Genomic DNA, 44,346 nt, shown 5'->3' with positions numbered 1-44,346 from the left:
GACGCATTCAAAATGCGTGTTCAAGAGACAGTCCGTAACCAACATAACAGAAAGTAACCAATGGGCTTGAAAAAAGATCTTTTTTCGGGGGTAGCGGTTACCGCAATTGCCAAATATTCCGGGATTGTCATCGGTTTGGTCATTAATGCGATGCTTGCACGCCTCCTTAGTCCGAGAGAATATGGGATAGTAGGCGTGGTAGTAGTTTTCATTACATTTTTTAACATCCTGAGTGATATCGGTTTAGGCTCCGCCATCGTGCAAAGCCAGACGCTTTCTCAAAAAGACCATTCCGATCTTTTCAAACTGAGTGCGATCATGAGCAGCATTCTCGCCATTGCATTTGCGCTGTTCTCCTACGCCGTAGCCTACTTTTACAAAAATGACGTGTACATCCCGATCGGGCAGTTGCTGGCCATTCATGTCTTTTTCAGTTCCCTCAGCGTAGTCCCGAAGAATATACTGATCAAGTCGCAGCTGTTCAAGAAAATAGCCATTATCGATGTTTGCACAGCCCTCACGGCCGGACTTTTGGCGGTGTTGCTGGCCTCGCAGCATTACAGCTACTTTGCCATCGTGTGGAGATCGATATTTGTGAGCTCGGTCACCTTTACCATCTATTTCCTGATCTCCGGCCTAAAATTTAAAAAAGGCTTATCGCTGGCGCCGGCACGGCGGGTTGCGAAATACTCGTCGTTCCAGTTTGGATTCAATTTCATCAATTACTTCTCAAGAAACCTCGACAACATCCTGATCGGCAAATTCATGGGCAATGCTCAGCTTGGCGTGTACAACCAGGCGTACCAGCTGATGATGTACCCGATCTCCAACCTGACCTTCGTGATAACCCCCGTGCTGCACCCCATTCTGGCCAAATACCAGCACGACAAAGCCTTTATTTACAAAGAATATGTAAATGTGGTCAACATCCTCGCTGTTCTGGGCGTGCCGATATCTGTTTTTGTATTTTTTTCCTCCGAAGAAATCGTCCAGATCATGCTCGGAAGCAAATGGGCTGCCGTTGTACCAATACTGAAAATAATGAGCCTGTCCGTATGGATACAAATGGTGCTTTCCAGCAGCGGTTCTGTTTTCCAGGCCTCGGGAAGGACCGACCTGCTTTTTCTTTCGGGGGCATTATCGGCCGTGTTCACCATTTCCGCTATTCTGGCAGGGGTTTTTTATTATCAATCCATGCAGGCAACGGCCTGGCTGCTGGTGAGTGCGTTTTCATTTAATTTCTTCCAGGGATTCTACACCCTTATTGTGCACGCATTAAAACAGTCTCCGCGCATTTTTTTCAAAGCAATTCTCTCCAAAGCACCCATGGCGCTGGCCATGATCGTTACACTGCTTGCTAAAAACCAGTTTATCAGATTAATGCATTTCGATCTCCCCCTCATCCCATCAATCCTCCTCAACATCATGATTTGCCTTGTGTTTTTCATTCTATTCCAACACGCCCTTGTGTCAACATTCGTAAGAAAGTTTGTGCCGCAGAGGGTTACTTAACGCTCCCCCGAATTATGATCACTAAAAAACCCCGAATTTTAACTTTTACGCATTATGGTGAATTGTACGGTGCAAACCGGTCCCTGCTAACCCTTTTGGTCGCCCTGCGCGACAAAATCGACTGGTGGGTGATCTGTAAAGAGGAAAGCGAGTTCTCCCGGGAATTGCGACGGCAAAACATCCGGTACAGCATTGTCCCCTTCACCAATGACGTTTACATGCAAAAAAAGCGGTTTCAATGGCTTAACAGCATCAAACGCACGGTGTACAATGTTGCGGTTGGCCTTTACACGGCGTTCATCGCAAGAAAGCATGGTGTTGATTTGATTTACACCAACTCATCCGTCATTTTCATCGGCGCGGTAACATCCTTCTTCTCCCGAAGAAAGCACATCTGGCACATCCGCGAATTTGTTTATGACGACTACAAGCTCACATACCTGCTGGGGGAAAGGGCATTCCGTTTTTGGGCCAACAAAGCCAGCGCTATTATCTGCATTTCTAAAAGTATTCAAAAGCGCCGGGTACTTTCCAAAGACATCAACGTTAAGTCAGTTATCATTTACAATGGGCTTGTAAGCGATCAGAGCAAAGCCACAGTCAGGCCGAGCCCTGTCAAACCTACCGTTCTGGGTATTGTCGGGGTTATTGATCCTGCCAAAAATCAGCTTGCGGCCATCAAGGCGGTCCACGAACTTGTGAAACGCGGAAAGTTTGTCGTATTGAATATCGTCGGCAGCGTTAGCTCGCAGGCTTATTTCGAAACCCTGAAAACCTACATTTCGGAACATGGTTTGAACGAGTACGTCAATTTTACCGGATTCTGTAAAGATGTGAGTGCTATCTTCAAATCGATCGATATCACATTGATGTGCTCTCCGCACGAGGCATTTGGAAGGGTAACCGTAGAAAGTATGATGCACGGGGTACCGGTAGTGGCTTACAAATCAGCGGGCACGGCCGAAATTATCGACCACGAGATTACCGGATTGTTATATCATGACGAGAAAAACGCCCTCACTACGCAGTTAACACGACTAATGACAGACGACGACCTGTATAAAAAAATCTCCTCAAGGGCCTCAAAAGTAGCCCGAGAAAATTTTACCATCAAAAGCTACGCCGACCAGTTCGCCCAGTTGGTTTACAGTCTAACAGCCAATTGCGCCACCTCCGGCGGCGCAAACTGGTTAAGTGTCACTTTGGGGGCGAATTTCATGTCAACATGCGCAGTCGTAACAGACCAAATTTTGATTTGCCCTACATTGTTGGTTTGATTGTCTTCGGTTACTTGTCCTTCCGTTTGGCCATTACTCCACTCGGGACGGAACCGCAACGGTGGACCGTACTTCTTTCGCAGTGTCAAAGTCCCGAGGTAGGCCCCTGACAAATCCGTGCAGGACAGGTATTGGTTCGGCATCGGTACACCCGTTAGTTAACCCGTCCGCTTGTTGATCCCTCATTATTCGTTTGAAACGTAAACTTAGCGGATGCATCAGACCAATAGATTCATTATGATTAATCAAGTGTGTAAAAAAACTTGTCCGCTTCCGGCCAATCGAGGGCTTGCTGGCCAAGTAGTCGCGTGAGCTTGCGGCTTGGATAATTAAACTTATTCCGAGTTGGTGGCAGGGTAGACTTTGGGGCGGGATGGGGATAGCTGGATAGAAAGACGGCCAGGTAGCTTCCGTTATAACCCCGAGTACTGATTTGATCGAACAAGGTTTTATCACAGATCTTGCCTCTGCTGACGTAAAAATGCTTTCTAGGTGAGCAGATTTCGTCTTTCCCCAGTCTGGGGCAGGTACAAAATGAGCTTGTTTGAAGTACTTTCCAATTGTGTTACGTGAGCTGCCTAAATGAATCGTAATAGTCCCAATACTATGGTCTTGCTGCTGTAATTCTTTGGCCCGTTGATAAAGTTCATGCCTTCATTTATTGGGAATTGCCGTCTCTCGCAATTGATCACCCGGTAGTTGCAGGCCTATTGGCTTCGACATATCATTTGCTGTTAACCAAACAGCAGGGGTAGTAGTGATCAGACTTATCGATTATTGGCTTATAAATTGAGCGGCTTGCCGGAAGGCAGCGCGTTGAGGATCTAAAAAGCGTTCGACCGCTTCGGACAGGTTGGTGGCCATAATTAGGCTTTTTGTTGAAGCACTTGGACTGTTTGCCATTCCTTACCTGGTTATTTAAGCCCAGCGAGGTCCATCGTTGTCGGAACAGGCGCCTGCGGCTCCACCACTATAATTTGCTATTTAACAGATATGCACCAGCTGCACAGCACGACTGTTTCCCATTTTCTTGCAGCACTACCCCGTCGGTTAATATAAGCCCGCAAGGCTAAAAAAACGCCGACTCCTTTTGTTCATTATCGCCTTATGCCGCGATCGCCTTTGATCGTTGTGTCCAAACATTCACCCATAATACTGAAATCCAAATAAATAACCCATTCATCCTATATTAAATCACCGACGGTTACTATATTTTGCAGTAAATGAGCTTGTTAATCTTACAACCGACGCTTGCTTATATGTGGCTAAAATGATTACATTTGGTTATAAATCCTCTTTAAGAATTGAGAAGACTGGCGCCGATAGGGTTACTTGCATTGCTGCTCTACAACATGTTTGGGCTAAGCCTTGCTGCTCTATTCTTTGAAAAAGACTATCAGATCGCAACTGCTGACGCCCCTGCCCAGGGGATGGTCATGAAAATGTACTTTCCCTCGCTACCCTATTCAGAAAATCTGGAAATCACCGAAAATATCGAAGGGCTGGTCCGCCAGGACGGGCAGTTTTACAATCCGACCCGCATTCTTCACCAGAACGATACGCTTTATGTGACGCTGCAAACAAATGAAGCGGCACGTGATCATTTTTTTGAGCTCGCCAACGCCATCCAGGTACTCAACGACCCGCAAACCGATGTTCCAAAGAGCCCCTACGCTAAGGCCATGGAGCAGTTGAGTAGCCTTTTGAAAATGTACATTCCCGGTGAGCAGAAGTTCCCTGTCTACGCTCAAAGTATCGTAGAGGAAATGCTGCCCTCGGTCGGCAATCATTTTATGCCAGCACGTTACCTGTCATACCAAACCTCCCTGGCATCCCCGCCACCCGAACACTGCTGATCCCTCCTTTTCCGAACCATAACACATTACCGGTCAGTGCTGCTGATCAGTAAGTGCTATGCAACACTTTCGCACCCTGATAAGGTGCCCAATCCTATTAATTTATAATCTATGATACGTTCTTTACATCAAAAAGGGCTGCACTTGCTCGGCATATTGCTGACAGTTGCCGGCTCGGCCTCCTCTGTTTATGCTCAAATGCCCAACGACGCCATTTATATGGGTAAAAAAACGGCGTGCCTTGCAGTATCCTACACGCACAGCTCGTGGGATCAGTACTGGGAAAATTCACTAAAGCGCGAAAACCTCAATATCGGTACGCACACCACACAGAGCGTCATGCCGATGCTCGCTGTTGGTATTACCAAGGACTTCAATGCGATCGTGGCTTTGCCATACGTCTGGACACAGGCCAGCACGGGTAATCTCAGATGGCAGAAAGGGGTGCAGGATGCTTCGCTTTGGCTCAAATACCGCTTTTTGAATAAATCCGGATTCTCGCTGCATGCTATCGGAGGCGCATCGATTCCCGCATCCGACTACATCCCGGACTTCCTTCCGATGTCCATCGGTATCCAATGCAAAACCGCCACAGCGCGCTTGCTTGCCAGTTATCGTCATAAAAGCGGGATTTACCTGACCGCTTCGGGTTCTTACATTTTCCGCAGTAAAATCACCATCGACCGTGATTCCTATCAGGCCGATGACAAATTGTATAACACCAACAAGGTATCCGTGCCCAATGCTTACGATGCTTCGACAAGACTGGGGTATCTTAAAAAAGCCATTCAGGCGGAAGCTTTCTTGGAATATGGCGCCTGTGACGGCGGCGATAACATCCGCCGTAACGACATGCCCTTCCCGACCAACAACATGAAAGCGACTGTGGTAGGGGTTTATGCCAAATTCCAACCGAAGAACATTGGTGTGAACGCGCGCGCCTCCCACGTGATTGAAGGACAGAACATGGGTCAGAGCACCGCCTTTTCACTGGGTGTACTTTACCAATTTCGCTACGCCAAAGAAGCTAAAAACTAATATCTCAGACAGAAACAATGAAAATCAATTATATCTCCTTTCGATACTTCATCACCCGGCTTGCAGTACCGGCCCTGTCGGTCATGATGCTATGGTCGTGTTCCAAGACAGTCGACGAACCAACAGCGGCTATCAATTCACCTTCCAGCCTGGATGAAAATGCCGGAAAATGGAAACCGTACGTGCTCTCCTCCTCGGAGGAAATTGCCGTAGCCCAACCCAATGAAGCAACTTCGGACGACTATAAAGCCGAGCTTAAAAAGCTCAAAGAAGCCACAGATGCGGTTACCCCCCAACAACGCGAGCAAATTAACTATTGGGGAACAGGGGCCGTATACCGCTGGAACGAAATAGCACGTGAACTGTGCGCACGTTACAACACCCCGCCCGCGTCCAATGCAGAAGGCAAATATCCGTTGCCTGACGCCGCCAATCCGCTGAAAGACCCAAAATTCCCCTTCGCCAACCCGCCTTACGCCGCGCGCGCTCTGGCGTACCTGAGTGTAGCGCAATACGACGCGCTGGTGGCTGCGTGGAACTACAAATTCAAATACAACCGAAAAGCCCCTTCCAAGAACGACACTTCGATTAAAACCCTGCTTCCCGTAAGCGAGCTTCCGTCATATCCTTCGGAGGACGCGGTGGTAGCCGAAGTTTCAGTTGTGATCCTGAAAGCGATGTTCCCCGGCGAAGTGCCCTTTCTTGAAGCCAAACTGGCCGAACACAAGCAAAGCAGAATATCAGCCGGAATGAATGTCGAAAGCGATATTCTTGCCGGTTCCGATTTGGGTAAAGCTGTTGGCGCCAAAATCATGGCGCGGGCTAAAACCGACAAAATGTCGGCAGCAAATGGCCAGGCGATGACGGCAGCCATGATTGCCAATGCACGTAAAATTGGTGTTACAGAGCCCTGGGTAAGCCAGGAATTCCCTCCACGCCCGCCAATGCTGCCTACCTACGGCTTTGTAAAACCGTGGAATTTCGACTCGGCGACAGTGGTGGCACTCCGCCCGGAAGCGCCGCCGATCATCGGCAGCCCGGCATTCCAAAAGGATATGAACGAATTGCTCGATATCGCCAAAAACCAGACGCGTGAACAGGCACGCATCGCCAGCTTTTGGTCTGACGGCGTAGGTAGTTACACCCCTCCCGGCCACTGGCACAGAAAAGGCGCTGCATTGTGTCATGAAAACAAATACAGTGAAGTTCGCACGGCTCGTACGCTTGCATTGCTGGGTACCACCATGCAGGATGCGGGGATTTGCTGCTGGGACGTGAAATTCTTTTATTACTACCCACGTCCGAATCAAATGAACAGCAAGGTCAAAACATCTGTCGGCTTGCCTAACTTTCCGTCTTATACTTCGGGCCACTCCACATTCTCGGGCGCGGCAGCGGAAGTGCTGGCGCATATTTTCCCCAGCAACAAGAAGGAAGTTGATGATATGGCATCCGAAGCATCCATATCGCGCATCTATGGACTTATCCACTACCGTTTCGACTGCGAAGTAGGACTTTCCACCGGACATAAAATCGGAGGATATGCCGTGGCAAGAGCAAAGACGGATGGTGCCGAGTAATAGCTATTGTATTAAAAAGCAAACGAATCTCTGTCAACTGATAGAGATTCGTTTGCTTTTTAACGCTAAGCTAAATCGTCCGGTCCCCGGTCAACCGCTTACCTTGTAGCAGCATATCGATCATTTTCGCGATCCGCGCGACTTTGGTTTCGTCTTTTTTGGCGGAATAGACCCAGTCGCGGTACTCTTTCTGGGCACTTTCAGCAAGTTTTATAAAGTTTTCATAGGCTTTGGGCTCGTCTTTGAGACAATCTATGAGCTCTTCGGGAATGGCCAGGGCCGAGTCATCCGAATAAAGCTCTACTGTCACCCAATCGCCTTCCTGCTTATTAATCTTCTTTCTGATCTCAGCCCTGACTGGAAGGAAAAGCTCTCCGGTGCCCATCGGCATCAGGTTATAGCCGAATAATTCGTAATCGTCGATCCGGCCTTTGACTTTGACCATTCCGAACTTCCGCTTAATATCCTGCCGGATTTCGGAGATGATCACGTAAGTCCAGCCACCTTTACCGGGAAACTTTGCTAATTGATACTTTTTGCTAACCAACAATTCATCCATTACTTCTTCTTTTTGGACGATTTGGCAAACTGATTGAATTGCAGACATTTGGCAATCCAGAAATCAAAAGCCTCGCGCGAGGCATAAGCCTCCGGACTGACATACACATATCCTATCGCCGTCCGGCCATTCATGACCATCGGCTCTACATTATTCATCTCAAGGGCCGCTTCGTACTCATCCGGACCGATCCGGCATAACAGCACGTCATTGCGCACGCAAATGCACAACTTCTCGTCGACCATAAAAGCCAACCCCTGGAAGAGGGCTTTCTCTTCCAGGGGCTTACCGGCCAGAAACTGGCCTGACAGGGCTTCGCGAATCCGATTGGCTACCCGTTCGTCGTATGCCATATTTACGCAATATTATTAATGTCGAAAGGCAATTTTCTGATGCGCTTGCCGGTCGCTGCAAATATTGCGTTGCCTAATGCCGGAGCAATCGGCGGCAGGCCGGGCTCACCTACCCCACCCGGAACGGCACCGCTATCGACGATATGGATTTCCATCGGTGGCGCTTCGTTGAAACGCATCACGTTAAACTGATGGTAGTTGCTCTGGTCACAAATCCCGTTGGTAAATGTGATGCCATCCTTGATCGCAGCGGTAATACCCATTACGATATTTCCCTCGGTTTGGGCCTTCACATTGTCCGGATTCACATAGTAACCGCAGTCGATCACCGACACTACTTTGTCGATTTTCACGCCCGTGTCCTTTTTGGACACCGTAATGCAACAGGCCGAAATACTGCCAAAAGATTTGAATACGGCAATTCCCTTGCCGCTGCCGGCAGGAAGCTTTTCGTCCCAGTTCGCCTTTTCGGCCAGCGTTTCAAGCACTTTTTTGAAGCGCTCGTCGGGCAGGATTTCAAGACGTGCTTTCAAAGGATCTTTTTTGGCCAGATGCGCCAGCTCGTCAACGAAGCATTCCTGGCCCCAACCGAAGTTAGAGGCATATACCGAGCGCCACCATACTACGGGAATATCGGTTTTTACATTCGTCCAGCTCACTTTGGAAGCTGTTGCAAACTGGTACTTGTTATTTCCGGTACTAATCTCTTCGCTCAGCCACGGATCGGCCTCGTCCTCTTTTAGTCCTTTGAAAACCTGCCCGACAATGGACTCGCCAATGGCGTGGTGGTGAAAGCCGGTGATTTTGCCTTCCTCGACAAATCCTTGCATATGACTGAGCATTCCCGGCCGGTAAGGGCCCTGGGTAATGTCATCTTCACGCGTCCAGATCACTTTTACGGGCTTTTTCAGTTCCCTGGAAATGTGGCACGCTTCCAGCAGAAAATCATGATAAGCCTTCCGGCCGAATGCCCCACCCAGCAATGTGACGTTGATTTTCACCTGCTCGGGTTTGACCTTCAAATAGCCGCACACATCCCGCAATGCCCAGTCGGGTCCCTGAATGGGCGCCCATATTTCCACTGAACCATCCTCCTTCACATGTACGACCGCGTTCTCGGGCTCGATGGGGGCGTGTGCAAGGAACGGCGTCTCATAATGCGATTCGATTTTATCCTTCGCATTCGCGTATTTAACAGTGAAGTCGCCCTTCTCTTCAAAGTTTACACCTTCCTTCTTGGCAGCTTCATAAGTGGCGGCAAAATAGCTGGCAGTGTCCACTGTTTTGGCATAATGACCATTATCCCAATTTACTTTCAGTGCCCGCTTGCCTTTTAATGCGGCCCACCAGTTGGTAGCAACTACCGCAACAGCATCCGAAGTCCGGTGCGGCATGGTGCGCTCGGTTTTGATTACCTGCAAAACGCCTTTCACCTTTTTAGTCTCAGAATCATCGATTGAGGCGATTTTCCCATGGATCATCGGTGAATGTACGATGGCCGCATACACCATGCCCGGCACGTCCACGTCGAGCCCGTAAACAGCTTTGCCCGTCACACGCTCGGGCACATCGAGGCGTTTGTTATACTTTCCAATGATTTTAAAATCCTTCGGATCTTTCAGTTTAGGCTCTTTGGGGATTTCAAGCTTCGATGCGTCGTCGGCTAGTTCCCCGTACGAAAGACTCTTTCCGCTTGCTTTATGCCATATTTTGCCGTCTTCGGCTATGCATTCGGATGCGGGCAGGTTCCATCGCTTTGCCGCGGTGGTGGTAAGCATTTCGCGGGCAGCCGCGCCGGCTTTGCGGATCGGCATCCATAGCTCGCGGACCGAGCTGCTGCCCCCCGAGGTCTGGCTGCCATATTTGCCCATGCCATCGCTTTGCACGATCAGCACTTTTTCCAGGCTCACTTCGAGCTCCTCGGCAAGCAGCGAGGGCACGGCCTGCGTCGATCCCTGGCCCATATCCGGCCGCGGGTTTACCAGCGTAATATTACCGGTGGTATCGATGATAATGAATGGATTGATTTCCAGCTTCAATACCGCCGGGGCGATTTTTTTAAGGCTGGCATCCTTTGTAAAGCCCGAAATGCCAACGGCCAGTCCAAGCGAGGTAAATCCGGCGGCTTTTAAAAAGTCACGCCGCGATGTTTGTATATTTTCCAATGTTTTCTGAGGCTAAGGTTGATGAACTGGCATTAGCGCTGGCCTATTCCTTTCTCGGTGACCTTCATTTGCTCGGAAGCGCGGTGGATCGCCTTTCTGATCCGGTCATAGGTTCCGCAGCGGCAAAGGTTTCCGCTCATAGCCGCGTCGATATCTGCATCGGTCGGGCTGGGATTGGATTTGAGCAGCGCCGCTGCCGACATGATCTGCCCCGACTGGCAGTAACCGCATTGCGGCACCTGCTCCTCTATCCAGGCACTCTGGATAATGCTCATTTTGCTCTCCCCGATGCCTTCGATCGTGGTGATCTTATCATTTTTTCCGACACTGGAAACCGGTGTCTGGCATGCGCGCGCGGGCTGGCCGTTCAAGTGGATCGTGCAAGCGCCGCAAAGCGCCATTCCGCACCCGAATTTGGTGCCCTTCAAATCGGCAAAGTCGCGTATCACCCAAAGCAAAGGCATATCGGGTTCTACATCGACTTTCACCTTTTTACCATTCAATGATAAATTGTATACAGCCATGGTGATCAGTGATGACGATTTTAATGAGAGTGGTGAATAATCCTGTAAAATATTACAAATTATACGATATAAACAAGCTTATAAAGCCTTGCTAAAATCTCATAATTCAAGGAGTATTCATCTAGTTATAATAGCATCAGTCCAATGCCGCGGTGACAAACTAGTAGCCGGAGATACATTTTCCCGGTCTAGCAATTGGGGAGACTTACGTCTTAACCAAAGATAGGACATCGGAAGCCGAAAGCGGGCATCCGGGGCTTACAGAATGAACTTGCTTGCCGGAGTGGAAAAATACGCGTTTGAGTATTTTGACATCAGTTCCCACAGCAAGGTGGACTTTTCTTACCGCCGTTGCCGATTTAGGTAGTCTGTATGATATTGTCGAAGTTTCTGGTCGAGTTGGTAGCCGGTGCGATATCTTTCGCCTATCCTGAATCCACGCGTGTAGCTATATTCCCAGCGAAACTCGTCAGTTGTCCTAAAACGGATTTTTTTGCCCTGAGCAATCTTTCCTGGTGGAATTGGGACCGCAAAGTTGAATCCCGCAGTAGTACCGTTGTTGGTTTTCATTACATACAAACCCACCTCCACATTTGTGAACTGGCGTATCAGATCGAGCCGCCCGCCCTCGTCACCGGCAAGGTACCTACCTCCTGAAAGTTTCAATGTAACGTCGGGCCGAGAAATCCGATAGGCGGCGTCAGCTACGACCAGCAAATTCTTCATGCTTTCGTAATAAATTCCTTTTCTGGTGTAATAGTACAGTCCGGTAACGCCACTTTCAAGACCAAACGACCAAGGGCCAGTAAGATCATGATGGCGGTATTGAACATTCAAGCCATATTGGTCATTGTAAAAATAGCCCGCCGAAATACTGGCGAAATGCTTGCCGAACGCCAAAAACTGGTTCAGAAAAACGGGGGCCGGACGGATGAGCTTGGGACGATTATCCATATCATTGGTGATAGGTATGAGTAAACCTGCATTCAAAGCCATTCCTTTCCACAGGTAAAATTGCGTTTGCAATAAAATGCTTGTGTTGCTTTGCAAGGTCTTTTCGCGATAACCGAAATTGGCGGCAAATACGGGTTGTAGCCAAAAATCCAGCTTATATTTTTTTAGCAAAAACGCGGGCGTACTGATTTCATTTTTTGTCAACCTGCGATAGGTGATCCGCTTATCCATCCGGTAGGCACCCAGAGGAGTGCCCTGGAACATGGGCACCAGCTCCCTGGCGCCAGAATCAGGTAAAGCATCTTGCATTTGGAGCATACCCACATATGGATTGCGATAAATCCGCTGCTCGTAGGCAACCTTAGCAGAAGTCGAATCGATGGTCAGGTTTTCAAAATTGTTGACAAGTTTAGCGCGCTCCCCAGCCGCGCTTGGCGCGACCTTTTCAGTGTCCTGATAGTTGCGGAGTCTTTTGGGTGGGGCGAGCAAATTTAACGCATACGATGTTCCGAAGGTTACCTGGTCGAAGTTCAGGATGCCTGCCTGGACAGTCCAACGCTTGAAGAAAGTGGCATAAAGACCTGCGTTAAAATGCTGGCTGTCCCACTCAGCCATTAAGCCAACCGCATTATCCAAATGTAAGTTGAAACCTCCGAACGGACCCGATAGATACCGGTAGGGCCGGTCCTTCTTTTTAATGATTTCAAGATTTTCAAAAATATTGTAGTTGCTCTTTTCGGAGTCATCGCGCTGGATAAAAATTGGGCTACCATATCCGGCAGTAACTTCCGCAGCTAGTATGTTGCCCAGACGAAGCCTCTTGCTGGCCACTAATGCATTGGTAGACAAAGAATTATCGATCCCAAATGGGGTTGAAAGCACTATTGCTACCGAAGGACGTTTGGCCGTCTCTTTGAAGAGTAAGTATTTTATATCAAGCTGCCGGTCGCCGATCCCTTTTTGTCCTCTATTCAATTCGTTGTTGATTCGAAGCAGGTTAACATTGATTTCCAGCCTGGGAAGTAGGGTAAGATTGGCAAAATAAATACCTTCCGAATTCTGACGATTGTATCTAAAACCGTATCGGATTGGATTGAAGTGGTACCCAAATTGAAATGATCCATCTTCGGTCAGCCGCGCAGAAGGAATATAGATCAGCCCAGGTTTGCCCGAAATATTAGTTTGTGCCTGTAAGCGAAAGCTCATAAAAAGAGCTAGCAGAATGGGAATCCAAACATTCCCTCTTCCGCTTCTAGTAGAGTGCGTCATTCGAGGTGAAAATTAAGTAGTGCGGCAACGGACCGTGACAATTTCTGATTACCACCCTTATAGCCATAAAGGACAAGGGGAATGGGCCTCACAGAACTGAACACCCCTAAAGTGCCTGATTTCATACAAGTTGGGTTAATTAAAAAATATTTGACGCACTATTGAATCATCTTTAACAGGACATAACTCTACCGTGCCAATAGCTTGTCAGCCTGACCAATTACCGGAAGATTACCGGATGTAAACAGTTAGCTTCTGGGAATACGGAAAAATGACAACCCTGCCGAACGCAAAAACTGCTTACGTAAATGCCTATATGTTTCCTGTCATCTCACATCGAAACCCGATGGGGGGTGTCACGCTTAGTCAGGCCCCACTCACGCCTGGGTGGGGAGATCGCATGTAATTGTTACAATGACCGGTAAGAAGAGGATGTAATGTTACCAATTGTAGATTTTATTTTACCAGAAAACTGGTTTATTGTAAAATAAAATCTACAACAAGTTTAAAGGATTCGATCTCTATTTCAAAATAAAAATATCTCTACAAGATTACAATAAGCTGACTACCAAGTAAGTAGACACTCAAATAAGAGAAATATCAAAATTAGTTCTTTTAAAAATCACATCTTTAAAAAGGCACTCAGCCGGATGCTGGTGGTGTTGAGCATCTCCAACCTTACCGGCCGCTCATCGATATGGACCTTTTTGCTTTCGCGACGGTCAATCAGGTCGGGCTCACAAATCCAGATCTTCATTTTACCCGAGCGCTACGCGCCCATTGGTAACAGTGCCAACAATTCAGAACCTCTATCAGGCTTTTAAAAAGATGAGCTGGCCCAGGTGATAAGCCTGATGATTAGTCCTGTTAATCAAGACATTAAGCTTATTACGGTGTGGTTCCTGCGCAAAAGCATCATCGGATACCGCATTATGTTTGCTAAACCACTCCTGAGCGTCGAGCTCAGCGAAGTAGCGCGACAATACCTGGTTCAAATTCGCCCATTTGTCTCTTAGCTCGGCTACCGGTGGGATCTGGTCAAATGCGCGGTCGGGATTCTTTACGAAAGCCTCATCGAGTTCAGGGTACAGGCGCTCGCCCAGGCCCAGAAGCGAGATCATCCCGTCGTTGACCGCTATCAGGTGGCCCAGCAAATAAACGGCCCGGTTTTTACCTTGGGCAACGGGTTCCAACAGACGCTCGTCTGATAATTGAGCCAGCCAGCCATTCAGGCGCTGGTTTTGCAGCTCCCAGTTGGAGACTACCATTTTAATAAACAATTTTTTGTCCGCTTTCAGGGCTGCGGTTTCGTCCTGGGTGTTCATGGTGAAGGTTTCTGGATGATTGGTGGTTAAAAAACGGATTGGCTCCGCTTCCGACAACAAGATCTGCCCCGGCAAGGATCGCGGTTGGGAGTATTTATTTTTTAATTAGGGGAAAAAAGTTTTACACTACCGGTCTTTTACCCTGATTACCAACTTCAAAGCAGACCAAACCGCATCGACTGCGCATACCTTCACATCCACCAGACCGATCGACAATGCCAGATTGCGGATCACATCTTCTGTCAGATCGGTCGGAACCTTGGAGGCCTTTTTCGGCCATGAAACCCAGATCATCCCGTTTGATACGATTTCGGTTTTCAATGCAGGCAGAACTTTACCCAGATCGGAAGCTTGTTTGGTAAAATAGTGAATGAAATCAGTTCCCGGCTCGGGTTCTTCAAAAAATTCAGTGTCGACCGGAAGGACTTCGAGCAGATCAAAATAATGCTCCGGCGGGTTGATAAGCCTGATTTTGAAACCGGGTTTGATCCCCAGTTTTTTGACGAGACTTGCATTCGAGTATCCTGCCTGATCAGCCATATTATAAGTAAATCATACATGGGTCCAATATAGAAATCTGCCATTTCAGACACAAGTACCCATATGCAAAAGCTTGAAACGAATGCGTTTCTGGCACTTTTAAGCTATTTTTACCCATTCACCTTTCCCTTACCTCAATTCTGACGCATGATTACAAACGACGCCGTAGTGCTCGGACTCTTGATGCTGATCCTGGCCGGTATTTTCTACACGGCTTCCCAGCCAGCCTGGAAACGGTTTTACAATATTATCCCTCCCCTGTTGCTTTGCTACTTTATCCCGGGTTTGCTCAACTCGTTTGGAATCATAAGCGGCACAACATCGCAGCTGTATCCGGTCGTTTCCAAATATTTTCTGCCTGCCTGTCTGGTGCTTTTTACGGTAGGAATGGATTGGAAGTCCTTGACCCGCCTGGGTCCGAAGGCTTTGGCTGCGATGCTGATCGGCACCGCCGGCATTATGATCGGCGGCCCGCTCGCCTTATGGATCGTTGGGACAATCAGCCCTGCCACAGTCGCAGGCGAAGGCGCCGACGCGGTTTGGCGCGGGCTGGCTACGATAGCGGGAAGTTGGATTGGCGGGGGCGCTAACCAAACTGCCTTGCGCGAGGTATTTCGCCCCAGTGATGCGCTGTTTTCGCAAATGGTGGCCGTCGACGTGCTGATAGCCGAGCTCTGGATGGCTGCATTGATCTACGGCGCAGGTATCGCCGGCCGCGTGGACGCATTCCTGGGCGCTGATAGCAGCACAGTCCAGCAGGTGAAAGAGCACCTGGACGCGGATCAAAAGGCCAACGAGCAAAACCCGATGCTGCGCGATTATATATTCCTGGCAGCAGCAGGCTTCGGGGCAACAGGTGTAGCGCATGGTCTAGCGGAGATTATCACGCCATACCTTGCTCAAAATTACCCCGCACTTGAAAAATACAGCCTCACTTCCAATTTCTTCTGGGTGATCAGCATTGCGACCGCGATAGGTATTGCCCTATCTCTGACGCCGGTGCGCAAGCTGGAACATTACGGCGCCTCGCGACTCGGCTCGGTGTTCCTGTATGTGCTTGTGGCTACAATTGGCATGCAAATGGACCTGGGGGCCGTAGCCGGCAATCCCGGGCTGTTTGCCATTGGTCTGATTTGGATTTCAATCCACGGAATGCTCCTTGTCGCCGCCTGCCGATGGCTTAAAATCCCCTTCTTCTTTCTGGCCGTGGGTAGCCAGGCCAATGTAGGTGGTTCAGCCTCCGCCTCAGTTGTCGCGGCGGCATTTCATCCCTCGCTAGCGCCGGTTGGCGTACTTCTGGCAATTTTAGGGTACGCTATCGGAACTTATGGAGGGTATTTGACTGCTTTAATGATGCAATGGATTAGCACCTAAACATCGGCACGCATGGAAGAAAACAACAAGCTTGATAAAATCGTAGAAGCGCGGATGAAGCTGAAAGCCCGCTTCGAGCAGCAAATGGCCGAAACGCCCTCTGTTTCTGATACCCGCCCGATGGGAACCGGCGCGCCAAACCGCCACGGAATGCCCCAGCTGCCAGTCGGCCAGACGAAAACTGTCAAATGGCCCGTGCTCGACCTGGGTTTCAAACCCGATGTGCCGCTCGGCAAATGGAAGCTGGTTGTGGACGGCGAAGTCGAATCGCCGCTGACATTAACCTGGGAGGATTTTATGGCCCTACCCCAAACCAGTGATGTAAGTGATTTTCATTGTGTAACCACCTGGTCGCGCATGGATGTGCCCTGGGTAGGCGTGCGCCTGGCCGATATTGCCGCGTTGGTCATGCCCAAACCCAGCGCTACGCATGTGCTCTGCCACGGATACGATAAATACACGACCAATCTTTCACTCGAAGAAGCATTGAAAGAAGATGTGCTGCTCGTTCACACCGCCGACGGCAAGCCGCTCGAACGCGATCATGGCGGCCCTGTTCGCATGATCACGCCTCAGCTTTACGCCTGGAAAGGAAGCAAATGGATCAGCCGCATTCAGTTTCTGCCTAAGAACCAGCTTGGTTTTTGGGAATTGAGAGGTTATTCCAACACGGCATATCCCTGGCGCAACGACCGGTATAGTTAATCTGCAAGAAATCATGGAGCACCACATCGAAGGCTATCAACAGCAGCGCATACCGGTTTCCGAGGAATTTGAGCAGATCATCAGCTATTTCTATTCAGCCACCAATAAGACCAACGCCGACATTACCAAAATACTGGCCCCCGGCTTGCAGACCATCATGGTCTTCAGCTTCGGAGCGGCAATCCGGTTTAAATCAGGTGGCGATTCTATTTTGCTAAACCAATGCCTGGTGCTCGGGCCGATCAGGCAACCGATTGCCTACACGCTGCCGCCGGCCGCTGATATGTTGGTGGTGAATTTCAAAGACGATGCATTCTACCGCTTTTTCGGTCCTGCGCTCGCCGCGGGAATGGTGACCGCTCATCCCGATGAGCTGTTGCGGGAGAATTGTTTTGATCAACTATGGTTTAGCTTAAAAAATGAGCCTACGGATGTGCGAGCCGCTCTTTTGCTTGAATTCTGCAAACCCTATCTTAAATGCCGCGATGCATTGTTTGAAGGCATTTCAGCCCAAGCGGCTGATTACCTGGCCGTAAGTCCTGTTAAGGCTGCCGCTCAGAAAACCGGCCAAAGCGAGCGGAACATTCAGCTTAACCATAAAAAATACCTGGGTTATAGCGCCAAGGAGCGGTCGCGGTACGAACGGTTTCTGAAAGCGTTGCTGATGGTGCAAAATCATTCAGGCAAGGTGGATTGGCTGCAAATCGTCGAAACGTGCGGCTACTATGACCAAAGCCAGCTGATTCATGATTTCAAACACTATTTGAAGCTGAGCCCTGGCCGCTATGTAAAATTCCAGGCGGAGATCTGTCGGGTTGACGCCTAGCGGCTCCTAGGAATGTTTGTTTCCCGCAGCTTTTCGTTTTCTTACAATTTTCCGGATGCCGAAACGGTGAATTTTGTCCTGTTCATTCAAAATCACAATCTATGAAACAGGCAAGCATTTTTCTGACAGGCGCAACCGGAGCCGTGGGATCGCATTTAATTCAACAACTAGCACCGCTGAATATACCCCTTAGGGCATTGGTGCGCGCCGGCTCGCAGCCAGCGACATTTGAGCATATTCCAAATCTGGAAATCGTTACCGGCGATCTGGCCGATCCCGAAAGCTTCCAAGCCTCGCTGAAAGGCGTAGAAAAAGCATTTCTGCTAAGCAATTCCTCCGAGCAGGCCGAAAGCTTGCAGCTGAATTTCGTGGAGGCAGCTCACAGGGCCGGTGTAAAACACATTGTGAAGTTATCCCAACTGGCCGCCAGCGAATCCTCGCCCGTACGCTTTCTGCGTTACCATGCAAAGGTCGAAAATAGGATTAAGGAGCTGGGTTTTGCCTACACATTCCTGCGGCCCAATCTGTACATGCAGGGACTGCTTTCCTTCAAAGACTATATCAAAGATCAGGGACAATTCTTCGCATCGGTAGGCAACGCCGGAGTGAGTGTGGTGGATGTCAGAGACATTGCCGCTGTGGCGGCGGCTTGTTTGGTGGAAACCGGTCACCAGAACAAAGTTTACGACATTACAGGCCCCGACTCGCTGACACATTATGAAATGGCCGAGATTTTCTCGCAGGAATTAGCAAAACCGGTCAGGTTCATAGATGTGACTGCCGAGCAAATGCAGGGCGGTTTACGCGCCGCGGGCTTTCCCGAATGGCAGGTGGGCGGGTTAATCGAAGACTACGCGCATTATGCGCGTGGAGAAGCAGCCAAGGTAGCCGAGACAGTCAAGGTAGTAACTGGCAGCAGCGCCGGCTCATTGCGGCAATTTATCAAGGATTACCGCAGCAGCTTCCTATCCTGATTTTTTTAGCTTAAATCCACATCAAAGATCCAGCACCAGCCCGTCGTAGGCCAAATGCACGTGCGGCGGTAGCTCGCTTTCGACCGCGGCATGCAGGCCGAGTTTATGGCTGATGTGCGTAAGATAAGCCTCCGGTACATTCAGCTTGTCGATCAGATCAAGTGCCTGCGAAAGGGTGAAATGCGATAAATGCGGTTCTTTTTGCAAGGTATCAAGCACCAGCACTTGCGAGCCTTTGATCTTTTCCTGCTCTTCTTCGGAAATGTAGTTCGCGTCGGTAATGTAGGTAAAATCGCCAATGCGATAGCCGTAAACAGGCAGCTTATGATGCATTACCTCGATAGGGACCACTTTTACACCCTCCACTTCGAAGGGCTCGTTTTCAATGGGATGCAGTGAAAAGTGCGGGACACCTGGATATCTTCGCTCTGAGAACGCGTAGGCGAATTCGGTTTTGATCTGGTTGAGCACTTCCAGCCTGCCGTAAAGGGGAATATCCATCTGCTGCCGGTGGTTAAATGCCCGGATATCGTCCAGACCGGCAGTATGGTCTTTGTGTTGGTGGGTGAAAACAGCGGCATCCAAACTTCGCACGTTGGCCCGGAGCATTTGCTGGCGAAAATCCGGGCCGGTGTCGATTACAAACGACTTGCCGTGGGCCTGAATCCACACGGAAGTTCGTAAACGCTTGTCATGCTGATCATTAGAACGGCAAACGGCACAATCGCAGGCAATAACGGGTACTCCCTGCGATGTGCCGGTTCCTAAAAATGTAATCCTCATCAGGTCTTTATTCGGTCAGATGCGCCACCACTTCAACCAGACGGTCGAAATTCAACGGCTTCATCAGCGCATCGTCAAATCCTGCTTCTTTGAAATCTTCTTCTGAATAATTTTTGGCATTACCCGTAATCGCTACGATCGGCGTTTTAGCCTTTTTCTCATCGGATAATTTACGGATGCTTCTCGCACACTCCATTCCATCCATCACAGGCATGTTGATATCCAAAAGAATGATATCAAAGTCCTCTTTTTCAAGCAGTTGAAGCACTTGTTCGCCGTTTTTCACGGAAGTGATTTCATAATGCTGAAATTCAAGAATCTTCCTCGCCAGGTTTTGAATAACTGAACTGTCTTCGGCAATGAGTACTCGTTTTGTGTATGACATACAATGGGGCAGGTATTGTGTTTAAAGTTTTTTCCCAGGTCAATTTAGATATATTTCAACCAACATCGCAAACCCGACGGTCGCGAAGTTTCAAAATTATTCCAAAAAAGTAAATAAACCCTTCATACTTTTTCAAAGCGCGCGATCGGGTGTAAGTTTGTAGTCCGATTCCCCTATTATCCTTACTATGTTCAAAAATAAAGTGATCCGATACAGCACGATCGCGATGTTCATTGCGATCCTTGCTTACTTCGTCATTGAAAACATGGGCGGCACCAGCAGCTCTGATGACGCCATCGCGGCCAATCCCGCCGCCTATAAAACCAAGATCCTCGAAGAACGCGCCGCCAAAGACGAGCAATTCAAATCCGGCGATGACTCGCCGATCAAGGATAAGGAGGCATTCCACGGCCTGCATTACTTCGAACCCAGCCTCGCATTCCGGATTAAGGCCAATATTTCGCCCTACATGCAAGACGATAAGGAGGTAATCGTCAAATATACTGACGGCACCACCGAGAAATACGAAAAATACGGCTATGCCAATTTCAGCATCGAAGGCCAGTCGCAAAAACTGCTGCTGTTAAAAAACGAGGGCACTATTTCGGTGCTTTTCCGGGATGCTACCAGCGGCAAGCAGACCTACGGCGGAGGCCGCTACCTGGATTACCCGGCAGATCAGATTAAGAACAACACCATCGTGCTCGACTTCAACAAGGCGTATAACCCCTATTGTGCCTACCAGGAAAGCTACGCCTGCCCGGTACCGCCAGCCGAAAACACATTGACAGTGGCCATTCACGCTGGCGAAGTGACCGAAGAGGCCACCCACGAAGAGTGATGGCCTGATAAAAAACACGCACGCGGTGCCCAAAGCCCGGATGCCGTTCAAACTAAATCATTAATTTTGCAAACAGGCTCTATTTACCGCGCCTGAATTTTTATTGTTATTAAAGCATTCTAGATGAAGATCTCTTATAAGTGGCTTAAAGATTTAATTGAAATAACTGAAACACCCGAAGAAATCGACCGTTTGTTAACGGGCACCGGGCTGGAAGTAGAAGGTATTGAAGAGATCGAATCGATAAAAGGCGGCTTGCAGGGCGTGGTAATCGGTCAGGTATTGACCTGTGAAAAGCATCCCGAAGCCGACCGGCTGAGCCTGACCACAGTCGATGTAGGCGGCCAAGCACCGCTTTCGATCGTTTGCGGCGCGCCTAATGTGGCCGCAGGCCAAAAAGTGATCGTGGCAACCGTTGGCGCTACATTATACCCGACCGGCAGCGAACAGCCGCTGGTTTTGAAAAAATCCAAAATCCGCGGGGCGCTTTCCGAAGGGATGATCTGCGCCGAGGACGAGCTGGGCGTGGGCACTTCCCACGAGGGCATTCTCGTGCTGGATACGGACCTGCCCAACGGCACACCTGCCGCTGAATATTTCGGCATTTCGTCCGACTACCTCATCGAGATCGGCCTTACGCCTAACCGCGCGGATGCGGCCTCGCATTACGGTGTTGCGCGTGATTTGAAAGCGGTGTTGAAGCGCCAGATCACTTTGCCCTCCGTTGATACATTCAAAATCGATAACCAAAATCTGCCGATTCCGGTAGAAGTTCGCAATACAGAAGCTTGCCCTCGCTACACGGCTCTGACAATTTCAGGCATTACCGTGGCCGAATCGCCTGAATGGCTCAAACAGCGCCTGCAAACAATCGGTATCCGCGCCATCAACAATATCGTCGATATTACCAATTACATCTGCCATGAGCTTGGCCAGCCGATGCATGCATTCGATGCCGGTAAAGTTTTGGGTCAAAAAGTGATTGTTACCACCCTTGCAGAAAACACGACATTTGTGACTTTGGACGGTATCGAACGCAAAATTTCTGCGAACGATCTGATGATTTGCAACCAGGGTACAGACGGAAACCCTGAACCAATGTGCATTGCCGGTGTTTTCGGCGGGCTTACCTCCGGCGTCACCGAAACGACTACTTCCATTTTTCTCGAATCGGCCTACTTCTCCCCTGTTTGGGTGCGCAGGACCGCCCAGCGTTTCTCGCTCAAAACCGATTCCTCATTCCGTTTCGAACGCGGTACCGACCCGAATATGCCGCTTTTCGCATTGAAACGCGCTGCATTACTGATCCAGCAGATCGCCGGCGGAAGCATTTCATCCGAAATTATCGACATTTACCCTGAGCCTATCGAGGATTTCAAGGTAAATATCAAATACAAAAACGTCGACCGGCTGATCGGCAAGTCCTTGGACAAAGCGCAGATTAAAAGCATTCTGGAATCGCTCGATATCCGCATTACCGACGAAACTGAGGTTGGTTTCACTGCGATTGTGCCGCCATACCGTGTGGACGTTCAGCGTGAGGCGGATGTTATCGAAGAGATTCTGCGCATTTACGGCTTCGGTCAGGTGGAATTGTCCGACGCATTGAGCTCGGATTACCTTTCGGATTTCCCCGTTAACGATCCTGAAAAGCTGAAACTGCGCGTGGCGGAGCTTTTGGTGGGCAATGGTTTCAATGAGATGATCAACAACTCGTTGACCAAACCGGAGTATCAGGCCATTTTGGGCGAAAGCCTTGCAGGTAATCCCGTTAAGATCCTGAACTACCTGAGCGAAGAGCTCTCGGTCATGCGCCAGACGCTGCTTTTCTCGGGTCTGGAAGTGATCGCCTACAACAGCAACCGCCGCCAGAAGGATTTGAAAGTATTTGAATTTGGCAAAACCTACCATGAAACCGATGGCAAGTACATCGAAAAGGAGCGCCTATCGGTATTCCTGACGGGCAATATCACCCATGAAAGCTGGTTTGAGAAGTCGCGCGAGGTGGTTTTCCACGATCTGGCTGCATTTGTGAACCAGGTTTTGACTTCGATGAAGATCAGGGAGGTGCAGAAACAGGAAGCGGACAGGAGTATTTTCAAAAGCGGATTAACACTGCTGGCCAATAAAAAGCCGGTAGTATCCTTTGGTTTGCTCAATGCGGCCATTGCGAAAAAGCTGGACATCAAAGCGCCTGTTTACTACGCCGATTTTGACTGGGAATACCTGCTTCGCCAGTATAGCGCCGCCGTTGAATACACCGAAGTGTCTAAGTTCCCCGAGGTGCGCCGCGACCTTTCTGTGGTGGTAGGCAAAAACATTACTTTTGAGGAGCTTCGCCAGGCTGCCTACAAGACCGAGCGCAGCCTGCTCCGTTCGGTGAACGTATTCGATGTCTACGAAGGGGCCAACCTGGAAGGCAAAAAGTCGTATTCGATCAGCTTTATCTTACAGGACGAGCAGCAAACGCTGACCGACAAGGTGATCGACAAGTCCATGCAGCGACTGATCGCTACCTACGAAAGGGAATTTGAAGCGGTGATCAGAAAATAAGTCCGGTTTTTTTCACTTGTCGGATCTTTCAGTTTAAAAAAATGGAGAGGAGCATTGAACGTATTATCGAACACAAACTGTCCGACGTCGAGAAAAAACTCGAAATCCTGATCAATCATAAAGAGAAATTAAACTGGTCGATCTCAGAGCTCCAGCGTGAAAACGCGGAGCTCCGGGTGGCCAATGCGAAGCTCACGGAAGAATCGAAAGAAATAAGGAAAAAATACACGTCTTTAGAAAAAGACTTTAATAAGTCTAAAAGTTTCGCTAAACTTGTCACTAGTAAACTGACACCAACAGGCGCAATTGCCGAACTGAAAGAATCAGTTGAAAGATATATCCAGGAGATCGATAAGTGCATCGAATTGCTTGAAGATACCTTATGAAAAAAAATAGCATACCTAATCCAGATGTTTCTGTCTTTATAAAACTGCTGGACAGAGGTTTCAAACTGAGCGTTCCGGCGGATCAGGAGAAATTCTACAGGGATGGGTATGAGGTGTTCATGCAGCGTGTGCAACAGCATAAATTAAAAGGGAAAGTATACGGTGATATAGAGGCTATTGCATTGACTTCTATAGAATGCCTGGTGGCATTGCAACGGAACCAGGAAGAAATGGACGACCTGGTAGCGGCTTTTAAAAGCAGAGTGGAAAAACTGGACGAGACTCTCGCCGGTGCTATTGAGAGCTGACGCCCATACCTGACCTTTGATTTTACAGTATCTGCAAAAATATTCTTTCAATTTCTTCCATTTTCGGCATTTCAACGCGGGTGTAGTCGGTAAAACCAACTATATATAACCATTATTGAAATGTCTAATTCATTGTATTTCATCGTCATCCTGTCAGATATCATCGCCATAGGGGTGGGTATTTTTGCAGGTAAGTACATCTTTCAGCGATCATTCGACGCAAAGGAAAAAGAGGCCCAGGAACGTGCAGCTGAAATTCTCCGGAATGCAGAAGTAGCAGCCGAAAACATCAAAAAAGACCGCATTCTTGAAGCGAAAGAAAAGTACCTCCGCTTGAAAACCGAATTCGAAGAAGACGCCAATAAAAAACGCAGCATCCTGCAAGGCAACGAGCAGAAGCTCAAACAACGCGAACAGAGCCTCAACCAGAGCATCGAACAGGCCAAACGCAAGGAAAACGAGCTGGACACGCTCAAAAACAACCTCAGCCAGCAGCTGGAAACCGCAACAAAGCGCCGCGAAGACGCGGAAAAATCCTTGCAGCAGCAGGTTGCCCAGCTTGAAAAAATAGCCAACCTTACCGCAGAACAGGCGCGCGAGCAGCTTGTAGACGCATTGAAAGCCGAAGCCGAGACCCGCGCGGGATCCTATATTAAAAGCGCGATGGAAGAAGCGCGTCTTACCGCTACCAAAGAGGCGAAAAAGATCGTTATCGAAACCATCCAGCGCACTGCCGCCGAGCATGCCATCGAAAACTGCGTGTCGGTATTCAACATTGAAAACGATGATATCAAAGGTAAAATCATCGGCCGTGAAGGACGTAACATCCGCGCGCTGGAAGCAGCTACCGGTGTTGAGATTATCGTAGACGATACCCCGGAAGCGATCGTTATCTCGGGTTTTGACCCCGTAAGAAGGGAAATAGCCCGCCTTTCATTGCACCGTTTGGTGCAGGACGGACGTATCCACCCTGCCCGTATTGAGGAGGTGGTGGCCAAAACGCGCAAAAATATTGAAGATGAAATCGTTGAGATCGGTGAAAGAACCGTGATCGACATGGGCATCCACGGCCTTCACCCTGAACTGGTGAAAATGATTGGCCGGATGCGGTTCCGCTCATCTTACGGGCAGAACCTGCTGCAACACTCGCGCGAAGTAGCCAAATTGTGCGCTACGATGGCTGCCGAACTTGGCTTGAATACCAAACTGGCTAAACGCGCCGGTCTGCTGCACGATATTGGTAAAGTATGGCCCGAAGAATCGGATCTGCCGCACGCGATCCTGGGTATGGAGCTTGCCAAGAAATACAAAGAGAACCCAGAGGTTTGCAATGCGATCGGAGCCCACCATGACGAGATCGAAATGACTTCTATTCTTTCGCCGATCATCCAGGTTTGCGACGCCATTTCAGGCTCTCGCCCGGGCGCCCGCCGCGAAATGATGGAATCCTACATCCAGCGTCTTCGCGACCTGGAAAACCTGGCCTTGTCCTTTGATGGCGTCGAGAAATGCTACGCGATCCAGGCGGGCCGCGAGCTGCGCGTGATCATCGATGCGGATAATGTTTCCGATGAAAAAGCGGGTCTGTTATCGTTTGACATCTCCCAGAAAATTGAAAAAGAAATGCAGTACCCCGGCCAGATCAAGATCACGGTGATCCGTGAAATGCGCTCGGTGGCATACGCGCGTTAATCCACTATTTCATACATGACTTACTCAAAGCTTACAAGCACAGAACTACTGGGAATCCGCACGCTCGGAGAACTAAAAAAAGCAGGTTATCGGTCCCGTTCGATCAAGCAGGAGCTAAGAGATAATCTGATTGAAAAAATCAGAAACAAAGAGAATGTTTTCCCCGGAATCTGGGGTTATGAAGAAACAGTCATTCCTGATGTGGAAAGGGCCGTTCTTTCGATGCATAACATCAACTTTTTGGGTCTTCGCGGGCAGGCCAAGACGCGTATCGCACGCATGATGGTAGGTCTGCTGGATGAATATATCCCCTACATTAAAAATTCAGAGCTGCACGATGATCCTTTGGCCCCGCTCTCACGCTATGCCAAGGATGTGCTGGCCGAGCAGGGTGATAATGCCGAAATCGGATGGCTGCACCGCGATGAGCGCTATACCGAAAAACTGGCTACGCCCGATGTTTCGGTAGCGGATCTGATCGGTGATGTCGACCCGATTAAGGCGGCAACATTGAAGCTTCCCTACTCGGATGAGCGCGTGATCCATTTCGGATTGATACCTCGCTCTCATCGCGGCATTTTCGTGATCAATGAGCTGCCCGATTTACAGGCGCGTATCCAGGTGGCGCTATTCAATATTTTGCAGGAAGGCGATATTCAGATCCGTGGTTTCAAACTGCGGTTGCCGCTTGATATTCAGTTTGTCTTCACTGCTAACCCAGAGGATTATACCAACCGCGGAAGCATTGTAACGCCCTTGAAAGACCGGATCGAAAGTCAGATCGTCACCCATTACCCAAAGACGATCGAAACCGGCAAGCGCATTACCGAGCAGGAAGCGGTTGTCAAACCAGAGCAGAAGGGCATTGTGCGCGTCAATGAGCTTGTTAAGACCCTTATTGAACAAATTGCATTTGAGGCCCGCGAAAGTGAATATGTCGACAGCAAAAGCGGCGTTTCGGCGCGTCTGACGATTTCTGCATATGAAAGCCTTCTGAGTACTGCTGAGCGCAGAGCATTAATTAATGGCGAAAGCTCGACCTACGTGCGCGTTTCCGACCTTTACGGAGTCGTTTCCGCGATTTGCGGAAAGGTGGAGCTCGTCTACGAAGGTGAAGTGGAAGGCCCTGTGATCGTAGCTCAGAACCTGATCGGTAAAGCGATCCGGACCCAGTTTCTGAACTTCTTCCCGGATCCGGAAAAAAGCAAGAAGAGCAAGATCAATCCTTACGCGAAAGTAGTCGAGTGGTTTGGCGCGGGCAATGAAATGGAAATGCCTGCCGATATGACCGACCGCGAATACATCGCCCGTTTGAAAACCATCGACGGCCTGGATGATTTCGTGGATATGCTCTCAGCATACAATGATGCCGAAGAAAAACTTTTCATGATGGAATTCGCCCTGCACGGTATGGCCGAATTCTCGCTGGTAGGCAAGCAGGCCCTCGATCAGGGCATGAAATTTCAAGACCTGGTCAGCAGCATGTTCTCAGGTCCCGGGGAAGATGATTATGACTTCGACGAAGACGACGATGATGATCGCAAGCCTTTCTAGAAGATTCAAATAGACTACAAATAAAAATGCCCTGCTACAAACAGGGCATTTTTTATAATCAATGCAATTGAAAACTTATTCCGGTGAACCCTCGTCTACCACATTAGGCTCGCTGGTATCGATCAACACATCCGGATCGACATTTACCTGGCCGCGGATCTTGGCTTCCAGCTCATCCATCAGCTCGGGATTATCTTTGATCAGCGCTTTGACCGCGTCACGACCTTGTCCGAGTCGGTTACCGTCATAGCTGAACCACGAGCCTGATTTCTTGACAATATCCAGCTCCACAGCAAGGTCGATGATCTCCCCTACTTTGGAAATGCCCTCGCCGTACATGATATCGAATTCCACCACTTTGAATGGAGGCGCTACCTTGTTCTTAACTACTTTCACACGTGTACGGTTACCCAGGATCGCGTCAGCACTTTCCTTGATCTGGCCCACACGGCGGATATCCAGCCGAACGGATGCGTAGTATTTCAATGCATTACCACCTGTTGTTGTCTCAGGGTTACCAAACATCACACCGATCTTCTCGCGAAGCTGGTTGATGAAAATACAGCAGCAGCCTGTTTTGTTGATCACCCCGGTGAGCTTACGCAGGGCCTGGGACATCAAACGCGCCTGCAAACCCATTTTGCTGTCGCCCATTTCACCTTCGAGCTCAGCGCGTGGTACCAATGCGGCCACCGAGTCGATGACGATAATGTCAACAGCGCCGGAGCTGATCAGGTGCTCTGCGATTTCGAGTGCCTGCTCACCGTTGTCGGGCTGCGAGATAAGCAGGTTGCTTGTATCGATGCCGAGCTTTTCAGCGTACGAACGGTCAAAAGCGTGTTCGGCGTCTATGAATGCAGCAAGGCCACCCTTTTTCTGGGCCTCGGCAATACAATGCATCGATAATGTGGTTTTACCCGATGATTCCGGTCCGTAGATCTCCACGATCCGGCCACGGGGAACACCGCCTACGCCCAGGGCGAGGTCAAGGCCCAGTGAACCGGTTGAAATCACGGGAATATCTAATACTTTGGTGTCGCTCAGACGCATCACAGTACCTTTTCCGTAAGTCTTATCGAGCTTTTCGAGCGTGGTCTGTAACGCTTTTAGTTTGTTGTCTTTATCTGTTGTTGCTTGTGCCATAAAAATGGTAACAGTAATTTGGTTGGTACATAAAAAAGCGGCTTTTGCAGGACAAAAACCGCTCGTAAATGGGTCTTTATTGTTTTGTAAAAATAGCTAATTCCAAGTGAAACAACAACCCGCATTTTGCCGAAAAACTTAATATTTCCCGAAATTTTCGCATTTTCGGGCGTTTACAAAACAGGAAATAAAATAGCGATACCCAAGTGAGCGGAACTGATTATTAAACGGCGTCAAAGCATCTTCTACCAGCACTTAGATATCATTGATTTGCCTAATTTTACAACGATTACCGATTTACATCCGGGCATCATTTCAGGGGCCGGATGCATTCACTTAATATTGAAATTGTGATCAAAAAAATATTGGTTGCCCTTTTGGCCGTCGTGGTACTGCTTGGTATATGGCAAAGGGATGTGCTCACTTACGCATTTTTACAGGCCAAAGGACAGATTGGCATACTCATGCAGGTAGAAGACGTTGAAGATGTGCTGGCCAGCAAAACGTTTCCCGATTCGCTCAAAGCGAGGATCCGTCTCATTCAGGAGATTAAGAAATTCGGTGTGGACTCGCTCGGGCTGACACCCTCTGATAATTATACCACGTTCTACGATCAGCACGGCCGGCCGCTTATCTGGCTGATCACCGCCTCGGAAAGGTATAAAGTCCAGCCGCACCAGTGGCATTTCCCGATCGTGGGCACATTCCCCTACAAAGGCTATTTTGATTCAACCCGCGCAGTTGCCGAAGAAAAAACATTGATCGACAACGGGCTGGATACCGATATCGGTGAAGTATCAGCGTGGTCTACGCTCGGCTATTTGAAAGACCCAATCCTTTCCAGCATGCTCCGCCGACGCGATGGCAGCCTGGCCAACCTGATCTTGCACGAGCTTACGCATGGTACGCTTTTTGTGAAAAATAACCTGGAATTGAACGAAAACCTGGCCAGCTTTGTGGGCGATCAGGGTGCGATCCGGTTTTTGAGATACAAATACGGAGCGGATTCTGAGCAAATGCGTCAGTATGAGTACTCAAAACGTTATAATGACGCCTATTCACAGCATATGCTCAGAGGCGCAGGCCGGCTGGATAGTCTTTACAAGACATTCGGCCCCGACCCGACACCGAATGCGCGGCGGGACTCGTTGAAGGCCAGATTGATCACTGATATCGTCAGCGACACGGATACACTTCTTTCAGGCAAGCGTACGTTAACAAACAAAAACGGCTGGCCCGACGGAAAACTTCCCAATAATGCTTACTTTATCAGCTACCTGACCTACAAGTCCAAGCAGGACACTTTCAGGCAGGAATTTGAAAAAAAGTTTGGAAGGGATTTAAAGAAATACCTGAACCATTTAAAGGGACAATACCCTTCCCTGTAAAGTTATTAGCATGAAAAAATCGTACGCATTACTATTAGCCATTTCGACATTAGCATTGCTGTTCTCTTTCCGCCAGTTCGAGGAGAACGCGGAAATCGACCGCGTGGTACACAACAAGAGCTTCGGAACCGGCGAACGGGTCGAATACCGGGTGCATTATGGGTTTATCAACGCGGCAGAAGCGAAGGTGGAAGTAAGCAAAGCGGTTTCGATGATCAACAACCGCCCTTGCTACCGTGTCAATGTCATTGGCCGAACGGTAGGTGCATTTGACCTCATATCCCGCGTGCGCGACACCTGGCGCTCCTATATCGACACAACCGCCATTCTCCCGCACATGTTCGAGCGGCAGATCCAGGAGAACAAATACCGCAAAGAGGAAACGGTATATTTCAATCACAGCAAAGACCAGGCCGTTTCAAATGTGAAGGCCGAGAGTAAGACCTACAATGTACCCAACAACATTCACGACATCATCAGCGGCTATTTTTTCCTTCGCACCATCAATTTCGAGAAGGTTCGCGAAGGCGATATCATCGAAGTACCCACCTTCTTCGACGGTGAAGTCTACAAGCTCCGCGTGCGTTACGTGGGCAGGGATGTGATCAAAACCAAATTTGGAAAAACGAAAGTATTTAGATTATCTCCCCAGATCCCTTCCAATAAATTCTTCAAAGGTGAAGAACCGATGGCGCTCTGGATCTCGGACGATTCCAACAAAATTCCACTAAAAGCCGAGGTCGATCTTAAAATCGGCTCGCTGGAAATGGATCTTAAATCCTACAAAGGCCTGCGGAAAGATATCGCCTGGTTTTGATAATCAGCCAGCTGCGAAGCGTTTGAATCTGAGCTAGCGGAAAAGGCAATGCATTTCTTCTGATCTGATAAAAAGGCATTGCAACCGCCCCGAAGCCCGCATAATATTCCGCAATGGATTGTTTTTCAGGACTTTCAAAATCAAAGACCATTTCCGCGCCTGCATTGCCCCGAAAGTAGTTGTCAAGCATTAGCACTCTCGCATTTTTCTTTCTTCCCGCATTGTCCGCTGCATTAAAAAGATAGACCGTTCGCCCGCGGTAGCGCGTAAGCAATGTACCTGCGTGTGTGCGCGCGTCTGCACGTGCATACAGGAGTCTTCCTGACCCGTTTTCAAGGCACTTGCTCCCAAGCCGTTCCAGCATCGTGTAAGCGTCGTTCTTGACCCTGCCTATCCTACGGGCATGGTTTTCGGCAAAAAGCGTCCTCAGCATTTTGAAATTGTCCGATTCGATCATCTGCCATTTTGCACTGATGCCTCTTTCAAGATTTAACTTCCGGTCCTTGGAATAACCTGAATCGATAGCCTCGTAAGAGCGGTTTAAATCCAGCCAATGCGTGTGAAGCACCTTGATATCAAAGCATTTCATGCCATCCAACACGCCGCGCATTAGCTGAAAGGTCTCAGGATTAAAAGTGTAGCTGGAAATGTAAGGATAATGCGCAGCCAATGCTTGAAGAAACAGCGCGCAATGTTCTGCGTCCGGCTCGTTTCTGGAAAAAATCCCCAGATACTGACAAAACAGCGGTTGGTATAAAACCCGGCGGCCAAATCTTCGCCTGACCGGCAGTGGCATTGCAATCCGGAAGTCATCAGCCGAAGGCCAGACCAGCGCTTGCCATTGCTCACAAACGATATCCAGATACCAGCTCAAAGCGTAAATGACGCCTTGCCGGCTATGATGAATGTGATTGTCCCAGATTTGAGCATCGATCTGCTCTCGGGAAAGAAGGATAGGTTTCCGCAACATCGTGTTCAGGGAGTTGTCCTGTACATTGATACGTCAAAACCTATTTAAAGTAACTGCGGAGCTTCTGCAAAGTTTCTTCCACGTCCGGGGTTTCGTCCATCAAAAGGTTAATGCTCTGGATCGAGTGAATCACAGTACTGTGGTCGCGGCCGCCGAAGTGGTAGCCGATCGATTTCAAAGGTAAATCGGTGTATTCTTTCGCCAAATACATCGCCAGCTGACGCGGGTAAACGACCTCCTTTTTGCGGCTTTTGCTTTTCAGATCGGCAATGGAAACCTGGAAATAATCAGCGATGATTTCCTGGATCGTGTCAATGGTAACCTCCTTGTCCTCGTTCATCACGATGTTGCGAAGCGTATTTTTCGCAAGTTCCACGTCAATATTGCGGCGCGTGAGCGAAGCCTGGGCCATCAGCGAAACAATGACGCCTTCCAGCTCCCTGACGTTAGAGTTGACACTGTGGGCAATGTATTCGATCACATCATAATCAATCGAGATGCCTTCGGACTGGATCTTTTTCTGGATGATGGCGATACGCGTCTCAAAATCCGGCGCCTGCAAATCGGCTGTGAGGCCCCATTTGAAGCGGGAAAGCAAACGGTCCTGCAAGCCTTGCAGCTCACGAGGCGGGCGGTCGCTTGTCATGATGATTTGCTTGCCGAGCTGGTGCAGGTGGTTAAATATATGGAAGAATGTATCCTGTGTCTTTTCCTTACCCGACAAAAACTGCACATCGTCAATAGCCAGCACATCCACTTTCATGTAAAAATCAGTGAATTCTTGCAGTGTGTTGTTGCGGATCGAGTTGATGAACTGGTTGGTAAATTTCTCGGAGGAAACATACAGCACCAGCTTGTTCTCGTAGTGGTTGGTGATATAGTTTCCGATAGCCTGCACAAGGTGCGTTTTACCCAGCCCTACCCCGCCGTACATCATCAGCGGGTTAAAAGAGGTAAGCCCCGGACGCTGCGCTACGGCAAAACCAGCCGAACGCGCAAGCCTGTTACAGTCGCCCTCGATGAAGTTATCAAACGAATAATTGGGGTTCAGATAGGTGTCCAGCGTGAGCGAATCCTGGTCTTTCTCCCTCACACTAGTTCCCATGCGCGGGTCGGTCGAGAAATTATCCGGCCGGGAATAATTTGGAGATTTCTGCGTTGAAACATTCATCGTCAGCGGCTGGTGCTTCTCGTTGCCGGTATCGACGATAATGGAATATTCCAATAATCCGTCGCGACCAATCGCGTAATCCAGCGCCTTCCTCAGCAGATTGACATAATTATCTTCCAGCCATTCATAGAAAAACTGGCTCGGAACCTGCACCGTAAGTACTTTACCATAGAGCTTTAAGGGACGAATGGGTTCAAACCACGTCCTAAAACTCTGATCGGGAATGTGCTGCTGAATAATCCGCAGGCAAGCATCCCAAACCTGGTCTACCTCTCTATTTGTGCTGATTCTTTCCAATGTATAATTTACCAAACTCTGAGTATCATAATTCAAAAGGACGGCAAAGATATAAAAATACCTGATCTCTCCAGATGAAACGAACATTCAATTTAATCCTCATAAAGTGTATCTGCAAACCCATAAATAAAATAACGAGCGTAATCGTGCCCAGAAGGTTACAGAAGCAGTTTTGATTTTCTGCCCCCGTTTTTGCGTGCCAAAATTTGTAGTTTTGCTCATGGCGCATATCCTTGAATCGTTCAACAATCCACAGTCGATGTCAGCAAAGCTCTTTTCTGAATTTCCCCCATCAGGGAAAGATGCCTGGGAAAAACTGGCAGCCGGTGAGTTGAAAGGCCGCACAGGCCTGCTCGATTCATGGGAAATAGCAGCTGGCTTGCATTTCAAACCCTATGTGACCGCCGCTGAAATAGACTGGGAAACAGTCGCCAAAGTTCAGAAGGCCCAAAGGAAAACTGCTGGCTGGGTTAATGTGAACGAGGGGCTTATAAAAGAGTCGCGGCCATTCAGCATAGAGCTGCAAGGCACAGACCCCGTTTCGCAGCTGGCAGGAGCCCTTGCTTGTTTTTCAAATCTGTATTACAACCAGAGCCCATCCCCTGAGCTCACATTTGAGCAAACCACGTTCCTTGTTCCTCTCGGCTGCCAATACCTGACTGAAATCGCCAAACTAAGGGCATTGCGGTACCTTTTAAGTAAAATGGCGCGGGCATTCGGACTGCCGGGGCACAGCGCCCCCTTTATTGAGGCCAGCACATCGATCAGCTACAAAGTCAATGAGGCCGACTATACCAATCTGATTAGAGCCACCAGCCAGGCCATGAGCGCTGTGATCGGAGGATGCGATGCGCTTACCGTACTTCCTTATGATCAATCAGCTAATGCATTGGCTCAGCGGCTGGCCACACACGTTTCTTACATTCTTGAACACGAAAGCCTTTTATCCAAAGTAGCAGATCCCGCGGCAGGCGCATATGCGCTGGAAGATATGACATTGAAACTGGCGGATGCTGCCTGGGAAGCCTTTCTGAAAACTTCTCAAAATGAGATTTTTATAAATCTTTCTGATGAAACTGTCCCTGAAAATCTTGATCGTAAGCAGCCCGAAGCGTTTCAAACTGCCGAAGGCATCGCATTGAAGACTACATTTTCCCAAAACGACCTGGCAGATGCCGAGCACCTGGCATTCGGCGCAGGTGCTCCACCGTTTCTGCGCGGCCCCTACGCGAGCATGTATTTGGAGCGGCCGTGGACGATCCGGCAATATGCAGGCTTTTCAACCGCTGCCGACTCGAATGCTTTTTACCGCAGAAACCTTGCCGCAGGTCAGAAAGGTCTGTCGGTAGCCTTCGACCTGGCCACTCACCGGGGCTACGATTCGGACCATCCGCGTGTGACAGGCGATGTAGGCAAAGCTGGGGTCGCTATCGATTCGGTGCAGGATATGAAAACACTTTTTGAGCAGATCCCGCTCGAACAAATGTCAGTGTCGATGACCATGAATGGCGCGGTAATACCTGTTATGGCATTTTTTATCGTTGCTGCGCAGGAACAAGGCGTGCAGCCCCACGAGCTTACCGGCACAATACAGAACGACATTCTGAAAGAGTTTATGGTGCGCAACACCTACATTTACCCGCCAGAGCCGTCTATGCGCATTGTCGGCGATATTTTCGCCTATGCCAGCCGGTTTATGCCGCGTTTCAACTCGATCAGCATCAGCGGCTACCACATGCACGAGGCCGGCGCGCCCGCCCATATCGAGCTCGCCTATACGCTCGCCGACGGACTCGAATACATCCGCACAGGCCTTGCAGCAGGGATTCCCATCGATGATTTCGCGCCCCGGCTGTCGTTTTTTTGGGGAATAGGCATGAACCATTTTATGGAAATCGCCAAAATGCGGGCCGCTCGGGTTCTTTGGGCAAAAATTGTCAGCCAATTCAATCCCAACAATGAAAAGTCGCTCATGCTCCGCACGCATTGCCAGACCAGCGGTTACAGCCTTACCGAGCAGGAGCCATTCAATAACATCACCCGCACGACGATCGAGGCCATGGCCGCCGTTATGGGTCACACCCAGTCGCTGCATACCAACTCTTTTGACGAGGCCATTGCGCTTCCCACCGATTTCTCGGCCGGCATCGCGCGGGATACCCAGCTTTTCATCCAGAAGGAAACCGACCTGTGCAAGGCTATTGACCCCTGGGGCGGCTCCTATTACGTTGAGTATCTCACAGCGCAGCTGATCGGGAAAGCCTGGCAGCTGATCGAGGAAGTGCAGGCATTAGGCGGAATGACCAAAGCGATAGAGACGGGCCTGCCTAAAATGCGCATCGAAGAAGCTGCCGCCCGAAAGCAGGCGCGGATCGATGCGGGTAAGGAGGTTATAGTTGGGGTTAACCGTTATAAAAGCACCGAAAAACAATCTTTTGAAATCCTACAAATTGACAATGATGCGGTAAGAAGTGCCCAGATCGCCAGACTGGAAGCTATTCGCCGCGATAGAAATGAACCGGCGGTGTACCACGCATTGCAACGTATCACGAGCGCCTGCAAAGAAATGGGTGGAAAGGATATGCATTCAAATCTGCTTGCTTTGGCCGTGGACGCGGCCCGTAAAAGAGCCACATTAGGAGAAATCTCAGATGCAATGGAAAAGGAATTCGGCAGATACCAGTCCACGATCCGGTCCGTTTCGGGCGTTTACCGGACGGAAGTTTCGGATGATGATAACTTCCGCCGCGCACGCGAAATGTCCGACGAGTTTGCCCGGCTCGAAGGCCGCAGACCGCGGATAATGGTTGCCAAAATGGGCCAGGACGGCCATGACAGGGGCGCAAAAGTGATCGCGACAAGTTTTGCCGATCTTGGATTTGACGTCGATATTGCCCCGCTATTTCAGACGCCCGCAGAAGTGGCCATGCAGGCTGTTGAAAACGATGTGCATGTAATTGGCGCCTCGAGCCTGGCCGCAGGGCACAAAACGCTCATTCCAGAGCTGATCAGTGAGCTTGAAAGGCTCGGGCGAAGCGACATTATGGTTATTGCCGGAGGGGTAATCCCTGCCCAGGATTATCAATTCCTGTACGATGCGGGGGTTAAAGGCATTTTCGGGCCCGGAACGGTCATTTCCGTGGCAGCACAGGAGATTCTCGGCAAGCTCATGCAGGGAAATTAATCGTTTCAGGAAACTACCTTGAACGCGTCTCAACAAGAGAAGGGTTTCCAAAATGCATAGTGGAAGTCAAAAATTTGCCCCCAAGCAATTGCAAATCTGTTTAGTGGATGTTAGGATTGAAATTGGGCATTTCTCAACGGCTGTTCATTTCTATTTTATGTTCACTGAACATGAACAAATCGAGATAATAATTAAGTTTGGTACAAGTTACTTCCTTGCTCAATCTCTAATCCCCGTTTCAGAAACGCGGACAGTATCACCCTCAAAAAAGGCTGCCGTGATTTTCATGTTGGCCTTGCTCGCTAGCAGTTGAAGAGTAGTTGCCCAAAGTTGCATTGTGACTGGCGAGATCAATGGCATTGTCGATATACCCATTCAATTCAGATACATGAAGAATGGCGAAAATAAGATAGATACGGTTGTCGCCAAAGGCGATCGGTTCCGGTACGTCGCCCAAAAGCCTGACGACGGCATGTTTGATATTTTCATTAAGTACCCGGCGTGGAGAGGCGTGGGGTATGAAGCCGGGAGCCTTACAATTTCGGGCAACATCGACAAACCGAAACAACTGGAAATCAGAGGCACCAAGGACAACGACCTGCTCACCGCCTACAATAAAATTAGATGGGCGTACCGTGAAAGAGCGCCAGGCCAACTGGATCCAGCTCGCTGACTTCCGGTTTGATCGGGGTGAGATAATGAAAGCCTACAAGATCTCCGAATTCCCTACCTATTTTCTTGTCGACCAAAATGGGATTGTAGTAGCAAGGGAAAACAATTTTCGCGACATTGAAAAAATTGTCACCGAGACGAAAGCCTTTCGATAAGTACACCATTAGCTATGTGGAAAAAACTCTTTCCTATATTACTACTAGGCTGCATTCTATACACTTGCAAGGATGAAAATCCGTATTTTAACCAGTGTCAGGACGGGCCGATCAAATTCGAATTGTTCAATGACGAATTAAATCCCAAAGTGAGCTTCAAAGATTTGAGCAGTTTCGACACTCAATACAAAATCATACAAAGCGAGCGCCAAATGTATCAAGACTTAGAAATCCTTTATTTTAGAAACAAGATCGATTTTACAACTAAGAGTCTTATAGTCATTAGTATAAAACTAAATACATATGCTCAGGTCCTGTCTCAAAACATTATTGCCCATTGTCCTAGCAACAAACTCGCTATTAGCGCCGAGCTTAGATACGGCTCACAGCCTAGAGAAGGAATCAGTTATGTACTTGCGATAATACCGAAAGTTTCGTCGGATACACGAATCGAATTTCTTCCAACCTTTACACGCTAACACGCAAATCTATTGCCGACACATTACCACGATATCCAATTTACGACAAGTTTCGTATTGACTAAATGCTAGAATAGTGCAATACCTCGCCCAGTTTTCCCGTAAATAACGCGTAATATTTACATTTATCATGATGACATGCAAACGGTTTTTGACTACTGATTGCCGTTAGAGGTGCCGGATTATCATACCGTTTTCAGCGTTCGTGGAAAGAATCCAAGGCCTGACGGGAAGCCGAAGTTTGAGTTTTGGAAATATGATAAAAAGTTGAACCGTCATGCACATTTTTCATAGCCAACGAGTCACTTCTTTTCATACTCGTACCGACTCATGCCCGCTTCGGTGAATCCCCAGGTGGGGGCGTAACGTATTTCTTCCCGGAGCAGCTTTCCGTAATACTTTCTTCTGTTCAGAGTATTCGTGCCGATCAATGTGCGGATCTGGTTGCCGGCGACGTCGAATTCATAGGTCGTTCTGGCCTGCCCGTTGCCGGCGGCATTCCGGGATATTTCCGCTGACGGCAAGGTGTTGTTACCGGTGTATTCGGTGCTGATGACCGTTTCAAGTGCATTCTGATGATTGAAACGCTCGGTGCGGATTACGCGGTTTTGGCTGTCGTAGGTGTAGTTGTCAGTGCTCGACAGCTCATTATCATACATATAAGCCTGCATTTTTACCACATTCCCGCGGCTGTCATGAGTGTATTTGTAGTGATGATGTTTCCCGAGCGACTCGGACCATGTGTATGTTTCAGTGAGCCTCCGGTTTGCATATACATAATGCTTCGAATGCAGCAGCGTACCCACCTCGTTCGTTATATCCTCCTTTGTCAGCAGGTCGCCCTCATAAGTGTAGGAGGTCGTGTTTGCCAATGTGAGGGCGTTTACAGGCCCTGCGTACACTTTTTCGGTTGCCTTCCGGCCATTGATGTAAGTGTAGGTTTTGTAGGTCAAGAGCAGTTCGGGAACATCGTAATAGGACTGGCGCGTCAGATTTCCTGCTCCGTCGTAAGTGAATTCCACATATCCGCCGGGCTGCGGCGAATCCGATTTGCTGAAATTGAGAATTTTCGTCAACCGGTAGTGGTCCGAGTTGTAAACGCTCGTATCGCCTTCATTCGGCCCCGGCGGCCCCTGGAAAGTTTCGATTTGCTTGTCTTTACAGCCTGCCAGGAAATACACAGCCAGGATCAGGTAAAAAAGCTTTTTCATAGCGAACGATCTGAGTACTACCCTCATCAGACAGGAAAATCCTTGAAATAGTTGCAAGGTTACTTTTGTTTAATCGCAACGCCGGTGACTTAAATTGTGTCTACCTGGATGATTCCGGCCTACTGGATATTTCCTGAACAATCCCACCTGCATGATTATGAATTTGACATTTACATCCTACGGTCTCCGGCTACTTGTAGTGCTTTCTTTTTGCTGCCAAATGGCCTTTGGACAGGAAAAACCGGTTATGTGCGGCACCCGAGATGCCGACGCACCGCCGCAAATAAAGCAGATGATGAGCCAGCTGCCGGCCATCATGGCCAAGCAAAACACGCGGACTGCCGCAGGAGAAATGAGAATATGCCGCGTTGCGGTGGAGATTGATTCGGATACTTATGTGAAATACGAGCGCGACACCGCGGCGATTATCCAGACGGTGATCAGTAATGTCGAAAAATGTTCGAAATTTTATGAGCGGGAGGCAAACTTCCGGATGATGGTCACAAGCATCCGGATTTTCAAAGACACCGAGCCGAATCCTTACGCCAACGCACACGATGTGCATGCCATGCTGACGATCCTGGCCAACAGGCAGGTGTCAGACCAGAATTTTGACAAACGCATTTATCTTTATACGAAGCCTGTCGGTGGCGGTGCTTCGGGCGTGGCCTTCATTGGCGGTGTCTACAATGTGTCGCCGCTAGAAAATGCCGCAACACTCATGCACGAGTTTGCCCATAATTTCGGATCGTACCATACCAACAACTGCGGCTGGCCCGGCGGCCCGCTCGATTACTGCGGCGGAGTAGAAGGGGACTGCTACACCAAATCTTCGGAAGTAAACACAAAAGGGTCGCTCATGAGCCGGTGCGGCAGCAATGGAGCCGGAGAAGCGCTTCATCCGATGGTGCAGGCGGTGATAAAACAGCACGCCCAGGTCACTTTTGCCAAAATGGAATCCGCGCCGCAGGCGCCTTCACTGCCGGGTGACATTACTGCTGTGAAAGGGGATTTTTACACCTGGTCGGCATCGACGCTGGCCAGCACTTATGAATTCAGCTATTCGACGGATGCTAATTTCAATGGCGAAACCCTCGAAACCACCGCCGTAAATGGCATTAACTTATTGAAACAAACATTAGGCGCCGACTATTTCGTGCGGGTCAGGGCACGCAATGCATTCGGCACGTCCGACTGGTCCAACACGGTTAAAATCCGCATCGCCCCCGACCAGCCCGACTTGCCGGTGCTTCTGGGGCCTGCCAATCACGCATTTCTTCCGGCGCAGCTTCCGGTGACATTGTCGTTCTCGAATGTTCCGGGTGCAGCCTCGTATCAGGTGCAGGTCTCGCCGCTCAGTGATTTCGACTTTGCTTATCCGGCCAGCGAAATCATTTCCGGAAATCAATATAACTACGTGCCGTATTTCGGCGGGTTCAAATGGCGGGTAAGGGCAATTGCGAATGGAAAAACAGGCAAATGGTCGGAAATCGGATATTTTTCGGCGAATGCGCGCCTGAACATGGTAGGGCTGTACCTGCCTGTCCCGGATAACATGCTCGATGTACCCCGCACGATCCCGATCGCCTACGCGCCATCAACTTACTATTCAAACACGCACATAACAGTTGCCGACAATCCGGAATTCAATAATCCGCTCTTCCAGCGTAATTACGAGCCATTTTTGGAAATCGCGGATGTGCTGAAAGACCTGCCTGCCAACACGCAGCTCTACCTCCGTGTGCAGGAACGCCAAACAGACCTGATCAATTATCCCGACCGCGACCTGGTCGATTACACCATTCAGTTTACCACCGGCAGCGCCAACAGCCCTTATGCGCTGACATTCCTCAGCGAAAAAGACCAGCCCGTTTTTGGAAAACCCAATCCCAAAATCGCCGTTTCCAAAGACCATGTGTGGCTGGGCGTGATCGATGCCGGTTTCATCAAACTCGACCAGAAAGCGCTTACATTCCAGACATTTAACCGCGCTAACACCGATGGACTTCTCGGTGTGGGAATGGACAATTCCGTTCGCACGGATAACGAGCGGAACATCTACACCATCAACCCCGCGGACGGTTACCGGTTCCGCAAAGTGAAGCTTGTCAACGAAAGTCCTTCTGGCGACGCGACCGTGACGACCATTCCATTTGTCGGTTACATCCAGGATTTTAGTCCGCAGCACCAAGTGTTCTGGACGCAGCGGGTTATTTACAAGGAAACGCCCGACGGTTTTATCGCGCTTCGCCAGGTCTCGGACAGTCAGTTGATCAAGGATATCCGGTTCCGGGACAATAAAGCCTGGATTCTGATTCTCAACATGGACCGCGATTACAGCACCGAAATCCTCGTCATGGACCTCAATGACCACGATTTGATCTACACGATTGATTACCAGACCAGCCCTGCCATCGAAAATGTGATCGACCAGATCGAGGTCCAGCCCGACGGAAAAGTATGGCTCCGGCAAACGGATTATTTCACCCAATTCAGCTCCCTGGCCTATTTCGACGGCACTTCCTGGTCGCTTTTCGACTCGGGTAATACAGCATTCGGAACCCGCATTTCCAGCATCAATATTTCCCCCTCCGGTCAGCCTTACGTCCTCGCTGTGGGCAGTGAAACGCAGGTGTACAAATTCCATAATGGCCAATGGGAGAAGGCAGGCGATGCGTTGCCATACCAGCGGTTTGACGGCGATTTGTGGGTAGATACTTACGATAGCTTCTGGATCTCCAACCGCTTCGGGCTGGCAAGGCTCGGGTCCGACGCCGCATTTCCTGTTACGCTGGTGCATTTCAGGGCCACTCCGGAAAACAATACCGTGGTACTCAACTGGAAAGTCACCGACCAGATAGACATGGCTCGTTACGAAATCGAGCACAGCACCGACGCGAAGCGCTTTCACGTAATCGGAGAAGCGCCGGCGATTGACACCGCTTTGTATAGTTTTGTGCACACCAGCCCAGCGCCCGGCACCAATTATTACCGGCTCAAAATGGTCGAATCCAACACAGATTTCGCCCTCAGCAAAATAGTGAAAGTAAATATGAATGATCTGGCGGAAGTTGTCATTTATCCAAATCCGGCTGCCAGCTTGCTCCATGTGAAACCGAGGCCGGAACTCGTTGGTCGGTCCGGCCGGATCACGGTGTTCAGCATAGAAGGAAGGCGGATTTATGCGAAAAAAATAGATCAATTTCGGGAGCAGGAGCCGGTCGATGTATCTACTCTGGCTGCGGGCAACTACCTGATCAAGGTCGAAAATGGAACTTCTGCCAACAGCAGGGTTGTGCAGGTCGTCAGGTAGCGGAATGCATTCCTTCATGCGAATGGCCAACACGCAGCACCAGTATCTGGTTGAAATATATACCAGGCAATTTCGAAGACAATTGAGAATCAACCGCAAAAAGATCGTTCACGGCACACAGTTCGTCGAAGAGTTGAACGGCGAAGTTAATGACGGACTTCGCAAAAGAAGGCTCTCATACGACGCTGAAAGTAATTCCCGACGAGACGAATTGGCGCAGGCAAGGTGGGAAATAGTCATTCAAAACGAACTTGACGCTCTGAGAGCATTTTCAAGTGAATGATTGTGAGCCGGAAATTACCGGCCAGTCAGACCTAGACGCGGGCAAAAACAAGCGAAGTGCAATTTCCCCCGAAGCCGAAGGAATTGGAAAGCACGTAATTCAATGGGTATTCACCCCGCCACTGCGAAACAGGCGCAGGCCCGCCGATGGGCTCGCTCACATTCAAACCCGGAAACAGCTCACTGTGAACAATGCCCAGGATGCTGTAAATGGCCTCCACAGCGCCGGCAGCCCCCAAAGTATGTCCAGTGAATGATTTGGTAGAACTGTAAGGCGGCATCTTATCGAACAACTCCCCCATTCCGAAGAATTCTACCTGGTCGTTGTTCTGCGTACCGGTTCCGTGCGCGTTTACATAGTCAATTTGTGAAGTTTCAATTCCGGCCGCGCCGATCGCCTCGCGCATGCACCGGATAGCCCCGGTGGCTTCATCGGACATCGCAGAGGGGTGGTGCGCATCGTTCGCATTGCCAAAACCAGCGATTTCTGCATACACTTTCTTTCCAGCAGCAAGCTCCTCTGCTTCCAGTACCAGGTAAGCCGCCCCTTCGCCCAGATTCAAACCGTCGCGGTTCACATCAAAAGGCTTGCAGGGTGATTCAGAGAGTATTTTCAAGGCATTAAACCCGTTGACGGTGTATTTGGCCAGGCTATCCACCCCGCCAACGACCACTCTTTTCACCCGTCCCGAGCGTATCAGGCGCGCACCGAGCATGATAGCGTTGGCCGATGATGAGCAGGCAGTGTTGATCGTATCGGTAAAACCTTTGATCCGGTAACGTTTGATCAATTTCAATGTATGCGCCGAGCAGCCATAGGATTCCAAAAACTCGGAGCCTTCCGATTTGTGGTTGGCATCCTGGTAGAGCTGATCTGTCAGGCACATTCCTCCCACGGTGCTGGCCGATATTAATGCGGTGTCCAGCGATGAAAGCTGGCCCCGGGTTAAGGCCGCGTCCGCAATGGCTTCGCAAAAGGCCTTATCGGCCAGAAGGCACGTGCGCGTATAGCCGGGGGCGGTTTCCAATTGCTGCATTCTTTTCAGCTCCTGGTTGCTGAGCTTCACCTCGCCAAACGGTAGCGAAGCGGCGTATAAGGATTCAAAAAAAGCTGCCTTGCCAATTCCCGAACGCCCGCCGCGCAAGCTCTGATGATTCTGCTGTACATTCTCACCAATAGCCGAAATCATGCCCATACCCGTCACCAACACCCTTCTCATCGAAAACTACGCGGCTTTTGTATTGGCGAGTATGTACTCGGCCATATGGTTGACATCGACCAGGATCTTGCGTCCTTCGGCCGGATTATTGATTTTAATACCGTATTCCCGTTCCAGCAGCACCACCAGTTCGAGCGAATCGATCGAATCCAGTCCCAGATCGCCGCCGAAAAGCGGTTCGTCGTCCTTGATGTCCACAGGGTTAATGTCCAGCAGGTTCAGGTATTGTACAATTTGCCCTTTCAGAATGGGCTTTAAGCTTTCTATGTCCATATTGATTTGTTAATCGCTTCTAGTAATCACCGGTTACAGCTGCGCTCACCGACCGAGGGTGCATTAAGATAGAATTTCAAACTTAAATAATTCTTTCCAACCGCAGCTTAAAATATGTGCCAAGTTGACAAAACACTATAAAAATGCCCAGGAAAGCGAACACCGTCCGCAGGTCCTGCCAGCTTCCGCCTTTCAGGAAAAGCACATAAAAACCTTCCAGGCACCAGTGGAGCGGGGAAAAATTGCTAAAAAACTGCATAAAACCCGGCATCACGAAAGTCGGCACCAGGATGCCTCCGATGGCCCCGAAAATGATAATCGAAATCGCTCCGAAGCCATTGGCCTGCTGCTCGGTTTTGGCAAACGCCCCGATCATTAAAGCGTAGCTGACCGCTGCCATACTACTTATGAAAATTACCGCGATGGTGGCAATGATAT

The 44,346-nt window shown here is 49.4% G+C and carries 38 protein-coding genes (1 of these 38 only partly in view); 21 read left to right on the top strand and 17 right to left on the bottom strand.

The genetic code is table 11. The features are described 5' to 3' along the window. Positions 1–60: 60 nt before the first annotated feature. The 5 genes from ACTJJJ_RS18965 (at position 61) to ACTJJJ_RS18945 (ending at position 7,263) form a co-directional block, all read left to right on the top strand. On the top strand, positions 61–1,512 hold the full coding sequence (locus ACTJJJ_RS18965; protein WP_426293679.1) for a lipopolysaccharide biosynthesis protein: 1,452 nt from the start codon (positions 61–63) through the stop codon (positions 1,510–1,512). Positions 1,513–1,526: 14 nt separating this feature from the next. Continuing rightward, on the top strand, positions 1,527–2,789 hold the full coding sequence (locus ACTJJJ_RS18960; RefSeq protein WP_426293678.1) for a glycosyltransferase family 4 protein: 1,263 nt from the start codon (positions 1,527–1,529) through the stop codon (positions 2,787–2,789). Between the two features lie 1,304 nt (positions 2,790–4,093). Further along, the gene (locus ACTJJJ_RS18955; RefSeq protein ID WP_426293677.1) at positions 4,094–4,645 is read left to right on the top strand and encodes a hypothetical protein; all 552 of its coding nucleotides are present in this window, start codon (positions 4,094–4,096) and stop codon (positions 4,643–4,645) included. Positions 4,646–4,756: 111 nt separating this feature from the next. Further along, positions 4,757–5,683 (top strand): hypothetical protein, encoded by a 927-nt coding sequence (locus ACTJJJ_RS18950; protein ID WP_426293676.1) that lies wholly within the window; start codon positions 4,757–4,759, stop codon positions 5,681–5,683. A gap of 17 nt (positions 5,684–5,700) precedes the next feature. Continuing rightward, the gene (locus tag ACTJJJ_RS18945) at positions 5,701–7,263 is read left to right on the top strand and encodes a phosphatase PAP2 family protein (protein ID WP_440702643.1); all 1,563 of its coding nucleotides are present in this window, start codon (positions 5,701–5,703) and stop codon (positions 7,261–7,263) included. A gap of 70 nt (positions 7,264–7,333) precedes the next feature. Here the strand turns inward: ACTJJJ_RS18945 and ACTJJJ_RS18940 are convergent, their stop codons facing one another. The 8 genes from ACTJJJ_RS18940 to ACTJJJ_RS18905 all read right to left on the bottom strand — a co-directional run bounded on the left by ACTJJJ_RS18940 (position 7,334) and on the right by ACTJJJ_RS18905 (position 14,952). Continuing rightward, the gene (locus ACTJJJ_RS18940; RefSeq protein ID WP_188932369.1) at positions 7,334–7,822 is read right to left on the bottom strand and encodes a YdeI/OmpD-associated family protein; all 489 of its coding nucleotides are present in this window, start codon (positions 7,820–7,822) and stop codon (positions 7,334–7,336) included. Further along, positions 7,822–8,175: a TfoX/Sxy family protein gene (locus ACTJJJ_RS18935; RefSeq protein ID WP_188932371.1), complete on the bottom strand. Its 354-nt coding sequence runs from the start codon at positions 8,173–8,175 to the stop codon at positions 7,822–7,824. Before ACTJJJ_RS18935 ends, ACTJJJ_RS18940 begins: the two co-directional genes overlap by 1 nt. Positions 8,176–8,177: 2 nt before the next feature. Continuing rightward, positions 8,178–10,340, bottom strand: a complete 2,163-nt coding sequence (locus tag ACTJJJ_RS18930; protein ID WP_426293674.1) for a molybdopterin cofactor-binding domain-containing protein — start codon at positions 10,338–10,340, stop codon at positions 8,178–8,180. Positions 10,341–10,372: 32 nt separating this feature from the next. After that, complete coding sequence (locus ACTJJJ_RS18925) at positions 10,373–10,864, bottom strand: (2Fe-2S)-binding protein (RefSeq protein WP_426293673.1); 492 nt, start codon at positions 10,862–10,864, stop codon at positions 10,373–10,375. A gap of 342 nt (positions 10,865–11,206) precedes the next feature. After that, entirely contained in the window at positions 11,207–13,024 is a 1,818-nt protein-coding gene (locus ACTJJJ_RS18920; protein ID WP_426293672.1) for a YjbH domain-containing protein, read from the bottom strand. A 685-nt stretch (positions 13,025–13,709) separates the two neighbouring features. Continuing rightward, on the bottom strand, positions 13,710–13,844 hold the full coding sequence (locus ACTJJJ_RS18915; protein WP_426293671.1) for a hypothetical protein: 135 nt from the start codon (positions 13,842–13,844) through the stop codon (positions 13,710–13,712). 55 nt (positions 13,845–13,899) lie between these two features. Then, positions 13,900–14,412: a DinB family protein gene (locus tag ACTJJJ_RS18910; protein WP_426293670.1), complete on the bottom strand. Its 513-nt coding sequence runs from the start codon at positions 14,410–14,412 to the stop codon at positions 13,900–13,902. A gap of 126 nt (positions 14,413–14,538) precedes the next feature. After that, the gene (locus ACTJJJ_RS18905; RefSeq protein ID WP_426293669.1) at positions 14,539–14,952 is read right to left on the bottom strand and encodes a DUF3052 domain-containing protein; all 414 of its coding nucleotides are present in this window, start codon (positions 14,950–14,952) and stop codon (positions 14,539–14,541) included. A gap of 147 nt (positions 14,953–15,099) precedes the next feature. On the opposite strand from ACTJJJ_RS18905, the gene ACTJJJ_RS18900 reads away from it, so the two are divergent. The 4 genes from ACTJJJ_RS18900 to ACTJJJ_RS18885 all read left to right on the top strand — a co-directional run bounded on the left by ACTJJJ_RS18900 (position 15,100) and on the right by ACTJJJ_RS18885 (position 18,831). Beyond that, positions 15,100–16,326 (top strand): DUF819 domain-containing protein, encoded by a 1,227-nt coding sequence (locus ACTJJJ_RS18900; protein WP_426293668.1) that lies wholly within the window; start codon positions 15,100–15,102, stop codon positions 16,324–16,326. Between the two features lie 12 nt (positions 16,327–16,338). Next, a complete protein-coding gene (locus tag ACTJJJ_RS18895) occupies positions 16,339–17,031 on the top strand; it encodes a molybdopterin-dependent oxidoreductase (protein WP_188932383.1) in 693 nt (230 codons plus the stop codon). A 13-nt stretch (positions 17,032–17,044) separates the two neighbouring features. Next, on the top strand, positions 17,045–17,857 hold the full coding sequence (locus ACTJJJ_RS18890; RefSeq protein ID WP_426293667.1) for a hypothetical protein: 813 nt from the start codon (positions 17,045–17,047) through the stop codon (positions 17,855–17,857). A gap of 101 nt (positions 17,858–17,958) precedes the next feature. Then, positions 17,959–18,831, top strand: a complete 873-nt coding sequence (locus ACTJJJ_RS18885; RefSeq protein WP_426293666.1) for an SDR family oxidoreductase — start codon at positions 17,959–17,961, stop codon at positions 18,829–18,831. 21 nt (positions 18,832–18,852) lie between these two features. On the opposite strand, the gene ACTJJJ_RS18880 is transcribed toward ACTJJJ_RS18885, so the two are convergent. Together ACTJJJ_RS18880 and ACTJJJ_RS18875 are read right to left on the bottom strand one after the other, a co-directional pair. Beyond that, positions 18,853–19,614, bottom strand: coding sequence for an MBL fold metallo-hydrolase (locus tag ACTJJJ_RS18880; RefSeq protein ID WP_188932389.1), 762 nt, complete (start codon positions 19,612–19,614; stop codon positions 18,853–18,855). 7 nt (positions 19,615–19,621) lie between these two features. After that, a complete protein-coding gene (locus ACTJJJ_RS18875) occupies positions 19,622–19,999 on the bottom strand; it encodes a response regulator (protein WP_188932391.1) in 378 nt (125 codons plus the stop codon). A gap of 187 nt (positions 20,000–20,186) precedes the next feature. Here ACTJJJ_RS18875 and ACTJJJ_RS18870 point away from each other — a divergent pair, with 187 nt between their 5' ends. The 6 genes from ACTJJJ_RS18870 to ACTJJJ_RS18845 all read left to right on the top strand — a co-directional run bounded on the left by ACTJJJ_RS18870 (position 20,187) and on the right by ACTJJJ_RS18845 (position 27,333). Further along, positions 20,187–20,840: a DUF1684 domain-containing protein gene (locus ACTJJJ_RS18870; RefSeq protein ID WP_426293665.1), complete on the top strand. Its 654-nt coding sequence runs from the start codon at positions 20,187–20,189 to the stop codon at positions 20,838–20,840. A 123-nt stretch (positions 20,841–20,963) separates the two neighbouring features. Then, positions 20,964–23,393, top strand: coding sequence for a phenylalanine--tRNA ligase subunit beta (pheT, locus tag ACTJJJ_RS18865; protein ID WP_426293664.1), 2,430 nt, complete (start codon positions 20,964–20,966; stop codon positions 23,391–23,393). A 41-nt stretch (positions 23,394–23,434) separates the two neighbouring features. After that, on the top strand, positions 23,435–23,779 hold the full coding sequence (locus ACTJJJ_RS18860; protein ID WP_188932397.1) for a hypothetical protein: 345 nt from the start codon (positions 23,435–23,437) through the stop codon (positions 23,777–23,779). After that, a complete protein-coding gene (gene zapA, locus ACTJJJ_RS18855) occupies positions 23,776–24,087 on the top strand; it encodes a cell division protein ZapA (protein WP_188932399.1) in 312 nt (103 codons plus the stop codon). Before ACTJJJ_RS18860 ends, zapA begins: the two co-directional genes overlap by 4 nt. A gap of 120 nt (positions 24,088–24,207) precedes the next feature. Next, on the top strand, positions 24,208–25,779 hold the full coding sequence (gene rny, locus ACTJJJ_RS18850; protein ID WP_188932405.1) for a ribonuclease Y: 1,572 nt from the start codon (positions 24,208–24,210) through the stop codon (positions 25,777–25,779). A 15-nt stretch (positions 25,780–25,794) separates the two neighbouring features. Continuing rightward, positions 25,795–27,333 (top strand): sigma 54-interacting transcriptional regulator, encoded by a 1,539-nt coding sequence (locus tag ACTJJJ_RS18845; RefSeq protein WP_188932407.1) that lies wholly within the window; start codon positions 25,795–25,797, stop codon positions 27,331–27,333. 75 nt (positions 27,334–27,408) lie between these two features. Here the strand turns inward: ACTJJJ_RS18845 and recA are convergent, their stop codons facing one another. Then, the gene (gene recA, locus ACTJJJ_RS18840) at positions 27,409–28,476 is read right to left on the bottom strand and encodes a recombinase RecA (RefSeq protein WP_188932413.1); all 1,068 of its coding nucleotides are present in this window, start codon (positions 28,474–28,476) and stop codon (positions 27,409–27,411) included. A 350-nt stretch (positions 28,477–28,826) separates the two neighbouring features. Here recA and ACTJJJ_RS18835 point away from each other — a divergent pair, with 350 nt between their 5' ends. Further along, positions 28,827–29,864: an aminopeptidase gene (locus tag ACTJJJ_RS18835; RefSeq protein ID WP_426293663.1), complete on the top strand. Its 1,038-nt coding sequence runs from the start codon at positions 28,827–28,829 to the stop codon at positions 29,862–29,864. Positions 29,865–29,874: 10 nt separating this feature from the next. After that, positions 29,875–30,681: a DUF3108 domain-containing protein gene (locus tag ACTJJJ_RS18830; protein WP_188932415.1), complete on the top strand. Its 807-nt coding sequence runs from the start codon at positions 29,875–29,877 to the stop codon at positions 30,679–30,681. On the opposite strand, the gene ACTJJJ_RS18825 is transcribed toward ACTJJJ_RS18830, so the two are convergent. Next, the gene (locus tag ACTJJJ_RS18825) at positions 30,638–31,651 is read right to left on the bottom strand and encodes a GNAT family N-acetyltransferase (protein ID WP_426293662.1); all 1,014 of its coding nucleotides are present in this window, start codon (positions 31,649–31,651) and stop codon (positions 30,638–30,640) included. The two genes, ACTJJJ_RS18830 and ACTJJJ_RS18825, sit on opposite strands and share 44 nt — an antisense overlap. A gap of 40 nt (positions 31,652–31,691) precedes the next feature. Further along, complete coding sequence (gene dnaA / locus ACTJJJ_RS18820; RefSeq protein ID WP_229222171.1) at positions 31,692–33,119, bottom strand: chromosomal replication initiator protein DnaA; 1,428 nt, start codon at positions 33,117–33,119, stop codon at positions 31,692–31,694. A gap of 220 nt (positions 33,120–33,339) precedes the next feature. On the opposite strand from dnaA, the gene scpA reads away from it, so the two are divergent. Then, the gene (gene scpA / locus ACTJJJ_RS18815; protein WP_426293661.1) at positions 33,340–36,303 is read left to right on the top strand and encodes a methylmalonyl-CoA mutase; all 2,964 of its coding nucleotides are present in this window, start codon (positions 33,340–33,342) and stop codon (positions 36,301–36,303) included. Positions 36,304–36,640: 337 nt separating this feature from the next. After that, on the top strand, positions 36,641–36,976 hold the full coding sequence (locus tag ACTJJJ_RS18810) for a DUF4369 domain-containing protein (RefSeq protein ID WP_426293660.1): 336 nt from the start codon (positions 36,641–36,643) through the stop codon (positions 36,974–36,976). A gap of 935 nt (positions 36,977–37,911) precedes the next feature. On the opposite strand, the gene ACTJJJ_RS18805 is transcribed toward ACTJJJ_RS18810, so the two are convergent. After that, positions 37,912–38,820: a hypothetical protein gene (locus tag ACTJJJ_RS18805; protein WP_426293659.1), complete on the bottom strand. Its 909-nt coding sequence runs from the start codon at positions 38,818–38,820 to the stop codon at positions 37,912–37,914. 157 nt (positions 38,821–38,977) lie between these two features. Between ACTJJJ_RS18805 and ACTJJJ_RS18800 the strand changes: the two genes are divergently transcribed. Next, positions 38,978–42,133, top strand: a complete 3,156-nt coding sequence (locus ACTJJJ_RS18800) for a M12 family metallo-peptidase (protein WP_440702642.1) — start codon at positions 38,978–38,980, stop codon at positions 42,131–42,133. Then, entirely contained in the window at positions 42,090–42,416 is a 327-nt protein-coding gene (locus ACTJJJ_RS18795) for a hypothetical protein (protein ID WP_426293657.1), read from the top strand. Before ACTJJJ_RS18800 ends, ACTJJJ_RS18795 begins: the two co-directional genes overlap by 44 nt. A gap of 31 nt (positions 42,417–42,447) precedes the next feature. Here the strand turns inward: ACTJJJ_RS18795 and ACTJJJ_RS18790 are convergent, their stop codons facing one another. The 3 genes from ACTJJJ_RS18790 to ACTJJJ_RS18780 all read right to left on the bottom strand — a co-directional run. Beyond that, entirely contained in the window at positions 42,448–43,635 is a 1,188-nt protein-coding gene (locus ACTJJJ_RS18790) for a beta-ketoacyl-[acyl-carrier-protein] synthase family protein (protein ID WP_426293656.1), read from the bottom strand. Positions 43,636–43,641: 6 nt separating this feature from the next. After that, on the bottom strand, positions 43,642–43,908 hold the full coding sequence (locus ACTJJJ_RS18785; protein WP_188932431.1) for a phosphopantetheine-binding protein: 267 nt from the start codon (positions 43,906–43,908) through the stop codon (positions 43,642–43,644). A gap of 82 nt (positions 43,909–43,990) precedes the next feature. After that, positions 43,991–44,346 carry the 3' portion of an ABC transporter permease gene (locus tag ACTJJJ_RS18780; protein WP_426293655.1) on the bottom strand. It continues 922 nt past the right edge of the window, so 356 of the gene's 1,278 nt are visible here — the last part of the coding sequence; its start codon lies off the right edge, out of view; its stop codon occupies positions 43,991–43,993.

The sequence above is a fragment of the Dyadobacter sp. 22481 genome, assembly GCF_052044875.1.
Classification (GTDB): domain Bacteria; phylum Bacteroidota; class Bacteroidia; order Cytophagales; family Spirosomataceae; genus Dyadobacter; species Dyadobacter endophyticus.
This window is presented reverse-complemented; position numbering and strand designations above follow the sequence as displayed.

Coding starts and splice junctions, on each gene's coding strand:
- scpA (WP_426293661.1), top strand. CDS start 33,340: ATGGCGCATATCCTTGAATCGTTCAACAATCCACAGTCGATGTCAGCA.
- ACTJJJ_RS18895 (WP_188932383.1), top strand. CDS start 16,339: ATGGAAGAAAACAACAAGCTTGATAAAATCGTAGAAGCGCGGATGAAG.
- ACTJJJ_RS18950 (WP_426293676.1), top strand. CDS start 4,757: ATGATACGTTCTTTACATCAAAAAGGGCTGCACTTGCTCGGCATATTG.
- ACTJJJ_RS18785 (WP_188932431.1), bottom strand. CDS start 43,908: ATGGACATAGAAAGCTTAAAGCCCATTCTGAAAGGGCAAATTGTACAA.
- ACTJJJ_RS18825 (WP_426293662.1), bottom strand. CDS start 31,651: ATGTTGCGGAAACCTATCCTTCTTTCCCGAGAGCAGATCGATGCTCAA.
- ACTJJJ_RS18935 (WP_188932371.1), bottom strand. CDS start 8,175: ATGGCATACGACGAACGGGTAGCCAATCGGATTCGCGAAGCCCTGTCA.
- recA (WP_188932413.1), bottom strand. CDS start 28,476: ATGGCACAAGCAACAACAGATAAAGACAACAAACTAAAAGCGTTACAG.
- ACTJJJ_RS18880 (WP_188932389.1), bottom strand. CDS start 19,614: ATGAGGATTACATTTTTAGGAACCGGCACATCGCAGGGAGTACCCGTT.
- ACTJJJ_RS18860 (WP_188932397.1), top strand. CDS start 23,435: ATGGAGAGGAGCATTGAACGTATTATCGAACACAAACTGTCCGACGTC.
- ACTJJJ_RS18805 (WP_426293659.1), bottom strand. CDS start 38,820: ATGAAAAAGCTTTTTTACCTGATCCTGGCTGTGTATTTCCTGGCAGGC.
- zapA (WP_188932399.1), top strand. CDS start 23,776: ATGAAAAAAAATAGCATACCTAATCCAGATGTTTCTGTCTTTATAAAA.
- ACTJJJ_RS18870 (WP_426293665.1), top strand. CDS start 20,187: ATGTTCAAAAATAAAGTGATCCGATACAGCACGATCGCGATGTTCATT.
- ACTJJJ_RS18900 (WP_426293668.1), top strand. CDS start 15,100: ATGATTACAAACGACGCCGTAGTGCTCGGACTCTTGATGCTGATCCTG.
- ACTJJJ_RS18925 (WP_426293673.1), bottom strand. CDS start 10,864: ATGGCTGTATACAATTTATCATTGAATGGTAAAAAGGTGAAAGTCGAT.
- ACTJJJ_RS18790 (WP_426293656.1), bottom strand. CDS start 43,635: ATGAGAAGGGTGTTGGTGACGGGTATGGGCATGATTTCGGCTATTGGT.
- ACTJJJ_RS18940 (WP_188932369.1), bottom strand. CDS start 7,822: ATGGATGAATTGTTGGTTAGCAAAAAGTATCAATTAGCAAAGTTTCCC.
- ACTJJJ_RS18910 (WP_426293670.1), bottom strand. CDS start 14,412: ATGAACACCCAGGACGAAACCGCAGCCCTGAAAGCGGACAAAAAATTG.
- rny (WP_188932405.1), top strand. CDS start 24,208: ATGTCTAATTCATTGTATTTCATCGTCATCCTGTCAGATATCATCGCC.
- ACTJJJ_RS18960 (WP_426293678.1), top strand. CDS start 1,527: ATGATCACTAAAAAACCCCGAATTTTAACTTTTACGCATTATGGTGAA.
- ACTJJJ_RS18800 (WP_440702642.1), top strand. CDS start 38,978: ATGAATTTGACATTTACATCCTACGGTCTCCGGCTACTTGTAGTGCTT.
- ACTJJJ_RS18875 (WP_188932391.1), bottom strand. CDS start 19,999: ATGTCATACACAAAACGAGTACTCATTGCCGAAGACAGTTCAGTTATT.
- ACTJJJ_RS18965 (WP_426293679.1), top strand. CDS start 61: ATGGGCTTGAAAAAAGATCTTTTTTCGGGGGTAGCGGTTACCGCAATT.
- pheT (WP_426293664.1), top strand. CDS start 20,964: ATGAAGATCTCTTATAAGTGGCTTAAAGATTTAATTGAAATAACTGAA.
- ACTJJJ_RS18795 (WP_426293657.1), top strand. CDS start 42,090: ATGGAACTTCTGCCAACAGCAGGGTTGTGCAGGTCGTCAGGTAGCGGA.
- ACTJJJ_RS18915 (WP_426293671.1), bottom strand. CDS start 13,844: ATGAAGATCTGGATTTGTGAGCCCGACCTGATTGACCGTCGCGAAAGC.
- ACTJJJ_RS18830 (WP_188932415.1), top strand. CDS start 29,875: ATGAAAAAATCGTACGCATTACTATTAGCCATTTCGACATTAGCATTG.
- ACTJJJ_RS18845 (WP_188932407.1), top strand. CDS start 25,795: ATGACTTACTCAAAGCTTACAAGCACAGAACTACTGGGAATCCGCACG.
- ACTJJJ_RS18945 (WP_440702643.1), top strand. CDS start 5,701: ATGAAAATCAATTATATCTCCTTTCGATACTTCATCACCCGGCTTGCA.
- ACTJJJ_RS18890 (WP_426293667.1), top strand. CDS start 17,045: ATGGAGCACCACATCGAAGGCTATCAACAGCAGCGCATACCGGTTTCC.
- ACTJJJ_RS18920 (WP_426293672.1), bottom strand. CDS start 13,024: ATGAGCTTTCGCTTACAGGCACAAACTAATATTTCGGGCAAACCTGGG.
- ACTJJJ_RS18905 (WP_426293669.1), bottom strand. CDS start 14,952: ATGGCTGATCAGGCAGGATACTCGAATGCAAGTCTCGTCAAAAAACTG.
- ACTJJJ_RS18885 (WP_426293666.1), top strand. CDS start 17,959: ATGAAACAGGCAAGCATTTTTCTGACAGGCGCAACCGGAGCCGTGGGA.